Here is a 56,723-nt window from a genome sequence, read left to right on the forward strand (position 1 = left end):
CTGCCTGCTCCGGCGAGCGCGCCGACCAAGCGCGTGATGACGGCCTCTTTGTCGGCGCCTGCGTCGACGTCGAGCAGCACGAGATCGGGGGTGATGATCGGTTGAGTCATTGCAGCACTTCCGGGTTGGTGGTGACGAGCGGACTGACGCGCACGGCGTCGAGATCGAGTTGTGCGGGGGCAGGTAACGCCGACCCGGGCAGCGCCGCGGCCGCGCTGCCATATGCGACGGCCATCCGCAGCCGCCGCGGAGGTTCGGCTCCACCGACGGCAGCACGCAGGTAGCCGGCCAGGGAGGCGTCTCCCGCGCCCACGGTGCTGCGCGGCACGATCGGCGGTGGGGTGGCCAACCAGGCGCCGGTGTCGTTCACCAGGACCGCACCCGCAGCGCCCAGCGTCGCCAGCACCGCGCCGACGCCGCGTGCCACGAGTTGTCCCGCTGCGGCCACCACTGGTGACAGATCGCCTTGGGCGGCTGCGGTTTCCAGATCGACGGACGATGCTCCGAGCAAACTCGCCAGTTCCTCGCCGTTGGGCTTGATCAGGTCGGGCGCAGCCACACCGAATGCCGCGGCCAGTGCTGTCAACGGAGCGTCGGAAGTGTCGACGGCAACCCGGCAGGACAGCGGCGCCAACAGCGCGACCACATGCGCATACCAGTAGGGCGGCACACCGGGCGGCAAGGATCCCGACAGCACCACCCACGACGCCCCCTGCGCCTTGTCCAGCACACACCGGGTGAGCGCGTCGAGCGCAGCGGCATCGATGTGCGCACCAGGCTCGTTGATTTTGGTTGTGGTGCCGTCAGATTCAGTGATCGCGAGGTTGGTTCGGACGGGCTCGGTGATGGGAACTCCGGTGAACGGCACACCTGCGGCGCGTAGTGCGGACAGCAGTGGGTCGTCGTCGGCGGCGGGCAGCACGGCCTCGGCGTCCACACCGGCCAGCGTCAGCGCGCGCGCAACGTTGATGCCCTTGCCGCCCGGTTCGACGGTGACGGAATCGATGCGTTGCACGGCGCCCCGGACCAACGGACTCGAGACTGTCACGGTGCGGTCCAGGCTGGGATTGGGGGTGACGGTGACGATCATGCGATCACCACCTCGACGCCCTGCTCGCTGAGTTGCCGGCGTTCGATGGCGTCGATCTCGGAGTCGGTGATCAGGGTGTCAACGCTGTCGATCGGCGCGAAGCTGACAAAGTCCTCCTGTCCGACCTTCGACGAATCAGCCACCACCACAACATAATTTGCAGCGGTCACCATCGCCCGCTTGACGGCCGCCTCCTCGGTGTCGGGGGTCGACAAGCCGTGGCGGACGCTGATGGCGTTGGTGCCGATGAACGCGATGTCCACCCGCAGGCTGTGCAGCACGCGCAACGTCTGCTCGCCGACGGCCGCCTGCGTGAGCCCGCGGACCCGGCCACCCAGCAATTGCAGGGTTACCGTCGGCATCGCTGCCAGGCGACCGGCGATCGGCACGGAGTTGGTCACCACGGTCAGATCCCGGTCGGTCGGCAGTTGGGCGGCGACCCGCGCGGTGGTGGTCCCTGCATCGAGCAGCACGCTGGCGCCGCTCAGGGGGAAAAAGTCGACAGCCGCGGCGGCGATGGCGTCCTTCTGTTCGGCTCGGGTGGTGTCCCGCTCGCCGACGCCGGCTTCCACCAGATGGAGCGTGCGCACAGGCACGGCGCCGCCGTGCACCCGGCGAAGTACCCCGGCTTTGTCGAGGACCGCGAGATCGCGGCGGACGGTCTCGGTGGTCACGTCGTAGGTCTGCGCCAGTTCCGCAACGGAAGCGCGGCCCCGGCTCATCACCAACGTGGCGATGGCCTGCTGGCGCTCTTCGGCGTACATGACCCTCCGTTTGTGTGGGGCGAAGCTCCTGTGAATGTTGATATGTGTTGTTTTACGCTTGGCTGTGTTGACTTGTCAATGGTTTCTAGTAATCTGTCTCACATGAGCACCACATCTCCGGTTACATCACCCACTGCTCTGCGCGGGGTTCCGGTGGTCCCGGGCGTGCAGTACGCACCGGTGATCCGGCCGGGCCGCCTTCCCGAAGTCGCGCCGCCGGCCGGAGAGATCGACGAGGCCGACCGGGTGGCCGAAGCCGGGCGCTTCAAAGCCGCGGTAACCGAGGTCGCCACCCGCTTGCGGGACCGCGCCGCACATGCCACCGGCGCCGCATCGGAGGTCTTGGCCGCCACAGCCACCCTCGCCCAGGACCGCGCCTGGCTGGGCGCCGCCGAGAAGCGCATTGCCGCGGGCACCCCGGCCGTGCGGGCAGTGGCCGAAGCCGTCGATCAATTCGTCGAGCTGTTCACGCAACTCGGCGGTCTGATGGCCGAACGCGTCACCGATCTGCGCGATATCCGCGACCGCGTCATCGCCGAACTGTCCGGGCTGCCCGAGCCCGGCGTCCCGCTGCCGGACGTGCCGTCGATCCTGTGCGCCGAGGATCTCGCTCCCGCAGACACCGCAGGCCTGGACCCGCAACTTGTGGTCGGCCTGGCTACCACGCTGGGCGGGCCGACCAGCCACACCGCGATCATTGCGCGCCAACTCGGCATCCCGTGCGTGGTCGCGGTCTCCGGGCTCGACGGCATTGGCGCGGGAACCATGGTGTTGCTCGACGGAACCAGCGGGACCGTCACTGCCGACCCCGATCCGTCCGAGGCAGCCGCCGCGCTGGCCGCAGCGCAGCGCGCGGCCGCGGCGGCCCGGCAGTGGGCCGGGCCGGGCGCCACATCCGACGGGCACGCCGTCGCGATCCTGGCCAACGTCCAAGATGGCGCCGCTGCCCGCGCAGCGCGCGAAACCCCTGCTGAAGGCGTCGGCCTGTTCCGCACCGAACTGTGCTTCCTCAACCGGGACAAGGAACCGACTGTCGACGAACAGGCGCAGATCTACGGTGAGGTGCTCGACGCCTACGCCGGGCACAAGGTCGTGATCCGCACGCTCGATGCCGGCTCGGACAAGCCGCTGAAATTCGTAGGTCACCCTGACGAAGCGAATCCGGCGTTGGGTGTACGTGGCATCCGCATCGCCGAGGGCAATCCCGGCCTGCTGGACCGCCAACTCGAAGCGATCGCTGGGGCGGCGAAAAAGACAGGCAACCAGCCATGGGTGATGGCGCCGATGATCGCCACCGCCGCTGAAGCGAAGAACTTCGCGGACCGGGCGCGCGCCTATGGGCTCACCCCGGGAGTGATGATCGAAGTGCCTGCCGCGGCGCTGCTGGCCGGCAAGATCCTCGACCACGTCGACTTCTTGTCGATCGGCACCAACGACCTCGCGCAGTACACGATGGCCGCCGACCGGATGTCGGCCGACCTGGCCACCCTCACCGATCCGTGGCAGCCGGCGGTGCTGGCGTTGGTCGCGATGGCAGTGCGCGCCGGCGCCGCAGCGGGCAAGCCGGTCGGGGTGTGTGGTGAGGCCGCCGCCGATCCGCTGCTGGCCTGTGTGTTGGTGGGGCTGGGCGTGACGTCGTTGTCGGCGGCCGCCGCGGCGCTCCCCGGTGTGGGGGCCAAGCTCGCGCGGGTGAGTTTGCAGCAGTGTCGCGACGCCGCCGACGCCGTGCTGACCACGGCAACTGCCGCCGACGCCCGCGCCGCTGCCCTGGCCGTGCTGCCCTGAGGAATAATCGGACCGCAGTCCGGTTATAGAGGTATCAGCTCAGATACCCCTAGGAGGTACCGATGCCCGCAATCACCGCCGACACCTTGACCTTGCCCCGCATCGCGGCACCGAAAGCCGGCGACACCGAGCGCCCGGTGCGGTCCATCACCACGGGCCCGCGCGGCTACGAGGGTGAGGGCTTCCCCGTCGTTCGCGCATTCGCCGGAGTGAGCGCCGCGGACCTCGATCCGTTCGTGCACATGGACCAGATGGGTGAGGTCGAATACCAGCCCGGTGAGCCACGGGGCACCGATTGGCACCCGCACCGCGGCTTCGAAACCGTCACCTACATGATCGACGGCCGTTTCGCCCACCAGGACTCCCACGGGGGCGGCGGCTTGATCACCGACGGCGCCACGCAGTGGATGACCGCCGGGTCCGGCATCCTGCACATCGAGACCCCGCCCGTCGATCTCGTCGAGAGCGGCGGAACGTTCCACGGCATCCAGCTGTGGGTGAACCTGCCGAAAAAGGATAAGTTCGCGACCCCGCGCTACCAGGCGATCGAAGGTAACGACGCCAAGCTGTTGTCGTCGCAGGACGGCGGCGCCTTGGTCCGCATCATCGCCGGAGACGTCGACGGGCAACAGGGTCCCGGAAAAACGCACACGCCAATCACCATGGCGCACGCCACGATTGAACCGGGTGCGCAGCTCAACCTGCCATGGAACCGCGACTTCAACGCACTGGTGTACGTGCTGAGCGGCCGAGGAAGCGTCGGGCCGGTGGCCCACCCGATCCAGCAGGGTCAGCTCGCGGTGTTCGGCCCGGGTGACCGGATCTCCGTCGCCGCCGAGGGTTCCCAGGATTCGAACCGGCCCGCGCTGGAGGTTCTGATCCTGGGCGGCAAGCCGATTCGTGAGCCGGTCTTCCACTACGGCCCGTTCGTGATGAACTCCAAGTCCGAGTTGATCCAGGCGCTGGAGGACTACAACGCCGGCAAGTTCGGCCAGATCCCGCCGAATGCGTTGATGCCGCACCGCCCGTTGGGCTGACACGGCTGACACGGCTGACACACCTAACGCACGGCCTCGGCGGGTTGGGGATACAGCAGCTCCAGCTCGCCGAGGTTGGCGGCAACGGTCAGCAGCGGAAGTGCCGCCGACACCGCTAGGTTGTCACCGGCGGTCTCAGCGCGCAGTGCCAGTACAAAGCTGTCGCCGATCGGGACCAGGGTCGACGTGGTGTCCTGTCCGGTCAGTCGCGCGCAGATCGCTTTCGCGTGCTCCTCGATGGATTCACGCGTGGTCTGGTACACCCCGAGCGGCGGTGGGACGACGTCGGCGATCAGCTCGGCGACGACGCGCACCCGGGTCGCCCGGTTTCCCGCCCGCACCACCGGAGCGCGCTGGTCAGTCGGGCCACCGTTCTCCGAAAGATACTGTCGCACTGCGTCGTCCAGCGTGCGCCAGGCTTGAAGGGCCGAATGGCTGAGCGCGATCACCCGATCGTTGGCCGCCTCCGACGCGCCGCGGGTCACCCGTAGCACCGCGGCGTCGAGAAGTTCGGCGCCGGCTGCGCGGGCCTGTTCGATCGCCTTGGACACCGTCGCCTTGGCGCCCCGCGGCCACAGCAGCAGCGACACCACGATGCCCACCAGCGCACCCACCACCACGTCCTCGATGCGGATCAAACCGACCCGCCACCCGGTTGGCACGATCAGGTTGAAGTTGATCAGCACCATCATCGTGAACGCGGCCTGCCCGGCGATGAATGACCCGACCTCGGGCACATAGGCCGACCCGAAGGCCACGATCGGCAACAGGATCCACAGCACCACCGGATCCACCCCGACCAGCAGGATGAGTACTGCGCCCAGCACGAAACCGAGCGCGGTCCCGGCGACGGCCCGCAACACGCGCGTTCCGGTGGTCAGCGCACTGCTGCGCAACACCGACATCGCGCCCAACACCACCCAGAACCCGTGCTCCACCGGAAACACGTGAGTCACTCCCACCGCCAATGCGAGCCCAAACCCGGTGCGAAGGCTGTTGCGCAACACCACCGCTCGCGTCGCGAGGAATCCCTTGGCGATCACGGCGACCGCGACGGTCTCGGGCATCACCCACTCGGCCGCCCCCGTCTCGGGTAGTCGGCGCCCCAGTACCCGGGCCCATACCGGCCGGGCGTCGGCAAGCGCTGCGTTTCCGATGATCCGGCCGGTCACCGCGATGGTGGCCGAGATGGTGCGTCGGATCAGCAACGTGCGGCCGACCTCGACGGCGGCTGCGTCGTCGGACGTGCCAAGCAACTCGACGATGTCGTCCCGGTAAGTGCCCTGCGCCACCGTGCGTTGGTCGGCCAGCGCGGCGCGCAGGTCCGCGCCCCGCGCCGCGCGTTCGGCGGCGTCGCGGATCCGCAACACCGCCGCACTGTCGCGCAGCACCCGCACCGCGGGATCGCGCATCGGGCCGAGCAGATCGCCGGTCTCGTCGGTGACGCGGTCGCAGATCCACCCCAGGTCATCGACGACACGCACAAGTGCGCGGCTGCCCGCGGTGAGCGCCACGGGCCGGTAGTCGGCCCCGAGGAAGCTTTCGTACAGCGCGTTCATCGCCCGGGTCACGTCGCGTGCCGACGCTTTGCCTTCCAGCCGGTCGGCCAACTGCCGGCAGACCCGTGCCGCGTACCGGCGCAGGTCGTCATGGTGACGCGGCGGGAAGAGGAACAGCGCAGCCGGGACACAGACCACCAACGCGATCAGCCAGCCGAGCAGGCGGTCCGGGATGGGGCCTACCGGTGTGCAGAGCGGCAACACGAACAACAGCAGGGTGGCGCGCTGCCCGGCGGCGACGATCTCGCTGAGCACTCCGGAGAACGACACGATCACGCCGATGACGAACATCGCCAGCACGCTCACCCACGGATACGGCGCTATCAGGGTGCCCAGCACGATGAGCACCGCCCCGTTGATCGCCAGGCCGCAGTAGGCGAGCGCGCGCGCAGGCCGGTTCCCGGGAAAATCGGCGGTGATGAGCAGGGAGACTGCGCCGAAGATGCTGAAGAGCGGGGTCTGCGAACCGGCTCCGACTGCAAAGCCGATCGCTGCCGCGATCGGTAACACGATGCCCGCCCGAGTGGCACGCCGCAGGGCGTCGTACTCGGGGTCGCGGTCCCGCTGCCGGTCTGCTGCCCGGTGCCACAATTCGGCCGGGGTCAGCATGAACTCAGTTAATCCTATTCGGGGGTGGCCGCGAACCGTCCCGACTCCAGCGCGTCCCGCAGCTGAAACGAGATCCATCTCAGCGCCTCGGTGTCGCGGGGCAGGGTGCTCTGTTCGTAGCCGACGATGAGGTACACCCCCCAGGCTGCGAAGTTCCTGGCGTTGCGCTCGTCGCCGATGATCTCGCGGGCCGACTCGTAAATGATGTCGAACCGCAGTCGGTCGACGATGGCCTGAACCTCGTAGACGTCCGCGTCCAGGGAGCTCCACACCCGGATGGCGGCCTCCGCGCCGTGCGGCAGAGCCAGCGCCTCCTCGATGAGGGTTTCGATGCGCCGGTGCGGATCGGGATCGGAGCGCACCGCTTCGACCACCCGCAGGGTGCGGACCTCGCGCCAGTGGGCGATCAGCTCCCTGGTGTATGACGACCAATTCGGAAAGTAGTGGTAGAAGGACCCGGTCGTGACGCCCAGCCGGTTGCACACCTCGGCCAACTTCAGACCGCCGTAGCCCAGATCGGACAACACGTCCAGACCGGTGTCGAAGTACGACTCCCGTGAAACGACGCCTGCCATCCAGGTCACCCTAGTCTGTCGGTCAAACACCAAACGCGGCCGATATTTGCTGGCGTTGCCGTTGGTGAAACTTTGGGTGAATGCAGCGTGCGGTGCCGGTGGTGACTTGTGGCACAATTCGACGCGTGGCTCATATTGCGAGCCGGGGACCGGGTCGTCCGCCGGCAGCTAAGGCAGCAGAGACACGCGAGCGCATCTTGCATGCGGCGCGTGAGGTGTTCAGCGAACTTGGCTATGACGCCGCAACGTTCCAGGCGATCGCTATCCGGGCCGATCTCACCAGGCCGGCGATCAATCACTATTTCGGCAGCAAGCGCGTGTTGTATCGCGAGGTGGTCAACCAGACGAATTCGACGGTAATTGCCGCGGGCATCGCCAGAGCCCGGGAAGCAACCACTCTTCTGGGGCGGCTGTCCGCATTCTTTGCTGCGGCGATGGATGCCGAATCGGCGGATCGGTCGGCGGCTGCGTTCCTGGTGACGTCGGTGCTGGAATCGCAGCGTCACCCCGAACTGGTATCCGAGCAGCACGACTCGCTGCGGGATTCGCGCGAGTTCGTCGAGTGGGCGGTCAACGATGCGATCGAGCGTGGGGAGCTCAGCACCGACACCGACATTCCGGCGATCGTGGAGATGCTCGTCGCGGTGATGTGGGGGATGGGGTTCTACGCCGGCTACGTCGGCCGTCCCGGCGAACTCGGGCTCATCGTGGACAAGTTCGAATTGCTGATGGCCAACAAGCTCTGGCAGCTGCGCGATTGACGCGTGACGTGGCGCACACCACCGGATAGCCTGGCTAAGTTGTTAGGTAGCATCGCTACATGAGCTCATTGCGCACGCACGACGACACCTGGGACATCGCCACAAGTGTGGGCTCGACCGCCGTCATGGTCGCCGCGGCCCGCGCCGGTGAAACCGAGCGCGAGGATGCGCTGATCAACGATCCGTACGCGAAGATCTTGGTCGCCGGAGCCGGGACCGGTGTGTGGGAAACATTGTTGGACAACGAATTTGCGAGCAAAATCACCGACGTCGACCCCGAGGCCGCGGCGATCTTCGAGCACATGGGCAACTACCAGGCGGTGCGCACGCACTTCTTCGACGCGTATTTCGCCAATGCCGTCGAGGCCGGCGTGCGCCAGGTGGTCATCCTCGCCTCGGGTCTGGATTCGCGGGCCTATCGGTTGAGTTGGCCGGCCGGCACCACGGTGTACGAGATCGATCAGCCCAAGGTGTTGGAGTACAAGGCCGCCACTTTGGCCGAACATGGTGTACAGCCGTCGGCGCAGCGTCGTGAGGTCCCGGTGGACCTGCGGTTTGACTGGCCGAAAGCGTTGCGCGAGGCAGGTTTTGACGAAAACCAGCCGACCGCGTGGCTGGCCGAGGGTCTGCTGATGTATCTGCCCGCCGACGCCCAGGACCGACTGTTCGAGTTGGTGACCGAACTGTCGGCCCCGGGCAGCCGGATCGCCGCGGAGACCGCCGGGGTTACGGCAAGCGATCGTCGGGAGGAGATGCGGGAGCGCTTCGCGAAGTTCGCCGACCAGTTCAACATGGGCTCGGCGCTCGATATCCAGGAGCTGATCTACGAAGATCCGGACCGCGCCGAGGTTGCCGACTGGTTGAGCGCGCACGGTTGGCGGGCCGATGGGGTGCATTCACTGGATGAGATGCGCAGGCTGGGCCGTCTGGTCGAACTGACGCAGGAGCACGACGACAACGCGTTCTCGACGTTCGTCACAGCCGAAAAGCTCTGACTTATACGGCGAATGGCCAGTTATGACGCGCTTTTTCCATGATCTGCGTGTCATAACTGGCCATTCGGCGTCTCAGCGGTTCATTCCCGACCGCAGACCCCGATGACCGGCCGATGGCCGCCCGCCGTATACAAAGATGGAAAGCCGAGTCGAGCCCGCCTATGAGAGGAACCGCAATGCCAGGAGTGCAGGACCGCGTCGTCGTCGTCACCGGAGCCGGCGGAGGTCTGGGCCGTGAATACGCCCTGACGCTCGCCCGCGAGGGAGCCAGCGTCGTCGTCAACGACCTCGGCGGATCCCGTGACGGGACCGGCGCCGGACACAACATGGCCGACCAGGTGGTCAACGAGATCAAAGAAGCCGGCGGCCGTGCGGTGGCCAACTACGACAGCGTTGCCGAGCCCGAGGGCGCCGAGAACATCATCAAGACCGCACTCGACGAGTTCGGCAAGGTCGACGGCGTGGTGAGCAACGCGGGCATCCTGCGCGACGGCACCTTCCACAAGATGACGTACGAGAACTGGGACGCCGTGCTCAAGGTGCACCTCTACGGCGGCTACAACGTCATCCGCGCGGCCTGGCCGCACTTCCGGGAGCAGAGCTTCGGCCGCGTGGTCGTCGCCACCTCGACCAGCGGCCTGTTCGGCAACTTCGGCCAAGCCAACTACGGCGCCGCCAAGCTCGGCCTCGTCGGCCTCATCAACACGCTGGCCCAGGAAGGCGCCAAGTACAACATCAAGACCAACGCGGTCGCGCCGATCGCCGCCACCCGGATGACGCAGGACATCCTGCCGCCCGAGGTGTTCGAGAAGCTCACCCCCGAGTATGTCGCCCCGGTGGTCGCCTACCTGATGACCGAGGAACTGCCCGACACCGATTCGATCTTCATCGTCGGCGGCGGCAAAGTGCAGCGCACCGCGCTGTTCCAGAACGAGGGCATCACGTTCTCCGAGGGCGTGCCGACGGTCGATGACGTCGCCGCCAAGTGGGGCGAGATTACCGACCTGTCCGCGGCGCAGCAGGCCAGCTTCAAGCTCGGATGAAAGCTCTTGTAGCGCAAGCTCTTACCGGCACGGCCGGGTTGGTCTACACCGACGTAGAAGATGCGGCCGACCCGTCCGGAAACGCCGTGATCGTCGACGTCGGCGCCGCCGGCGTCTGCTTCCCTGACCTGCTGCTGTTGCGCGGTGAGTACCAGTTGCGGCTGGAACCGCCGTTCACCCCGGGCATGGAGGTCGCCGGTACCGTGCGGTCTGCACCCGAGGGTTCCGGCTTCACGCCGGGTCAGCGGGTGTCGGCGTTCACGATGCTTGGCGGCTATGCCGAGCAGGTCGCGGTCAACCCGGCCAGCGTGATCTCGACGCCGGACGGCGTCGACGATGGCCAAGCGGCGTCGCTGCTCGGCAACTACTACACGATGCAGTTCGCGTTGGCCCGCCGCGGCGGGCTGCTGCCCGGGGAGACCGTGCTGGTGCTCGGTTCGGCAGGCGGCATCGGCACTGCGTCGATCCAGCTCGCGAAGGCGTTGGGCGCCAAGGTGATCGCCCTCGTGCACCGGCCCGGCGCCGAGGAGTTCGTGGCGGGACTCGGCGCCGATGTGGTGCTGCCGCTGACCGACGGCTGGCGCCAGGCGGTGCTCGACGCCACCGACCGACGCGGCGTCGACATGGTGGTCGACCCGATCGGCGGTGAGCCTTTCGATGACGCCATCCGGGTGTTGGCCACCGAGGGCCGGCTGCTGGTGATCGGGTTCGCGGCGGGTGGCATCCCCACCGTCAAGGTGAACCGGTTGCTGCTGCGCAACGTCAGCGTGGTCGGCGTCGGCTGGGGTGAATTCGTCAACCGCACACCCGGCGCGCAGGCGGCCGTCGGTGCCGAACTGGGCAAGCTGGTCGCCGCCGGGCTGCGACCACCCCCACCGGTGCGCTACCCGCTGTCGGACGGCGTGGCCGCGCTCGATGCGCTGGCCGACGGCCGAGTGCGGGGCAAGTTGGTGCTCGAGCCGTAGCCTCGAAGCGTGGACATCGCACTGCGTAAGGCGCTGGACCTGCTCACCGATCCACCGGCCGATCCGGATGTCAGCCGCGGCTACCTCGACCTGCTGGGCACAGGCAGCGCGGCCCCGAAAAACTCCGGGTTCATCCAGAAGGCGTGGGCGTCACCGGTCGGGTCGATGCTCTACGACCGCGCCCAACTCCTGAACCGCCGGCTGCTCGCGGTATCGCGACCACCCATCGACTGGCTGAACATCCCGCCCGGGGGCATCGCGCTCGACGTCGGTAGCGGGCCCGGCAACATCACCGCGGCGCTCGCCCGGGCGGCGGGCCTGGACGGAACAGCGCTGGGCGTCGACATCTCCGAGCCGATGCTGGCCCGCGCGGTCACAGCTGAGGCGGGCCGCCAGGTCGGCTTCGTGCGCGCGGATGCCCAACAGTTGCCGTTCCGGGACGAGAGTTTCGACGCGGTGGTCTCACTTGCGGTACTGCAGCTGATCCCAGACCCTGCTGCGGCGCTCTCGGAGATGGTGCGGGTGTTGCGGCCCGGCCGCCGGATGGCCGTCATGGTGCCCACCGCAGGACACGGCGCGGGGCTCAAGCTCCTGTCGAGAGGCGGCGCCCGGTTGTTCCACGAGGACGAACTCGGCGACACCTTCGACGAGTTGGGTCTGGTCGGGGTGCGAACCAAAAGCCTGGGCTTCATCCAGTGGGTTCGCGGGTCCAAGCCGTGAGCGCACTCGGAATCGTCCTGGTCGCGGTGGCGATCGCCGTCGGGCTGATCGGCATCGTGGTGCCCATCCTGCCCGGTGGCCTACTGGTGTTCGCGGCGATCGCGGTGTGGGCGGTCGTCGAGAACAACACCGCCTCGTGGGTGACGCTCGGTGTCGCGACGGTGCTCTTCGTCGCGACCCTGGTGATCAAATATCTGTGGCCGGTGCGACGCATGCGGGCGGCCGAGGTCCGCACGCGGAGCCTGGTGGTCGGCGGCGTGCTCGGCGTCATCGGATTCTTCGTCATCCCGGTCATAGGCTTGCTGATCGGCTTCGTGGCAGGCGTGTACCTGGCCGAGTTGGGATCGCGCCGGGATACCAAGCGGGCGTGGGCGTCGACGGTGCACGCAGTCAAAGGCGTGGCGCTGTCGGTCGGCGTCGAGCTGACCGGAGCGTTGTTGGCCACGATCGCGTGGGTGGCGGGGGTCTACGTCACGTCATGACGGAGCCGTGGACGCTCGACGACGCCACCGGTGAGTTGTTCATCCACACCGGCGTGACCGGCACCGCTGCGCGCATGGGCCATCGCCTGACCATCGAGATGCGATCGTGGCGTGCCACGGTGCGCTGGACCGGAAACGATCCGTCCGAGGTCGAGTTGACGGTTGACGTCGATTCCTTCGACGTCGTGCGGGGCGAGGGCGGCATGACACCACTGTCCGGTCCGGAGAAGTCGTTGGTGCGGGCCAACGCGTTGAAGTCGCTGCGGGCGGGACGCTTCCCACAGGTGCGCTTCCGATCAGACGACATCGAACGCCATGGCGACTCCTGTCGGCTCGCCGGCACACTCGAGCTCAACGGCCGCGCCGCAGAACACGTCGTGGACGTCCACGTCGAGGATCTCGGCGGCTCGTGGCGGATATCCGGCGAGTCCGTCGTCCGCCACACCGACTACGGCATCAAGCAGTACCCGATGCTGATGGGCGCGATGAAGGTGGCAGACGACGTGCGCGTGACCTTCACGGCCGCACACCCCCGCGGGTAGCACGCGAAAACCTTGTCCTGCAAAGGATTCTCGCGACAAGTCCCGACTTCGTTTACGCGCGTGTAGAACGCGCCGTTATCGGGTACTGACCACAGGATGAACGTGAGGAGTCCGATCATGAACATCGTTTCAGGCGTCGTGCAGGCCGTCACCCGTACCGCGGACGCCACCACAGCTGTGGCCGGAGCAGTCGGAGGTGCGGCGATCAACGGCGTCGTCGGCGGCATCAAAGGAACCGGCGCCGGGATCCGCGACGGCTTGAACCAGGGCAGCCGGTCGCCGGTGGCCGCGGCCGCCACGATGGCCGCGGTCGGCACCGCGGGCCTCATCGAATGGCCGGTGTTGTTGACGGTTGGCGGCGCAGCGCTGGTCGTGCACCAACTCAGCCATCGGACGCCTGACGGCCACTCCGACGAGCCGCCCCGAACGCAGGCAGCGCCAAGATCGACTGCCAAACGGTCGACTGCCAAACGGTCGACTGCCAAACGGTCGCCCGCCAAGCGTTCGCCTGCCAAGCGTTCGACACCAACCAAGGCCGCCACCTCCTCGGCCCGGCGCACCGCTAAGTGATCGGCGGAATCGGGCGGGTGGTTCAGCGCGCGGCCGTCCTGGCCGCGGCGCCCGTCGTCCTGACAGTCGGCACGGGGGTACGGGTCGCGACCCGCCCCGTTGGTCTTGCCGTGCGATTGGCGTCGCCCGACACGATCCAGGCGGCGCGCACTGCGGCCGCGGAGTTGGTCGGCGGGGTGCCCGCACGACGCTCCTGGGAGGGCGCCGGCCGATGCTGGATCGAGGTGCGCGGACTGCACAGTGAGAACGGCGAACGGATCGGTGCTGCGGTCCAGCGAGCGGTCCGAGCCGAGCCGGGGGTCCGTTCGGCGAAACTCAACTACCCACTGGCGCGCATCGTGATCGAGGTCGCCGATGAAGACGTCGATCCACCCGATCGCAAGCACTTGTGTGACATCGTGGCGGCCGCCGAGACTCAGGCCGCCGACCAGCCCGGGCGGCCGATCGACCTGCCGGGCGACGGAATCATGTTGGCCGGAAAGACACTCGCCGCCGCCGCGAACGGCGTCGGGGTCTTCGTTGCCGCAGCCGGCCGCGTGTTGATGTGGCCCAGGTTGCCCGGCGGCCTGACCGCAGCAGTCGTGGTCGCCGACTACCAACCGAAGGTGCGGACGCTGCTCGAAGCCCGGCTCGGCACGCAAGCCGCCGACGCCGCGCTGGCCATCGGCGCCGCCACCATCTATGGGCTCACTCAGGCGCCCGCGGCGGCCGCCGTCGAGTTCGTCCGCCACCTCGCTGAGGTAGGTGAGGCCGTGGCCGCATCGAACTCCTGGACCGCTCACGAACCCGCACTGGCGGTGGATGCCGAATGCCTGGACACCGCAAGGCCGGCAGAACGGCCGCATCCTTTGCCGCCCGGCGTGGTCGAACGGCACGCCGAGCGCTGCGCGCGTGCTCAGGGTCTGGCCGCCGGATCGGTGGGCTTGTTGACTCGTAGTCCCAGCGCCGCTGCCACTGCCGCCGTGGTGGCTGCGCCCAAAGCGGCGCGCAACGCTCGAGAGGCGTTCGCCAGCGCGCTGGGCCGCGGGCTGGCCGACCGGTACGACGTCGTGCCGTTGCGGCCCAGCGCTTTACGCGTGCTCGACCGTGTCGACGCAGTCGTCGTCGACCCGAGGGTACTGGTCACCGACGAACTGCGGGTCGGCGAGTTTCGCGACGTAGCGGAGCGTGACCGGGCCGCGGTATGGCAATGGGCACAGCGCCAACTCGATGAAGGCGCCCTGCAGGCCGGGTGGCACGCACCGGATCTGGGTGGGCGGGTGCTCGTGCGCAACGCGCACGATCCACAGGCACACAGCGTGCTCGGCGAGATCCGTCGTGCAGGTGCGCAAGCGGTATCGCTCGATGTCGACGGACTCGGTGATCTACGTTCGTCATTCGACGATCTGTATCCGGCCGACGGGGATGTCGATGCGGCCCTGGCCGGGGCCGTCGACGCCCTGCAGCGCGACCACCGCACAGTGGCCGTGCTGTCGGTGGATGCCGCGCGTGCGCTCGGTGCCGCCGATCTCGCCGTCGGATTACTCACCGCGCACGGGAGTACGCCGTGGCACGCCGATCTGCTGGCTCGTGACCTCGCAGCGGTGTGGCGCATCATGCATGCCGTGCCGGCGGCCCGGCGGGCCAGTGAACGCGGTGTGGAACTTGCCACCGGCGGGTCGCTGCTCGGCGCGCTGTTGATGGTCCCTGGTGTCCGCGGCCTCGGACCCGGTCCGGTTACGGCGGGCGCCGCGGTGGGGCTTGCCACCGGATTCTGGCTTGCCCGTGGCGTTCTGCTTGATTCGGAGCCGACGCCGGCACCCGTCGAGGACTGGCACGCAATGACGCCCGACCAGGTTCGGGACCACTTTGCTGCGCGGGAACCGACTGCGCTGCAGCAGGAATCACCTCCGACAGCAGTAATGAGGGTGGGTGACTCGGCACGTCGACAGGCCGGAGAATTGATCGGTGCATTGCGCGGTGAGCTTTCCGATCCGCTGACACCGGTGCTCGCGGTCGGCTCGGCCGCCAGCGCCTTGCTCGGCTCCCCGGTCGACGCGATACTCGTCGGTTCGGTCCTCACCGGCAACGCCATACTCGCTGCCACCCAACAGGTTCGGGCCGAACGGTTGCTTCGACGGTTGCTCGCGGTTCAGGATCCGCCCGCGCGCCGGGTTGTCGACGGCGGATACGAAAGCGTCCCGGCTGGCCGGTTGCGGCCGGGTGACATCATCGAAGTGCGCCCCGGCGAGGTCGTGCCTGCCGATGCACGAATCATCGAGGCGCTCGACGTCGAGGCCGACGAAGCCGCACTCACGGGTGAACCACTGCCGGTGCCCAAACAAGTCGACGCCACGCCGGGCGCCGTCCTCGCCGAGCGCCACTGCATGCTGCACGCCACCACGACATTGGTCACCGGTGCCGCCGTCGCCGTGGTCACCGAGGTGGGCACACAGACCCAGGCGCGTCGTGCCGCCGAGGTCGGGCGTGGCGACGGTCCCACGGTGGGCCTGCAGACTCAGTTACGCGAGCTGACCACGCGGGCGATGCCGTACAGCATGGCCGGTGGTGCGCTGGTGAGCGGCCTCGGCATTCTGCGCAACCTGCCGCTGCGCGATGCGGTGGCCAGTGGTGTGGCGGTCGCGGTGGCCGCGGTACCGGAGGGGCTGCCGTTGGTGGCGACACTGGCGCAACAGGCTTCGGCGCGCCGATTGACCCGCGCCGGGGCGCTGGTGCGCAGTCCACGGTCGGTCGAGGCACTCGGCCGAGTCGACGTGGTGTGCTTCGACAAGACCGGCACGCTCAGCGAGAACCGGCTGCGGGTTTCCCACGTTCACACGGTGGCCGGATCGTCGCGGCAGCAGGTACTCGCCTGCGCGGCCCGCGCGACCCCGCCCAAGAACGGCGATCACCACGAACACGCCACCGACGCGGCGATGGCCGAGGCAGGCGCCGACGAAACCCGTGATCTCACCGGTGATGTCGCCTACCTGCCGTTCCGTTCGGGCCGGAAGTTCTCGGCCTCGGTGATCGGTGACGAGCTGTCGATCAAAGGTGCACCGGAGATGGTTCTGGCGGCCTGCGGCTCGCTGGACCCTGCCGTGGAGCACACGGTGGACGAGATGGCGCGCAGTGGGCTGCGGGTGATCGCCGTCGCACGTCGGGGCCTGACCCCGGCGCAATCCGCAAGGGCGCGAGCCGAATCCGACGAGTTCGCCGCGCTGTGTCGTGAGCAGCTGCAGCTCACCGGTCTGGTGGGGTTGTCGGACACGCCGCGCCCGGAGTCCGCGGCTCTGCTGAAGTCGTTGCGGCGCCAGCAGATCGGCGTGCGGCTCATCACGGGGGACCACCCCGTCACGGCCAAGGCGATCGCCGCCGAACTGGGTATGCCGGTCACCTCCGAACAGGTCATGAGCGGTGAGGAATGGGTCGCCATGCCTCGGCGCAGCCAGGAGCGGGCAGTGCGGGAACGACTGGTGTTCGCGCGGATGTCGCCGGAACACAAGGTCCAGATCGTGCAGACGCTCGAACGCACCGGGCAGGTGTGTGCGATGGTCGGCGACGGCGCCAACGATGCCGCCGCCATCCGGGCGGCCACGGTCGGCATCGGGGTCGCCTCGCGTGGCAGTGACCCGGCCCGTAGCTCAGCAGATGTTCTGTTGCTCGACGGCCGGATCGGCTCGCTCGTCGACGCACTCGACGAGGGGCGTCAGCTGTGGCGCCGCGTACAGGCGGCAGTGTCGGTACTGCTCGGTGGCAATGCGGGCGAGGTGGTGTTCTCCATCGTCGGCAGTGCGCTGACCGGCCGGTCCCCGCTGAACACCAGGCAGTTGCTGCTGGTGAACATGATGACGGACGCGCTTCCGGCCGCGGCGCTGGCGGTGAGTCCGACCACGGCATCGACGGAGGTCGGCGGTCACGGTCCCGATCGTTCGTTGTTGTGGCGAAATGTGGCGATCCGCGGAGCGACGACTGCCGGCGCGGCCACCGGCGCGTGGTTGTTGGCCGGCTTTACCCTGGCGCCGCGCCGCGCATCGACTGTCGCGCTGGTGGCACTGGTCTCGACGCAACTGGCGCAGACGCTGCTCGATTCACACAGTCCCCTGGTCGTCACCACCGCAGCGGGATCGTTGGTGTCGCTCGGGGCGCTGATCAGCACGCCGGGAATCAGTCAGCTGCTCGGCTGCACACCACTGGGACCGATCGGATGGATGAACGCACTGGGTGCGGCCGGCGTGGCGACCGGGGTCGCTGCCGTCGCACCGAGGCTGGTGGCGCGCTTCCAGCCGGTGCTTCAGTCGTCGATGTCGACGACGCCGCAGCGCCACAACACCGCATACAGCTCCCGTAACGGGATGGCAAGGACGCGGGTCACGACGTCGGTCAACGGATCAGCTGTCACGCTTCCCACGGTGGGGAGTCGAGGTGTCGAGACGTCGAAAACGACATGACGGAAAGGCGACGAATGGCCGAAGACTCACGGCAGACAACCAGCCACCGCGACGCGGTGCAGCGGGTGCGCGATGCGCAGGGTTTCGCGGTGACGCTGCCGGTCGTCGGTCGGGTTCGGTTGCCGCGCCCGGAACAACTGGCGTACTACGGCGCACTGGGCATCCTCGCGGCCACCGAGATCATCGAGTGGCCAGTCGCCCTGGTGCTGGGGGCCGGACATGTGCTGATCCACAACGAGCACAGCCGTATTGCCCAAGAAGTCGGCGAAGCGCTCGAAGAAGCGTGACGTGTGGAGCGACATTGCGCAGCGGCTTGCGGTCAATATTGAGCAGTGATCCGCGGCCTTGTTGCGACCGGGGTTTCAGGCAGCGATGTCGAGTGCGGTGAACTCGCACCCCGGCCCGCAGGCGTGGCCATCGACGGCAATCCCATGGCGCTGCAGCACCTGAGCAATCTTCGCAGCTGTCCGGCACGGTCGGTCAAACACCTGGAGATAGGAGAGTCGTATCGTCGAGCGACCGTCGACCGCGGCGTCGAGATCCCGCTCGAAATCCGTGTTCCGTTTGGCCGCCGAGTCATGGAACAGGCGGCCGTCGAGTTCGATGACGAGCCGTTGGCCGTACTCGGTGTCGCGATAGCAGGCGCCCACCGATGAGGTCGACCGTTTCTGCCGGATGGCCCGGGGCAGCCCGTGCGCCCGCTCGACGCGAGTGAGATACCCGTGCTCGAGGACCGAGCAGGTGCCTTCGGCAATGTCGACCAGTACCGCCCGCAGCCAGCGGCGACGGCGAATGCGTCGGCGTGCGTCGAGGGCCCGCAGCAGGCGCTGGGCGGTGGTGCGCCGCGACTGGCAGGCGTCGGCCAGCACCGCGATCGCGTCGAACTCGGACATCGCCCGACACGCGACGTCAAGGGCGGCCTCCTCGTAACGCACCCGCGGCGGACCAACGTTCCAGAGCACCCGCTCTTCAAGATGCGCCAGATGGTGAATGCGAACTCCGGCCGGCTCTGCCAGGTTCGACCGGTGTCGTGAAACGGCGACATGGATCAGAGAGCCTTCGTCCTGCAGGGCCGACTCAAGGTGCAGCGCCGCTGGAGCCGCATAAAGCACTGCGGCCCAGGCTCGTTGAAGCCAGGACAACGGTCCGGTGTGATCGACGTACACGCCGTCGTGGACCCTTGCCCACTCGTTGCGCCGAAGCAATCTCCGGATGTGGTGGTGCTGCAGTCCCGCATCGATGGCCTGTCGACGCGAGATCACCCCCGCCTGATCTCGAAGCACGTGGTCGATGTCCACGCCTTCGATGCTCGTCGACTGCCCGCCGCGTTTACAAGACCCGGCCGACGGCCTGTGGATAACTCGTTACGCCGCGGGTTGCGGTCAATATTGAGCAGTGATCCGCGGCCTAAACGCTTTTCGGCCAAGGGGTCAGCCCCGGAGGCTGCTCCGCAGGGCCGCAAGGTCTTCCGGAGAGACCCCGGCCGCCTCGACGAAGCCCGTCACCGAACCGTAGGCCTCCTCCAGCTTGCGCCAGGCGGCCGTCAGGTACTCCTCGCGCACGCCGAGCACCTCGTCGGTCAGTCGCGCTTCGGCGAACGTGATGATCTCGGGTGCATCTTCGGAGCGGGCTCGCACCGAATCCATGATCCGCCCGCGCAGGGCGGGGATCGCGTCGTTGCTGCGCAGGAAGTCGGCGATGACGTGGTCGCGGTCGACGCCGACGCTCTGGAGCACGGTCGCGACGGTGAACCCGGTCCGGTCCTTACCGGCGAAGCAGTGCGCGATCACCGGCTTGCCTGCGGCCAGCAACGAGATCACCTCGTGCACAGCGGCATGCGCGCCGGGCAGTGTCGGGAACTCCTCGTACACCTCGGTCATGTACCGCCGGGCCGATTGGCTGACGTCCTCGTCCCCGGGTGACTCGGACATCACCCGCTGGAACGTGCTTTCGTGCGGCGCGTCCTGGTTGGAGTCATCGTCGGGATGGAACGGCAGCAGGTGCACCGCGACGCCGTCGGGAACCTGCCCCGGACCGCGCCGCTGCACCTCCTGATGTGACCGCAGGTCGGCGACGTCGGTGATTCCGAGCCTGCGGAACACCGCGCGGCCGTCGTCGGAGAGTCGGCTCAGCTCACTGGAGCGGTAGAGCAGTCCGGGTCGGATCCCGGTTTCCTCCGCGACGTCCCGGAAGTTCCATGCGCCCGCCAGATTCACTGTGGCTCCGTTGATTTCGCTCACCGTCCGATTACCGCCGCAGTCAGGGAGGACTTCTCCCGGCCGAGCTCGGCACGCGCGATGGTGCGCATGTGAACCTCGTCAGGCCCATCGAACAGCCGCATCGCGCGGTGCCAGGCATACAGCCGGGCCAGCGGAACGTCGTCGCTGACACCCGCGGCGCCGTGCACCTGGATGGCTCGGTCGATGACGTTGCACGCGATCTGCGGGGCCACCGATTTGATCTGGGACACCAGGACATGGGCGGCCTTGTTGCCCTGCTGATCGATCGTCCACGCTGCCTTCTCACACAGCAGCCGAGCCTGATCGATTTCGTTGCGGGACTTGGCAATCGACTCGCGCACCACGCCTTGCTCGGCCAGCGGCTTACCGAACGCGATTCGCTTCTGCACCCGGTCGACCATCAACGCGAGGGCACGTTCGGCGGCCCCGATGGCCCGCATGCAGTGGTGGATACGGCCCGGGCCGAGCCGGGCCTGCGCGATCGCGAACCCGCTGCCCTCTTCGTGGAGCAGGTTCTCGGCCGGCACCCGCACGTTGTCGAACACGATCTCGCAGTGCCCGTGCTGGTCCTGCCAGCCGAACACCGGCAGCGAGCGCTGGATGTCCACGCCGGGGGTATCGACGGGCACCAGAATCATCGACTGCTGCTGATGTGAAGCCGCATCGGGATTGGTGCGGCCCATCACGATGAGGAGCTTGCACCGCGGGTCGGCGGCCCCGGTGATCCACCACTTACGGCCGTTGATCACGTAGTCGGCCCCGTCGCGCAGCATCGTCGTCTCGATGTTGCGGGCGTCCGAGGAAGCAACGGCGGGCTCGGTCATCGCGAACGCACTGCGGATCTCCCCGGCAAGCAGCGGCTCCAACCACTGCTTGCGCTGAGCCTCGGTGGCGAACAGATGCAGCGTCTCCATGTTGCCGGTGTCGGGTGCCGCGCAGTTGAGCGCCTCGGGGGCGATCTCCATGCTCCACCCGGAAAGCTCGGCCAGCGGTGCGTACTCCAGGTTGCTCAGCCCCGACTCCGACGGCAGGAACAGATTCCATAACCCCTGCTCGCGCGCCTTGACCTTGAGCTCTTCGACCACCGGCGGCACCGTGTGGTCTCCTGCGCCTTTGTCGTCGCGATAGGCGTGGTAGGAAGCCTCGGCCGGGATCACGTGCTCGGTCATGAAGTCGGTGAGCCGTTTGTGGTAGTCAGCGGCCTTGGCCGACATCGCGAAGTCCATGCCCGTCACGATATGACACGCGTCAAAGGCCTTCAGCGGCGCAGCGTCAAAGCGAGGAGACCAGCCAGCGCGGCGAGACCCATGACGGTGCCTGCCACCGCGGTCCAGCCCGCCGCGTCGAACGCGAGGCCACCGAACCAGCCGACGGCACTGGACCCGCCGTAGTAGAAGAGGTTATAGAGGGAGGACGCCTGAGCCTTGCTGTCGTCGGCCTCGGTGCCGACCCAGCCGGACGCGATGGCATGCGCACCGAAGAAGCCGGCGGTGGCGATCACCAGGCCCACCAGCACGGCGATCACATTGTTGCTCAGCGTGATGGCGACGCCGACGATCATCGTGACGATCGAGGCGAGCAGCACGGTCCGGCGTCCGAGTCGGGAGGCCTCAGCGCCGGCCCGCGCCGAGGCCCAGGTGCCGGCCAGATATGCAAGGAACACCAGGCTGACCACGGTTTGTGGCAGGTGGAACGGCGCGGCAATCAGCCGGAACCCCAGGAAGTTGTAGATCGCGACAAAGCCGCCCATGAGCAGGAACGCCTGGGCGAACAGCACGAGTTGGCGTGGTGAGCGCAGGTTCACGAGCAGCCGCCGGGCCAGGTCGCGCTGGGTGCGTGCGGGCGTGAAGCCCTGGGCAGGCGGGGCGAGTTTGATGAAGGCAAGTGCTGACAGTCCGCACAGCACCGCCACCGTCAGGACGCCGACACGCCAGCCCGCGAACTCTGCGACCGGGCCGGTGACCAATCGCCCTGCGAGCCCACCGATGGTGGTGCCTGCGACGTAGGTGCCTGCCGCCCGGGCGGCGTGCCCGGCGTTGATCTCCTCGGTGAGGTAGGCGACGGCCACAGCGGGAACCCCGGCGAGCAGCAGCCCTTCCAGAAACCGTCCGCCCAACAGCAGCTCGTAGGTGGGCGAGAACGGCACCAACAGCCCGAGAACCGTTGCCGCGGTGACCGATATCGTCATCACCTGCACTCGACCGATCCGGTCGGCCAGCGCCGCCCACGGGAGCACACCGACGGCAAGGCCGATCGTGGCGGTTGAGACGGCCAGCGCGGTGTCCGCGGCGCCCGTGCCGAGATCTCGCGCGATCAGTGGCAGCACGGCCTGCGGTGAGTACAGCTGTGCGAAGGTCGCCACTCCCGCGCAGAACAGTGCCGCCAATAGTCGGCGGTAGTCGGTCGAGCCACGCGGATGCCCGGTCCAGGCAATCGCTGAGGCAGTCACTACCACGACGTTAAGCAGCTACCTCAGATGTGTCCAATGCATCGAGTTACTCAACATCATGCGTAGAACGTATGACGAACTGCGCGAACTTCTCGGCAGCCGGTGGCAAGGCCCGCTCGGCGGGCCAGGCCAGCCCGAGCTGCCGCTTGGCCGAACCCTGGGCCAGTGGGACATAGACGGCTCCCGGCTCGGCGCGTTCGGGCCTCGGCACCGGGACGACGGCCACCCCGAAGCCCGCCGCGACCAGGCCTTCCATGGTGGGGATCTCCATGGCTTCGAACACCACGTGCGGTTCGATACCGGCCTCGGCGCACAGCTCGTCGGTGAGCTGGCGCAGCCCGAAGCCCGGGGCCAGCGCGACGAACGGATCATCCCCGGCGTCGGCCAGCCGGATGCGGGCCCGGGAGGCGAGACGATGGCCGCGGGGAACCGCCAGGCACAGCCGCTCCATGTACAGCCCACGCCAGTGGTAGCCGTCGGGGCGCGGCGAGGTGATCGCCAGATCGGCCTGTCCGTTGGCCAGCCGCTCGATGATCTCGTGCGCGGCGCCCTGGACCAGGCTGAACTGGACGCGCGGCGCCTCGGCACGGAACCGGCGCAGCAGATCCGGCACGAACGAACTGGCCTGTGAATGTAGGAAAGCCAGCCGCACGGTGCCGGTAGCGGGATCGCGTAATGCGGCGATCCGCTCTGTGGCCGAACGCATTTCGGCAATGGCGCGGCGGGCGTGCTCGAGCAGGATCTCACCGTAGCCGTTGAGCCGCAGCCGCCGGTTGACCCGGTCGAACAGTGGCACGCCCAGCTCTTCCTCAAGGCGGGCAAGAGCGCGGGACAAAGTGGGTTGACTGATGCCGAGTTCTGCCGCGGCGTCGGTGACATGCTGGGTCTCGGCGAGAACGACGAACCAAGTCAGCTCGTCCAGGTGCATGGTGGTGACTTTCCCCGCCGAGCAGACACAAACTCGCATTTTCCCCCGGCGTGTCGTGCGAGTTTGCGTCTGCTCACTTCACGCAGGGGACTCCGGAGGCGGTCATCTGGCTCAGATCGGTGGGCGCCGGGGTGTAGGTGCCGGACGCCGTCGCGGCCACGGTGGTGACCGGCGTGGTCGTCGTCGACTCCGTGGTGGTGGTTTCCGTTGTGGTCTCTACGGATTCATTCAAATACTCGTCGCCGGGGAAGTCGGTGCCGACCGTGAGTTGCACCGTATCGGCGAGCACCTCTTCCGAGAGTGTCGCCGTCACGCCCAGCTCGTCGGCGAGGGCCTGGGCCGCGGCATCTGCTCCCGGCCCGTACTCGATCGTGGTGGTCGCGGCCAGCGCTTCGGCGTCGCCGACTTCGCCCTCGGTGAATCCCTGTGCGCCGAAGGTGGTTCGGAGTTGCGATGCGAGACCCGTGTAGTTGGATCCATTGATGACATCGAGGGTCGCGCCCTGCCCGTCGAGGGGCTTGGCGACGGCGGTGGAGGTCGTTGTGGTGGCGGCGTCGTCGTCGGTCACCAGGTCGTCCACGATCTTGCGGATCGTGGGCACGTCGATGATGTTGATGTCCTCGCCGTACTCGTTCGTGGTGAACTCGACGATCGGAAGGGTGTAGAGCGTCGGTGGATTCTCCGTCAGCGCGGTGGCGCGCCGGGCGAAACTTGCGATATCGAAGCCGGCGTCCAGCGCGACATTGTGTTTGACCACGTTCAGCAGGTTGCGCAGGGTGTCTGTGTTGTTCAGCGCGCCACTCTCGCCGAGTCGCGTCACCAGTGCGGCGATGAAGGCCTGCTGGCGGCGCGTGCGGTCCAGATCGGTGAAACCTGCATCGTTGATGTCACGCCGCTGACGCACGAACGCCATCGCCTGGGCGGCGTCGATCTGCTGTTCCCCCTTCTGGAAGTCGGCTCCGGAATAGGGATCTGACGTGGCTTCGTTGAGGCACACGGTGATCGGTGCGACCGCCTTGGCGATCTCGAAGAACGCCCCGAGTGTGATCTCGACGAAGTGGTCGATCGGAATCTCGAGAAGCTCTCGTACAGTGGCGATTTGGGCCTTACGGCCAGCCTCCCGGGCCTGCTGCTCGGTTGCCGCGAGATCGGTCGCAGCGGCATCTTCGGACTCGGCTTCCGACGAATCTTTCGCGGCCTCATAGGCGTAGCCGTATGCCTCCTTGACTTTCCCTTCGCAGATGTCGCCCGGACATCCGGCGAGGTCGACGTAGTCGTCGCGGGGGATGGAGAACGCGGTGGCGGGGCTGCCGTCGCCGGGTAGGTGAACCACGATGAGCACGTCGGCGGTGTAGTCGCCCGTGGTCTCGTCGCCGGCGTGCATGGCGTCGTAGATATCCTGTGGCAGCGGGTTGCCGTGTTGGTCCAGCCGGCTGTCGATCCCCATGATCAGGATGTTCTCGGTGTCGCCGGTCGAGGTGGACTCGCCTTCGAGGGCGTCGGAGGTCGTGATGCCCTCCAGCGCGCCGCGGTAGGTCACCCAGCCCATGCCGGTGGCGGCGAGCACCATGGCCGCGGTCAGACCGACCGCCACCCTGCGCGCGGACCGTGCGACCCGGTGCCGTGGACGACGCCGGGGCTTACGGAACACATGGGCGGGTGACTTCATGATCACCTGCCATTATGCGGCCGGCAGCGCAATATTGACTGGTCGGATATTTCGCCGTACCGCTACCGTCCTCCCATGAAACTACGCATCGCCGTGCTGGTGTTGTCCGTGCTGGTAGTCGCGGTGCTGGTGAACGCATTCTTCGTGACCAGGGCCGAGCGGGCCGCCGAGCCGTTCGCCGACGGGCACGTGCTCGCGCTCGATGGCCCTGACCTCAACGTGCGCGAGTACGGCCGGCGGCCGGGGGAGCGGGCGGTGGTGCTGTTGCATGGCTACTCTGCGTCGATCGAATGGTGGGAGAAGCTCGCCCCGATGCTCGCTGCGGACCATCGCGTCATCGCCATCGATTTGGTGGGTCACGGCGGTTCCGAGGCGCCCCGCGATGCCGTGTCGTATGGCGCGCCCGCGCGGGCCTCAGCGGTGCGTAGCGCGTTGGTGGAATTGGGTGTCCGTCATGCGGTACTGATCGGGCACTCGATGGGTGGTTCGGTCGCTGCCGAGGTGGCCAGCCAGTACCCGGATCTGGTGGAACGCGTTGTGGTGTCGGACACGCCCGCCGCCGACGATCTGGTGACCATGCCGCTATTGGGAAAGATGGTGTGCTGGCCGGTGATCGGGCCTGCGCTGGACCAGTTCCGTGGTATCGACGCGATCACCGATAGCTCGTTGCAGACTGGCTTCGCCGCCGACTACCCGGTGCCGGACTTTGCGCAACGTTCATTGCAGCGTCTCACCTATGCCGGGGTCTGCGACTCCACGAATGGCTCGCGTTCTGTCGTGGAAACACTTGCCGCACTGGATAAGCCGGTGCTCGTGGTGTGGGGCAGCGAGGATGTGCTCACACCGACGGCCGCAAACGTCGAGCGCTACACCGCAGCCGGACTGCCGCCCCGCGTGATCTCCGGGGCGGGCCATAGTCCGATGGTGGAGACGCCTGAGGAATTCCTCAGCGCGGTCAGCGGCTTCGTCAGGAACCCAGCCCGCGCGAGATGACCAGCCGCTGAATCTGGTTGGTGCCCTCGAAGATCTGGGTGATCTTGGCTTCGCGCATGTACCGCTCGACCCGGAAGTCCCGGGTGTACCCGACGCCGCCGAACACCTGCACCGCATCGGTGGTGACCTTCATCGCGGCGTCCGTCGCCACCAGCTTGGCGACGCTGGCCTGCGTCGAATACGCCAATCCGGCGTCGCGCCGGCGCGCGGCATCCAGGTATGTGGCGCGGGCACTGATGACCGCGGCGGCCATGTCGGCCAGCAGAAATCCCAGGCCCTGATGATCGATGATCTTGCGGCCGAACGTCGTTCGCTCATTGGCGTACCGGACGGCCTCATCGAGCGCCGCCTGTGCGATGCCGACGGCCACCGCGGCGATACCGAGACGGCCGGAATCCAAGGCGGAGAATGCGATTGACAGTCCCTGCCCCTCTTCGCCGATCAGCCGGTCAGCGTCGAGACGTGCGTTGTCATAGAACGCCGACGTGGTCGGCACGGCGTGCAGACCCATCTTCTCCTCGGGCTTGCCGAAGCTCAGCCCGTCGAGGTCACCCGGCACCAAGAAGCAGGAGATGCTCCCCCGACTTCCCCGGTCGCTTCGCTCCTGCCCTCCGGAACCCGAGCCTTCACCGGTCCGGGCGAACAGGGTGTAGAAATCGGCCTTCCCGCCATGGGTGATCCACGCTTTGGACCCGTTGACCACATACCCGTCGTCGGTCTTCTTGGCGGCACACCGCAGCGCCGCCGCATCTGATCCGGCCTGCGGTTCGGACAGGCTGTACGCCCCGATCTGGTCACCGGAGAGCATGCCGGGTAGCCAGCGGGCCTTCTGTTCGTCGGTGCCGAACGCGAGTAGCGGATGCGACGACAGGCTGTGCACGCTGACCGCTACCGCGACGGCCGCCCAGCGTGCGGCGAGCTCCTCGAGGACCTGCAGGTAGACCTCGTAGGGCTGACCGCCGCCACCCCATTCCTCGGGCTGGGGCAGGCTGAGCAGCCCGGCGGCGCCGAGCTGTGCCATGACCCCTTCGGGGTAGGTCTCGGCCTTCTCATGTTGGTCGACGATCGGATCGAGGACCTTGTCGGCGATATCGCGGGTCAACGCGATGAGCTCGCGCGCGTCATCGGAAGGCAGGAGACGGTCAACCGGCATAGTTGGACATCCTAGTTTCCGCTCACCTTCTCAGGGCATCGGCGTGCGCACCAGTCCGGCGATATCGGGATCGAGTTGCTGCAGGGCGACGATGACCGAGACGCGGTGGTCGCGGCCGATCTGTGAGCGCACGGTGCTCGTACGGCCGCGTCGTTCGGGTGGCCTGATCTCATCGATGCGGGCTTGAAGGGCAGTGATGAGTTCCTCGAACTCGATGATGAGACCCGAGAGGATGAGGATCTCCGGGTCGAAGATCGCTTCGACGAGGATGGACATGCGCGCGATCCGGTCGATGACGTCGCGGATGATCTTCTGCGACTCCGGATTTCGACTCGTTGCCGCCCTGACCACGTCGAGGTCGATATCCCTCAGCGGAACGCCCTCGGTGTGCGGGGCGACGGCCTGCATGGCATGCAGCGACATGCTGGCGTTGACGCACCCGACCCGCCCGCACGTGCATTTCGCGAGGCTGCCGGAGACAGGCATGTGCCCGATTGCTCCGGCTACTCCGGTCGCGCCCGCGTAAGGCCGCCCGCCGATGATCAGTCCGACATCGACATGGCCTCCGCAGTTGAGTACCAGTGCGGAGCGCACCGCCCTGGCCTCGCCGGCGATGGTTTCGGCAAGAGTCATGGCCTGCGTCGAATCCTGCACGGCGGTCGGTATGCCGAGCGCGCGGGAGATCGGCTTGCCCAGTTCCACCTCCGACCAGCCGAGCGCTTTCGAATCGACGACGAAACCCGTTGTGGTGTCGATGAATCCAGTTAGACAGATGCCCGCTGCAGCAACTGGTCCTCCGGTGGGATCGTCGATCAGTTGCTTTGAAATTCGGATGATCGACCGGATCACGGACGCAGAGGTTCTTTCACCGGTAGGCGTCGAATCCTCACGGGAGATGCTGCCCGTCGCGTCGGCAACGACGACATGTGCGCGATGCTCATCGATCCAAATTCCGAGTACCCGCCGTGCCTGCGGGTTGCAGCCCAGAAGTTTGCGCGGGCGACCGCGGTAACCCGGACCTTCGACGCGCGAATCCAGTTCGATCAGCGTTCCGTCATCGATCAGCTCCCCGACGATGGTTGTGATCGACGGACGGCTCAACCCGAGCCGGTCAGCCAGGTCGGCGCGGGCCAGCGGACCTTCGGTTCGCAGGAGGTGAACGACGCGCTGGCGATGCAACAGGTGCAGTACCTGGGTTTCCTGCCGCGCCGATTCTGACCGTTTCAGCGGAACCTCCTTGACGGCGTCAACAATATGCTGTTATTAAGTTCGTCACAGAAATTAAATAGGACCCTAGGGCATCGGAGCCAAGCCATGACCGCTCGTAATCCGCTCTTCAATCCCTCGTTCACCTCCCCCTCGTCGAGCGGGCCGGTACGTCCGCCATTTCCCCGAACAGTCCAAACTACCGCGCGGATTGGTGCATACAGCGCTGTCGTGGTGACGGGGTGGCTGGTCGCGGCAGTGGCCACCGGCCACGGCGTCGCCGCGGCGGACACCACGGGCACGTCCTCTTCGGAATCGTCCACGTCCACTTCGGCGTCGTCCGGTGATTCGTCCGCTGCGTCGTCCGCTGCGGCATCCGACAGTGCAACCGGCGGCTCGGCTTCGACGCCGGCCAAGAGCAGTCCTCCTTCGGTCGGCATCGGCAATGGCCGCGACAGGAATGGCGTGGAGCGCAAGTCGAAGTCCAAGTCCAAGTGGGAGCGGAAGGCCTCGTCGACCAGCCAGCCGACTGAACAACCAACATCCGCCGCCGACACCGATAGCGTTGGGGTTCAGGAGGAATCAACTGTTCCGACCACACCCACCGAGACCACCGAAGCGCCGGTGGAGGCCGTGTCGTCGATGCCAGAGAAGGTCCGGGAAGCGGTGCGACAGCTGTCCGACGTCTTTGACAAGCCGGCCCTGTCGCTGCCGGAGCCCGCGTCGCCGCGCGCCTCAGATACCGCGCCGTCGGAGGTCCCGGACGGGGTGGTGAGCATCAGTGACACGCTCAATCGGTCTGTGGCGCGGGTGGAGCAGGTCACTGCGAAGGCCACGGAGCGGGTGGCCGAGAAGATCTCCGAGCAGTTCGCCAGGCCGGATATGGCGGCGACTGCGGACGAAGTGGAGGCGGTATTAGCTTCTGCGGCAAGCGATATGCAGGCCACGGCTGAGGCGACTGCGACGGCCGTTGCCACGCCTGTGGCCCGGGTCGTCGTGCCCGCTCCCGCCGACGGTGCGGTGGGAGTTTTGGGCGGCATTGTCACCAACATCCTCAATCCGTTCCTGGCGCCGGACCGGTCGACGCCGGAGCCGGTGAACCCGGCGAGCTGGGCCGTGTTGGCTTGGGTTCGGCGAAATCTGTTCAACCAGGCGCCGGTGATCAGTAACCCCACCACGACGGTGCAGACCGGCCAAACGGTGACCGGCAACATCGGCGTCACCGACGCCGAGGGTGACGAACTGACGTACACGGTGACTGAGCAGCCGAAGTACGGGACGGTGACGATCGATCAGGAGACCGGCGAGTTCACCTATACCCCGGACGACATCAATTACGATGCGGCACAGATGGATTCGTTCACCGTGTCCGTCACCGACGGTGACAAGGTCAACCTGCTGGCACTCTTCAAACCCCGCACCGCACAGAATGATATCGACGTCACGGTGCTCAACCCCACCCTCGAGCGAGTGATCCTGGACCTGCCGGACGGCATCACGAACCCGAACACCCCGCGCTTCGCCGGAGACGGGCAATCCCTCTACTTCGCGGCCACCCCAGCCGAGGGCGGTCGCGAGGAGATCTACCAGGTCAGCGTCGACGGCACGAACGTCGAGTGCATTACCTGCGGCGTGTCCACGGACATCACCGGGGGGCTGGGGAGAGTCGATCCGTTCGACGGCGGGACGGGGCGGCTGATGATCCAAGTGAGGACCAGCCCGAACTCCTACGTCGTCTACGAAGAGACCGCAGAAGGCAAACAACTGGTTCCGGTCATCTCGCCACCGGCCGGTACGCGGGTCCTCGACCCGCAGCGCGAGATGCGAATCTCACCGGACGGGAAGTACGTGTTGTTCAGCCAGATCCAGATGAACCCGGACGGCCTCATCACGGCTATCCCGGTGGTGGGCCGACTGGAGCGAACGGATGCGGGCTATGAAATCGCCGATGCCCGGGTGGTCGCCCCCGTCGGTGAGGGCAAGCAATGGACCCCGGACGGCAAGGGTGTGATCATCCTCGGTGGGCGATACGAGGCCGGCAATGTCGATGACATCGTGGTCGACCTGGAGACCGGTGAGGTGACCCGGCTGACCGGCAACCTCGATTACGACGAGGATATCGACATGTCGCCCAACGAACAGTGGATCGCGGTCGGCAGCACCCGCGGGTACGACGCGCTGACGCCGATGTCGAGGATTGTGCGTCCGGCGTTCCTGCCTGCGGACATCCAGGGTGCGGTGTACGAGGCTTACCGAGGCACCGGCGATTCGACCAACATCACGAATCAGGAGTGGGTCATCGCAATCGAGGATGATCTCAAGGGCGAGACCGGGATTCCGGTGTTCGTCGACGGCGACGGCTACACCGCCCGCAGCATGGCGAGTTGGAACAACACCGGCGATGCGGTGGCCTTCTGGGAAGCCAGCCAGGACGATGAGACAGACACCCGGTTGGTCATCGCCAATCTGGACTACACCACCAGCGTCGGGCCGGTGGAGGGTGACCTGAGAACGCCAGATCCGACGTGGGCACCGGAGCTCAGCAGCTACGTTCCCAGCGCGGCGCCCCTGCCGCCCACCGGAACGTATGCCGGGGCGGGTGGCGGCACCGCAGTGGTCAGCGAGGTCACCGACGCGACGGGTCGGATCACCCGCACGGTCACCTACACCGACTACGTCAACGAGGAAGGGATGATCCTCAACGGCACCGAATCGACCGACACCACCGCCAGCCAGTCATCCATCCGCTACGTCGCGGACATCACCGTCACGGGTGAGCACACCGGTTACCTCAGGGCGGACGCCACCGTCAACAAGCTCCAGCGCACGATGACCGGGCACATCACCTCTGAGGTCGACGGTGATGTGCTGAGCATCCTCGATCAGGAAAGGATCGACGAGGACCGGGCGAACATGTAATCGCGACCTGCGCAACGCTTGAACACACCGACCGCTTCGGCCCGCTCACCTCACCGTGAGCGCGTCGGAGCGGTCGGCGTTCATGTCGCGCGGTCAGGTCACCTGCCCGGTTCACGGCACTGCGCCGAGCGTGCAGCTTTTCGCGGGAAAACCGCGAGATTTTCACGTTTACCTGCACGCTCGTCACAGTGTCCGCGGAGGGGTAACTGTCCAGCGCCCGCGGGCCGTGTTACGCGTGTACGGCGGACAGCTCCGCGTTGATGGCGTCGACCCGGTCCTTCGCGTCGCCGAACAGCATCTGGGTGTTGTCCCGGAAAAACAGCGGGTTCTGCACGCCGGCGTAGCCCGAGGCCATGGACCGTTTGAACACGATGACGTTCGCGGCATTCCACACCGTCAGCACCGGCATGCCGGCGATCGGGCTGCCCGGATCTTCCGCGGCCGCCGGATTGACGGTGTCGTTGGCGCCGATGACCAGGACGACGTCGGTATCGGCGAAGTCGTCGTTGATCTCGTCCATTTCGAGCACGATGTCGTAGGGCACCTTTGCCTCGGCCAGCAGCACATTCATGTGGCCGGGCAGGCGGCCCGCGACGGGGTGGATGCCGAACCGGACGTTGACGCCGCGCTCACGCAGCTTGCGGGTCAGATCGGCAACGCCGTACTGCGCCTGGGCCACTGCCATGCCGTAGCCGGGGGTGATGATCACCGAGTCGGCGTGGCTGAGGAGTTCGGCGGCACTCTCGGCGGTGATCTCGCGGTGCTCGCCGTAGTCCTTGTCCTCGGCCGGCCCCGCCTCGATGCCGAAACCGCCGGCGATCACCGAGATGAAGGACCGGTTCATCGCCTTGCACATGATGTAGGACAGGTAGGCACCGGAGGAGCCCACCAGGGCGCCGGTGATGATCAGCAGGTCGTTGCCGAGCAGGAAGCCCGACGCCGCCGCGGCCCAGCCGGAGTAGCTGTTGAGCATCGACACCACGACGGGCATGTCGCCACCGCCGATGGAGGCGACCAGGTGCCAGCCGAGCAGCAGGGCCAGCACGGTGACCACCACGAGCAGCCACAGCTGCGGGTCGATGACGAACCACACGGTGAGTGCGACGAAGACCATCAGCGCACCGACGTTGAGGATGTTCTTGCCCGGCAGCATCAGCGGCGCGGACTTCATTCGCGCCGACAGCTTGAGGTTGGCGACGATCGAGCCGGTGAACGTCACCGCACCGATGAAGACGCCGATGAACACCTCGGCCGAGTGGATGCCGAGCATTCCTTCGGCACTGAGGTGTGCGGCCTCGGCGCCGCCGGGATCACCCTCGGCGTGCAGATAACCGTTCCAGCCGACGAGGACGGCGGCCAGGCCGACGAACGAGTGCAGCAGCGCGATGAGCTCGGGCATACCGGTCATCTCGACCACCCGCGCCCGCCACAGACCGATCGCCGCACCGATGACCATGGCGCCGATGAGCAGCGCCAGGCCCAACGGCTCGATGGCGCGTTCGATGGCGAGCACGATCGTGGCGATCAGCGCCACGGCCATGCCGGCGATACCGAATGTGTTTCCGGCCTTGGATGTTTCGTGCTTGGAGAGCCCTGCCAGCGCCAGGATGAACAGCAGCGCCGCGACGACGTATGCAGCCGTGGCAACGTTTTCTAAGTTGAACATGGAAATCCGTTCCGAAGGTTCGGGGTCAGCTGCGGGAGAACATTGCGAGCATGCGGCGCGTCACCGCGAAGCCGCCGAAGACGTTGATACTGGCCAGCAGGATCGCGGCGGTAGCCAGCACGGTGATCGGGACATTGCCGTGCCCGATTTGCAGCAGGGCGCCGACCACGATGATTCCCGAGATCGCGTTGGTGACCGACATCAACGGGGTGTGCAGCGCGTGGTGCACATTTCCGATCACGTAGTAGCCGATCACGATTGCCAGCGCGAACACGGTCAGGTGGACCTGCAGCGCCGCCGGGGAGATGGCGATGAGGGCGAACAGCACCGCGGCGACGGCGAATGCCGTGCCGAGGCGACGGCCGGTAGAGACCGGTTTCTTCGCCTGCGGTTGCGCGGCAGGGGAAGCGGCCGCCGGCTGCGCGGCCGGCGCGGCGGAAACCTGCACCGGCGGTGGGGGCCAGGTGGTCTCGCCGTCGTGCACGACGGTCATCGAGCGCTGCACCACATCGTCGAAATCCAGGACGACCTTGCCGTCCTTCTCCGGGGTCAGCAGCTTCAGCAGGTTCACGAGGTTGGTGCCGTACAACTGCGACGCCGTGGCGGGTAGCCGGCCGGCCAGGTCGGTGTATCCGATGATCGTGACGCCGTTGTCGGTGACGATCGCCTGATCCTTGACCGTGCCCTCGACGTTGCCGCCGTTGGCGGCCGCCATGTCGACGATCACGCTGCCCGACTTCATCGACGCAACCATGTCCGCGGTGATGATCCGTGGCGCCGGCCGTCCGGGGATCAGTGCGGTGGTGACGATGATGTCGACGTCCTTGCACTGCTCGGCGTACAGCGCCGCCTCACGGACCTTGTAGTCGTCGCCCATCTCCTTGGCGTAGCCCGTAGCCGACACTTCCGCTTCCGGCGACTCGATCGACAGATACTCGCCGCCGAGAGACTTGACCTGATCGGCAACCTCGGGCCGCGGATCGGTGGCACGCACGATGGCGCCCAGGCTGCCTGCTGCGCCGATGGCCGCCAGTCCTGCGACGCCGGCACCCACCACCAGCACCTTGGCCGGCGGCACCTTGCCCGCCGCGGTGACCTGACCGGTGAAGAACCGTCCGAACGCGTGCGCGGCTTCGACGATCGCGCGGTAACCGGCGATGTTCGCCATCGACGACAACACGTCCAGCGACTGGGCGCGCGAGATGCGCGGCACGGCGTCCATGGCCAGCACCGTGATCGGGCGGGTGGCCAACTTTTCGACGAGGTCCGGCTTCAGCGCGGGCGAGATCAAGCCGACGAGGGTCGCGCCGTCTCGCACGCCGGCGATCTCGGCGTCGTCCGGCGCGTTCACCTTCAACACGACGTCGGCGGCCCAGGTCTGATCGTGCGAACCGATATCTGCGCCCGCGTCGATGTATGCACCGTCGGAGAAACTCGAGGCCGCGCCGGCGCCGGACTCGACGACGACTGTGTAGCCGAGCTTGATAATCTGACCGACGGTCTGCGGTGTTGCGGCGACGCGCGTCTCACCCGGTAGAGACTCGCGGGGGATCCCGATGATCATCGATGTACGGTCCGATCTAGTTGGTTGGGCATTGAAGAGTCTCGCATTCGCACGTGAATACCGCGCGTGGCCCCTCTTCTGGTAAGCGATGTGCTTACCGTGCGGACGCCTATGCCACCGCGACCATCGGTAGCAGATAGGTGCGGACGTACTCCCGGGTGTCGTCGAGGGTCGCGAGCTTGATGCCGGTGTGCGGTGTGACGATGAACGACAACGTGAGTCGGGTGTGCAGCTCGGCGACGGTGCGGATGTGACGCTCCTGCTCGGGGGTCGTCTGCGTGGTGCCGTAGAGGTCGGTGCGCAGCTGCGCCGCTGAGTAGTCGGTGGCGAAATCGATGATCGCGCCGGCGTCGATGGTCAGGCTGGGCAGGATCGTCTCGGGTTCGGTGCGCAGGAGCTTCTTGAGCAGCGCGTGTTCGCGCAGGAACGTCACCGTGAACACGGTGCCGTAGACCAGGCGATCCTCGAGGCTTTGAGCGTGCGCGCGGGCCTGCGCGCTGCCGTCGAGATAGCGCCGCGCTTCGGACAGTACGAGCGCGTCGATCAGGGCGTCTTTTGTGGGGAAGCGTCGGTAGAGCGTCGCGCGTCCGACGCCGCTACGCCGGGCGACGTCCTCCATGGTGGTGCGCCGGATGCCGACGAGCTCGGCCTGTTCGAGCGTGGCGGCGAGGATCCGGGCGCTGAGCGCGTCGGGCTCGCGCACGCGGGCAAGCACGTCTGGGTCGGGATCGGCGAGCCGCCGCACGAAGTCCGCCGTTCGTGTCGAGGTCACGAAATTCCTCCTTGCCTGTGCGGGCCGATCGCCGTAGCCTAGCGATCGATACTGGGGAGACAATGAACGTATCACTGTCTCACGCGTCTCACGGGGGTTTTGATGAGCATCAAGTTGTGGACACGGTGGGTGGCTTTGCACGCCGTGCCGAAGTCGTTCATGAAAGTCCAGGGATTGCGGGGCAATCCGATGGCCCGGCTGATCGTCAATCACGGCCGGGGCAACGACCCCTATCCGTTGATGGAAGAGGTCAGGTCGCGCGGCAGGCTCATCCGGACACCGTTCGTGTGGGTCACCGCAGACCACGCGGTGTGCCGGGAAATTCTGCGGGACAAGCGGTTCGGTGTCACCCCGCCCACCGGTATGGAGATGCCGCGCGCGTTGCGGGCCCTGCTGGACCGTACCGATCCGGGCGTGGCCAACCCGGTGGAGCCGCCGGCGATGGTCATCGTCGATCCTCCCGACCACACTCGTTACCGCCAGTTGGTGGCGCAGAGCTTCACACCACGCGCCATTGACACCCTCGACGCCCGGGTGGCCGAGGTGACCGCCGAACTCATCGACCGCCTCGCCGCGACGCCCCGTCCCGACCTGATCGCCGACTACGCGGCCGCGCTGCCCGTCGCGATGATCGCCGAGATCCTCGGCCTGCCCGACAAGACACACATGCAGCTCCTGGAATGGGGCCACCACGGAGCACCGTTGTTGGACATCGGGATTCGTTGGAAAACCTACCGCCAGGCCATCGACGGGCTGCGCGCTATGGACGGCTACCTCGCCGAGCACTTCCGCCAGGTGCGCGCCGGCGGCCCTGATGACAACCCGTTCAGCCGCATGGCGGCAGACCACACGCTCACCGATCGCGAACTCACCGCCAACGCAGCGCTTCTCATCGGGGCCGGTTTCGAAACCACGGTCAACCTGATCGGCAACGGAATCGTTGCGCTGCTGCAGCACCCTGACCAACTCGCACGGCTACGCGACCAGCCGGGGCTGTGGCCCGCCGCGGTCGAGGAGATCCTGCGAATCGACAGCCCGGTCCAGATGACGGCGCGCACGGCGCACTGTGACATCGAAATAGCGGGCCAACGCCTGCGAGCCGGGGACATGGTCGCGCTGTTGCTCGGTGGCGCCAACCGCGACCCGGGCGTCTTCCCCGATCCGGCGCGCTTCGACATCACGCGTCCCAACGCCCGTGACCACCTCGCGTTCGCGTCCGGCATCCACGCCTGCCTGGGCGCCTCCCTGGCCCGGATCGAGGGCGCCACCGCGCTGCGGGCGCTGTTCGAGGCGTATCCCGACCTGCAGCTCGCCGAGGCGCCGCACCGACGCGGGTTGGTCAACTTGCACGGATACCTGCGGCTGCCGGCCCATCTCGGCAGTACCCGTACCGAGGCCGCCGAACTGTCTCGCTGAGCTAGGTACCCTGGGTGACCATGACGGACTCCCCGCTCGACGGACTGCTGGCTAGGGCGGGTGGGGTACGCGGCCTCGTCTATACCGCGTTACCGGTCACGGTCTACGCCGCGACGTCAGCCGCCTTCGGCCGCGTCCCGGCGATCATTGCCGCATTGGTGGTGGCGGCAATCGTGCTCGGCTGGCAGCTGCTGCGGCGCGAATCCACCCGCCCGGCGCTGTGGGGTTTCGTAGGGGTGGCGGTGTGTGCCGGCCTGGCGCTGGTCACCGGCCAAGCCAAGGACTTCTATCTCCCGGGCATCTGGATGTACTTGCTCATGGCGATGCTGTTCACAGCCTCGATCCTGATCAGGCGTCCGCTTGTCGGCGTTGTCTGGGCCTGGGTCACCGGCCGCGACAGCACGTGGCGACGAGTCCCGCGGGTGCGGCTGGCCTTCGACATCGTGACCGCCGTGATGGCCACGGTGTCCTGGACCCGGTTCCTCGTGCAGAACTACCTTTACGACACCGATCAGGCTGCGTTGCTCGCGGTGGCGCGGATTGCCATGGGCTGGCCGCTGTTTCTGGTGACCACCGCGGCGATACTGCTCACCGTCCGCTACGCGATACGCGCGCTGCCGCAGCCCGCAGCGTAAGGATGGATCCAACGCACGTTCACCCTGCGGTGAGGGCGTGGGTTACTCGGACTTCTGCGCCCTGGACGCAGAGAGTGAATGACTGCTGATTACACCGGGGGATAGGCCGGCGGCGGGTAGACCCCACGCAGACCCCACGGAACCCAGTTGAAGAAGTACTCGGCTTCGTCACTGATGTCGTAGTCGGGATTCGGATCCATTCCCGCAGTCTAGACCGACTCGGCAAGACTGGAACAGCGATTGCCTAGACTATCCAACCAGCCAGTTGATTGATAACCCCGGCGGGGCCGAGCGGATAGTGAGTTGTTATGTCATCCGATGCAGATGTCACTCGCGGGCGCGGTGCCGCGTCCGCGAACGGTAACTCCCGGCGCGACGAACTGCTGACCGTCGCCGCCAAGTTGTTCGCCGCTCGCGGTTACCACGGCACCAGGATGGACGATGTCGCAGAGGCCGTCGGCCTGAACAAGGCCACGGTCTACCACTACTACTCCAGCAAGTCGCTCATTCTCTACGACATCTACAAGAGCACTGCCGACTTCACGGTCGAGGCGCTGCATGACGACCCGACCGCGTCGGCCCGGGAGACCATCTACCACTTCACCAGGCGGTTGCTGGTGGGCATCGCCAACGATCTCGAGCGGGCGGCGGTCTATTTCCAGGAGGGGCCGTACATCGCGGAGTGGTTCACCGAGGAGCAGGTCGCCTACATCCGGCGCGCCGAGACCCAGGTGTACGAGCACGTTCGTGACGTCATCGACCGCGGCATCGCCAGCGGAGAGTTCTACGACTGCGACTCGCATGTGCTGGCGCTCGGCTACATCGGGATGACGCTGGGCGCATACCGGTGGCTGCGGCCGCATGGCCGGCGCACCGCGGAGGAGATCGCCGTGGAATTCAGTACGGCCCTGTTGCGCGGGCTGATCAAGGATGAGGCGGTGCGCATTGATTCGCCGCTCGGCATCGGCATCGACATTGCGCATGACTGATCTGTTCCGGCTGGACGGCAAGGTAGCGGTGGTCACCGGCGGTGGCCGCGGGATCGGCCTGATGATGGCCCGCGGACTGCTGCAGGCAGGCGCAAGCGTCTACCTGTCGGGCCGCAAGGAAGCCGAGCTCGATGCCGCGGTGGCCGAGCTGTCGCCGCTCGGCCGGGTGGCCGCCGTGCCCGCGGACTTGGGCACCGCCGAAGGGGTCGCGGCGCTCACCGCGGCCGTCACCGGGCGTGAGGACGCGCTCCACGCGCTGTTCAACAACGCGGGCGCAGCCTGGGGCGCACCGTATGAGGAGTTTCCCGAGTCGGGCTTCGACAAGGTCTACAACGTCAATGTCAAAGGTGTCTTCCTGCTCACCCGGGCTCTGACGCCGTTGCTGAATGCCGGTGCTACCGAACAGGATCCGGCCCGGGTGATCAACACCGGCAGCGTCGACGGGATCGTCGCGCCCGAGCGCGGCCGCGACAACTTCTCCTACAGCGCCAGCAAGGCCGCGGTGCACATGCTGACGCGGCATCTGGCCGGGGAACTCGCACCGCGCATCCTGGTGAACGCCATCGCGCCGGGCCTGTTCGAGTCTCGGATGACCAAAGAGCTGCTCGCCGCCGGCCCGCAGGCCGTTGGATCGGCACTGCCACTGGGCCGTATCGGAGCGCCCGACGACATCGCGGGCATCGCGGTGTTTCTCGCGAGCCGCGCCAGCAGCTACATCACGGGTGCGGTGATTCCGGTCGACGGGGGAGTCAGCACGATCCGGTGACCGCGCTCAAAAAGCGACCTGCTCGGCGGAGCGCTCGACCAGTTCCAGCACCTGCTGCAGCATCGGGGTGAGTCCGCGGCGGGCCCAGATCGCATGCAGTTCGACGGGCCGTGCCGGGTCGCTGTCCGGATGGCCACCGAAGACGTCGACGAGCGGCTTGTAGACCACGCCGTCAACATGCAGGGCCGTCGCACTCGCAGGCACCAGCGCAACGCCCTCGCCGGCCGCCACCAGCAGCACCGCGGTGAGGATCTGCTGCACACGCTGCTTGATCCTCGGATGCCCGTTGAACAGGAACCGCACGGTGAGCTCGTGGAAGTAGCGGGCCCGGACGGGGTGATAGCTGATCACCGGCAGGCCGTCGAAGTCCTTCGGCCCGAGTGGTCCGGTCGCTTCGGCGAGTGGATGGTTGACCGGCACCACCGCGTACAGCGGTTCCCGCGCGACGACGAGCGAGGACAGGGCCGCCGTGTCGAAGGGCGGTCGGGCCAACCCGAGGTCGAGTTCACCGCGACGGATGCCGTCGACCTGGGTGCCCGTCACCCCTTCGTGCAGCACCACCTCGATGTCGGGGAGCTCGCTGCCCAGCAGCCCGAGTAGCGGTCCCAGGATGCCGATCGCCGACACGGCTGTGAAGCCCAGATGCACGGTGCCCGCCGAGCCGTGCTCGACACGTTGTGCCTGGGCAGTGGCCGCGTCGAGGGTGTTGAGCATCCGGTAGCAGTCCTCCAGGAACGCCGTGCCGGCCGGGGTGAGCAACACCCGACGGTTGTCCCGGTCGAGCAGCACGGCCCCGACAGAGCGCTCAAGCTTCTGGATCTGACGGCTCAGCGGCGGTTGGCTCATCGCGAGACGCTCAGCGGCCCTGCCGAAGTGCAGTTCTTCGGCGACCGCGATGAAGCAGCGGACCTGGTCCAACGTGATGGCCATGCATCAAAGGTATCAAGCGATGCAATAACAACCTTGGACAGGTATCGTGCGCGGTCCTACGGTGTAGTGACGGCCACCACAGTGGTCCGCCCGCTCGACCTCAGCTCACACCACACAGGAGTACTCGTCATGGCGATCCAAACCGCCCGCCCACGACGCTGGCGCACCCGCGCGGCCCTCGCCGCGACTGCAGCCGCCGGCCTTGCCCTGACCGCCTGTGGCGGGGTCGAGACCAGCACCGGTTCCGGTTCGGGGGACACCTGGCCGTCGGGCACGGTCGAGATGTACGTCGGCGCATCTGCCGGCGGATCCAGCGACCTGATCAGCCGCGCCGTCTCCAAGGGACTCAGCGACAACCTCGGTGCGTCCTTCCCGGTCATCAACCGGGAGGGCGCCAACGGTGCGCTCGCCGCCGCCGAAATCGCGAACGCACCCGCGGACGGATCCAAGATCGCCATCCAGAATGCGTCGTTGTTCACCATCACCCCGCTGGCGGTCAGCCCCGACGAGGTCACCAACATCGACGACTTCGATGTCGTGTACGGCGTATCCCGCGACGACTACGTGCTCGTCACCAACCCGGCCAGCGGCTACCGTACCCTCGAGGACCTCAAGAACTCGCCGCGTCTGGTGAAGTACGGCACCACCGGGGTGGGCACCGGCGCGCAATTGTCCGCGGCGCTGTTGTTCAAGACCAGTGGCGTTGAATCCCAAGCAGTTCCGTTCGACGGCGGCGCACCCGCCCTGGCCGCCGTGTTGGGCAACCAGGTCGACGTGGCCTCGATCCAGGTCGGCGAGGCGATCGAGAACATCCAGTCGGGCAAGCTGGCGCCGCTGGCCGTCTTCGGCCCCGACCGGATCAGTTACCTGCCCGAGGTTCCGACCGCCAAGGAGCAGGGCCTGGACGTCGAGGTGACGCAGTACCGGTTCATGACGGTGCCGAAGGGCACGCCGCAGGAAGTCAAGAACAAGCTCATCGAGGGCCTCAAAGCGACGTTCGGCACCGAGGAGTACAAGAAGTTCAACGAGCAGAACAGCCTGACGCCGATGGAACTGTCCGGCGATGAGGTCAAGGCCCAGCTCGACAAGGACAAGCAGCGCTACGCCGATCTGGTCCAGCAGTACGGCCTCAACCTTCGCAACCAGGGCTGATGACCGCAGTGCAAGAACCGCACCCGCACCACACTCGTGACGTCCTCGCCGAGATCGAGGCCGAGGTCGCTCACGAACTGGAGGAGGAGCGCCCACCCGCGGGCGGCCCCGCCTACCAGGTGATCGGTGCGTTGATCGGGCTCGCCATCGGGATCGCCGGTGCCGTGCTCGCCTACGGCTACGGGCTGGGCTCCCTGCGGGAGCCCGGTCCGGGCCTGTGGCCCTTCGTCGTCAGTGTGGTGATCGCCCTGCTTTCGGTGCTTCTGCTGGTGGTGGGTCGCGGCCTGACCGACAGTGAGAAGTTCACCCGCAGCAGCATTCTCGCGATCGTCGGGGCCATCACGTTCGCCGCCTTCGGATTGTTGATGCCGCTGATCGGTTTCGAAATCCCCGCGGTGCTGCTCTGCGTGATCTGGCTGCGGTTCCTGGGCGGCGAGACCTGGCGCAGCACCATCGTGATCAGCGTGGTGACCACCGCGGTGTTCTACCTCCTGTTCCTCTACGGCCTGCGGATCCCGTTGCCGCACCTGATCAACTTCTGAGACCAGCCGAAAAACTATGGATGTCAACGCATTTCTGGACGGCTTCGCGCTCGTCACAGAACCGAAGAACCTGCTCTACTGCCTGATCGGCGTGTTGATCGGCATGATCATCGGGGTGCTGCCGGGCCTTGGTCCCGCCGCCACCATCGCGATCCTGCTGCCGATCACCTACACCATCGATCCCGTGTCGGCGATCATCATGCTCGCCGGCATCTACTACGGCGCCCAGTACGGCGGCACCATCACGTCGGTGCTGTTGCGGCTACCGGGCGAAGCATCTTCCGTGGTAACGGTTTTCGATGGCTTCGCCCTGGCCAAACAGGGCAAAGCCGGAACAGCTCTGGGCATCGCCGCCATCGGTTCGTTTGTCGGCGCGACTATTTCGATCATCGGTCTGACCCTGCTCGCCCCGATTGTCGCCAGTATCGCCCTGGACTTCGGGCCGCCGGAGTACGCCGCCCTCGCCCTATTGGGCGTGCTGCTCGTCGCCACCATCGGCAGTGGAAACAAGCTCAAGGCGCTGATCGCCGGCGCCGTAGGGCTACTGCTGGCGACCGTGGGGCGCGACAACTTCAGCGGCGCATCCCGATTCACCTTCGACAGCCTCCAACTCGCCGACGGCATCGACTTCGTCGTCGTGGCGATGGGCCTGTTCGGTGTCGGGGAGATCCTCTACAACCTCGAGCAACGGCACGGCAAGCCGCATGTCCCGGCCAAGGTCGGCAATGTGTGGCCGTCGCGCAAGGACCTGAGGCAGTCCACCGGCGCCATCGGCCGTGGTTCGATCATCGGGTTCGTGCTCGGGGTGCTGCCCGGCGGCGGTGCCACGCTGTCGTCGATCGTGGCCTACGCCACCGAGAAACGGCGCGCCAAGAACCCGGAACGGTTCGGCCGCGGTGCCGTTGAGGGCGTGGCCGCGCCGGAGACTGCGAACAACGCGGCGGCAACGTCGTCGTTCATCCCGCTGCTCACCATCGGACTGCCCGCCAACGCGTCCATGGCGATGCTGTTCGGGGCGCTGCTGATCCTCGGCATCTCACCCGGACCGCAACTGGTCGACGAACATCCAGACGTGTTCTGGGGCGTCATCAACTCGATGTACATCGGCAACATCCTGCTGCTGATCCTGTCGGTTCCGTTGGTGGGCTTGTTCGTTCGTATCCTTCGCGTGCGTCCCGCGATCCTTGCGCCGATCACCGCGCTCATCACGATTCTGGGCGTGTACACGATCAACAACTCGACGTTCGACATCTTCTTGATGCTGGTGTTCGGCGTGATCGGCTACCTGATGAAGAAGGCCGGCTTCGATCCCGGCCCCATGGTGCTGGCGTTCGTGCTCGGCACCATCATCGAGTCGAGTACCCGACGCTCCCTGCTGATCTTCGACGGCGACCCGACCGGCTTCATCACCCGGCCGATCTCCGGCGCCATCCTGGCGATCTTCGTTCTGCTGGTGCTGCTGCCGGTGTTCCAGTACCTGCGTAAGCGCCGGGCAGACTCAGCGACCGGAGTCGAGACGCCGCCGAGTGTTACCAAGGTGTAGGCGCATGGCGGCCCGGGCCAGATCCGGATCACCGGAGATCACCGCGGCCGCCACCTCGTCGTGCTCACGGCGCACCCGCTCGGCATGGCCGGCATCGGTGATCGAATGGGTGTCGCCCAACCGGGTGCGGGCCAGCATGATCATCATCGGGCCCAGCGAGTCGAGCAGGTCGACGTAGAAGCGGTTGCCGCTGACCGCTGCCACCGCGCGATGGAAGCGGAAGTCCGCCTCGACCGCGTCTTCCGGTGCGGCGGCGACGAACTCGGCGAGGGCGGTGCGGACGGCGTCGCCGCCTGCGCCGTCGACGCGGGCAGCTGCCAGCGCAGCCGCTTCGCATTCGATACCGAGACGGAAGTCGATCATGTCGAGCACATCGTGGTGGGTCCTGATGGCCGCGGACTCGACGGTGAACGACGTCGGCTCCGGCACCGCGAGCACGAAAGACCCACGGCCCTGGAACGTTTCGACGAGGCCCTCGGCCCGCAACCGGGTCACCGCCTCACGGACCACGGTGCGCGAGACCCCGAACTCGTCGATCAGCTCGGACTCCGAGGGCAACTTGTGCCCAGGCGGGAGGTCGCCGGCGAAGATCTTGTCTTTCAGACCGGCGACCACCTTCTGGGCTAGCGAGGTTGTCACGAGCCGAATTCTGCCCGTTCCTTCGTCAGCGCACGCATCTGCTCGCTCAGCGTGAAGCCGAGCCCCGCCCGCTCCGGCAGCCACATGCGTCCGTCGCGGATCTCGATGCGCTCGTTGAACAGCGGGTTGAGCCACTCGAAGTGCTCCACCCACGGCTCGGTCGGATAGGCGGCGGCCAGATGCAGGTGGATCTCCATCGCGTAGTGCGGGGCCAGCGCGAGCCCCGCGTGCGAGGCCAGCGTGGCGAACCGCAGGAATGGGGTGATGCCGCCGATGCGCGGTGCGTCGGGTTGCACGATCCCGCGGTAGCCGGCATCGATGAGCGCCATGTGCTCGGGTACCGAGGTGAGCATCTCGCCGGTGGCGATGGGGGTGTCGAAGGTATGGGACAGGTCGGCGTGCCCGACGGCGTCCCATGCGTCGAGGGGCTCCTCGATCCAGATCAGGTCGAACTGCTCAAGCTCCCGGCACATCCGCCGGGCCCGGGCGCGATCCCACTGCTGGTTGGCATCGACCATCAACGGGCTGTCCCCGAGGTGTTCGCGCAGCGCGGCCACCCGCTGAAGGTCGGTCTTCCAGTCCGGTTGCCCGACTTTGATTTTGATGCCGCCGATACCGGAATCCAGCGAGGCGGTTGCCTTCTCCTTGATCTCGTCGACCGACGCCTGCAGGAAGCCTCCGGAGGTGTTGTAAACCCGGCACGAATCACGGTGGGCGCCGAGGAGTTTGGCCAGCGGCAGGTCGGCGCGGCGGGCCTTGAGATCCCAGAGCGCGACGTCGAGGGCGGCGATTGCCTGGGTGGCGACGCCGGAGCGCCCGACGGAGGCGCCGGCCCACAGCAGCGACTGGTAGATGCGGTCGATGTCGGACGGGTCCTGGCCGATCGCTGTTTCCGCAATCTCTGCGAGGTGCGTGTACTGGGCCGGACCACCCGCGCGCTTGGAGTAGCTGAACCCCATGCCTTCGTGGCCCTGTTCGGTGGTGACCTCGACGAACAGCAGAACGGTCTCCGTGAGCGGTTTCTGCCGGCCCGTCAGGACCTTGGCGTCGCTGACGGGATTGGGTAGCGGCAGGACGACGTGGGAGAGGGTGAGGTGACGGATGCGATCAGACATATGACGAGTCTACAACTTGTCATACGAGTTGGACAGCGGTCAGGAACTCTCAGCTGAATTCGATGATCTGCCGCACCGCCTTACCGTCGGCGAGCTCGTCCATGCCGGCGTTGATCTCATCGAGCGTGATCGTGGAGGACACCAGTTGCTCCACCGGCAAACGGCCCGCGCGCCATAGTTCGACGAAGCGCGGGATATCCCGGGCGGGCACCGCCGAGCCCAGATAGCTGCCGATCAACGACCGGCCTTCTGCGACAAAACCCAACGGCGACACTGAGATCCGAGCATCCGGTCTCGGCAGGCCGACGGTGATGGTGCGACCGCCGGGGCCCGTGAGCGCGATCGCGGTCTCCAGCGCGGCGGGATGCCCGGCCGCCTCGATCACCACCTCGGCCTTGAGGTCGGCGGCCTGCTCGGGCGTGTACGCCTCGTGTACCCCGAGCTCACGGGCCCGCGCCAATTTGTCCGATAACTGATCCACGCCGACCACCCGCACGCCGTCATACGCGAGCGCCGTCAATGCCGCCGCCATCCCGACCCCGCCCAGCCCGACGACCGCCACCGTCTGGCCCGGCTGCGGCTTGCCGACATTGAGCACCGCGCCGCCACCGGTGAGCACCGCACAGCCCAATAAGGACGCGACGGCGGGGTTCACATCAGAGGGCACCGGCACAACCGAGCGGCGATCCACCACAGCATGAGTGGCGAACCCGGACACTCCCAAATGGTGGAAGACCGGTTCACCGGCTCGGCTCAGTCGGATGTCGCCGTGCATCAGCGTGCCCGCCCCATTGGCTGCCGAACCCGGACCGCAGGGCGTCAACCCGTCGGTGCCACATGCCGGGCACACACCGCAACGAGGCAGGAACGTCATCACCACCCGTTGGCCGACTGTCAGATCATCGACGCCGATCTCCACCACGCCCGCAGCTTCGTGGCCCAACAACATCGGGACCGGGCGCACGCGGTTGCCGTCGACCACCGACAGGTCGGAGTGGCAGAGGCCGGCAGCCTCGATGCGGACCAGCAGTTCCCCCGGCCCGGGCGCGGCCAGCTCGAGTTCGGTCACGCTCAGCGGCCGGGAATCGGCGTAGGGGCGGGGCGCACCAATGGTTTCCAAGACAGCACCGCGGATCTTCACATCACCAGCCTGACAGACTTCAGCCATGGCGAGCCCTGACCAACACTCGATCAGCGCAGGCGACTTCCCAGTGCACTGGCCGGTGCTGACGCGATGGACCGACAACGACATGTTCGGCCACCTGAACAACGCCGTGTACTACGAGTTGTTCGACACCGCGATCAACGCGTGGATCAACACCAACTGCGACGTCGACCCCATCACCGCGCCATGGCTGGGAGTGGTGGCCGAGTCCGGCTGCCGATTCTTCGCCGAGCTGAAGTTTCCCGACCCGCTGGTAGTCGGATTGTCGGTCGCACGGCTGGGCAACAGCAGCGTCACCTATCAACTGGGATTGTTCGAACCCGACCGGCCCGTCGCGGCAGTCGGACACTGGGTGCACGTCTACGTCGACCGGACCACGCGCCGCCCGGTCCCGATTCCCGACGCGATCCGGTCGCTGCTGCAGTCGATATGCTCTGCCGATGCCGCTCGTGAGTAAAACAGTCGAGGTAGACGCCGCCGCCGAGAAGGTCATGGCGATCGTCGCCGATTTCGAGTCCTATCCGCAGTGGAACCCTGAGATCAAGGGCTGCTGGATCCTGGCCCGCTATGACGACGGACGGCCCAGCCAGCTGCGGCTGGATGTCGAGATCCAGGGACAGTCCGGCGTCTTCATCAACGCCGTGTACTACCCCGGCGAGAACCAGATCTTCACCGTGCTGCAGCAAGGCGATCACTTCAAGAAGCAGGAGCAGAAGTTCTCGGTGGTCCCGCTCGGCGCCACGTCCCTGCTGACCGTCGATCTCGAAGTGGAGACCCAGCTGCCGATCCCCGGCCCGATGGTGAAGAAGGTCATCGGTGACACCTTGGACCACCTTGCCAACGCCCTGGTCGCCAGGGTCGCACAGCTGTCTGCTTAGCCGGCGAGGCCGTCGAACGCTCCCCAGAACGCGCCGGCCTCCTTGGCGCTGAGTTCGGCGGCCGCCTCGCGCAATGCCGTGACCCGCTTGTTGATCCGGTATTCGGTCGAACGTGGCATCGACGCCGACCGGTACTTGCCATACCGAATCCGGTAGACGCGCCCGTGGACGATCTCCCAGCGCAGTGCATCGGAGATGGCTTTCGATGGCCTGCCCTTGGTGGTGAAGCCCTGATCGCGCAGGACGTCGACCAGATCGGCCACCGATTGCGGTCCGTGTCGGAGCAATTGGATGGTCAGCACATAGCGAAGCTCGATACCTCTGAGCAGGTATTTCTCTGGCATGTCGTCACGATGCCACTGCCCGCCGACATGTCGGCGGCGGTGCGGAACCAGGTGACGTCCCGCCCGCCTAATAGCGACAATGTCGCGGAAAACGCCTCCCGCGCAACATGATTCACATCAGTCCCGCGCCGGAAGGAACAGCTGGCACTCTGGCCTCGTCTGCCCCTTCCGAAACGCGATCTGGCCCGCCCGCCTTGCAGCGACAAAGTCGCGCGCAGCGCGGGCACGTAACCACTGAGGCTCAAGCGGCTGCTGAGGTTGGCGGGTGCCACGTGATTTCACCAGAGGGGCCGAAGTTCCCAGTGGGGCCAGTGAGGCGCTCTCCGCGACATTGTCGCTAACAGGCGGGCGGAACGACTTGTCAGCAGCTCCAGAGCCCGATTGGCAGCGTCGGCGCGGCAGCGCGCCCGGAGCCCGTCAATTCCACATCCCGATCTCGTCGAGCCGGGCGATCAGCCGCCGTGCACCGTCGGTGAACTGCGCGCCGTTGAGTTCCACCGCGGTCTTCGCATCCCGACGCCGCAACGCGGCGATCAGCAACCGGTGGCTCTCCACCGCCTCGCTGCCCCACCGCGGATCGGTGGAGTAGATCAGCGCCGGCAGGTATCGCGCGACATGCAACAGAAACCAGGCCAGTTTGATGCGGCCGCTGGCGTGGTTGAAAGTGCGGTGAAAGGCGAACTCCGCGGCCGAGATCTGCTCGGGATCCTGATATTCGACGGCCGCGGCGAGTTCGGCGTTCAGGTGCTCGAGATCGTCGATCTCGGCTTCGGTGATGCGTTCGGTCGCGGTGGCTGCGAGCTCCCGCGCGATGGTGGCCTGTAGCCAGAAGATGTCCTCGACGTCGCCGCGGGTCAATGGGACGACGACGTGGCCGCGGTGTGGCTCGAGCTGAACCATGCCTTCGCCGCGCAACGTGCGCAGAGCCTCCCGGACGGGCGTGATGCTCACGCCGAGCGCGGCGGCGGTTTCGTCGAGCCGGATGAAGGTGCCTGCCCGCAGCGCCCCCGTCATGATCTCGGCACGCAGATGCGCCGCCACCTCGTCGGAGAGCTGCTCCCGGCGGGCGCCGCGACGCCGTTGCACGGCGGTCTTGACAGGCGCATTCACGTGTTCTGCGATCGCCTTTCGGTCGGTTTGACGGGGGCTTGTCCCCGTGGCGCCGAGGCCATAATGTGACCGGGGCAACCCCATGTTTGATCAAATATCAACATCGTGCAACCTAACCCATGGAGTACAGAGCCGTTGACTGCCGAGCCGTCCCTGACCGAGCAGCCCTATCTGGCCCGCCGCCAGAACTGGACCAACCAACTGGCGCGTCACGCGTTGATGCAGCCCGACAAAACCGCTCTGCGGTTCCTCGGCCGCACCACCACATGGGCCGAACTCGACCACCGGGTGAGCCGACTGGCCGGTGCCCTGAGCCGCCGTGGCGTCGGCTTCGGCGACCGGGTGCTGATCCTGATGCTCAACCGCAACGAGTTCGTCGAATCGTTCCTGGCCGCCAACAAGCTCGGCGCCATCGCGGTTCCGGTGAACTTCAGAATGACGCCCCCTGAGATCGCCTTCCTGGTGAGCGACTGCGACGCCCGCGTGGTGATCACCGAATCCGTGCTTGCCGGCGTGGCGACCGCGGTGCGCGACCTGGACACGACGTTGAGCACGGTGATCGTGGCAGGCGCTGGCACCGAATCCGCCGCAGAAGATGCTGTGCTCGGCTATGACGATCTGATCGCCGAGCCCGGCGAATCTCCGGCGCCGGTCGACATTCCGAACGACTCCCCGGCACTCATCATGTACACGTCCGGAACCACCGGCCGCCCAAAAGGCGCGGTGCTCACGCACACCAACCTGGCCGGCCAGGCGATGACCTTCCTGTTCACCAACGGCGCCGACATCAACAACGACGTCGGGTTCATCGGCGTGCCGCTGTTTCACATCGCCGGCATCGGCAACATGATCATCGGCCTGCTGCTGGGCTCGCCCACAGTCATCTACCCACTCGGCGCGTTCGATCCGGGCGCGCTGCTCGACGTACTCGAGGCCGAGAAGGTGACCGGCATCTTCCTGGTGCCCGCGCAGTGGCAGGCGGTCTGCGCCGAGCAGAAAGCCAAACCCCGCAAACTCAAACTGCGGGTGCTGTCGTGGGGTGCGGCCCCGGCGTCGGACACCCTGCTGCGCAACATGTCCGAGACCTTCCCGGGCACCCAGATCCTGGCGGCCTTCGGCCAGACCGAGATGTCGCCGGTGACGTGCATGTTGTTGGGCGAGGATGCGATTCGCAAACTCGGCTCGGTCGGCAAGGTCATCCCGACGGTGTCCGCCAGGGTGGTCGACGAGGACATGAACGATGTCCCGGTCGGCCAGGTCGGCGAGATCGTTTACCGTGCCCCGACGTTGATGGCCGGCTACTGGAACAACCCGAAGGCCACCGCCGAGGCGTTCGCCGGTGGCTGGTTCCACTCCGGCGACCTGGTCCGCCAGGACGAGGAGGGCTACATCTGGGTGGTCGACCGCAAGAAGGACATGATCATCTCCGGCGGCGAGAACATCTACTGCGCAGAGGTGGAGAACGTGCTTGCCGCCCACCCGGCGATCGTCGAGGTCGCGGTGATCGGCAGGAAACACGAGAAGTGGGGCGAGGTCCCCGTGGCAGTCGTTGCCCTGAGCACTGAGTCGGGCAAACAGGCCGACAAATCCCTCAGTCTTGAGGACCTCGACGCCTTTCTCACCGAGCGGTTGGCCCGCTACAAACACCCCAAAGCGCTCGAGATCGTCGATGCCCTGCCCCGCAATCCATCGGGCAAGGTTCTCAAGACGGAACTCAGGGAACGCTTCAGCTTCCAAGCTCGCGTTGACGTTAGCGAAAGTAGCTCAGTGCCAACAGTTTCTGCAGGTCAGGGCGAAAGTTAGCTGAGCCGTGGCGGCTTTGCTAACGGTTCGAGACACAATCCAGCGGATGCGGTGCACGGCCCTGTTTCGATCGGGTACAGTCCGGTGGTCTCACTTACTACTGATGAGTAGGGAGATGCAGATCACACACAGTGGCTCGCGGCAAGGAGGGGGCGTGCGACACGTCCAGGGGGAGCGCCGGTGACGGCGTCCACCGACGGTCTAGTCGGTTATGTGCGCGGACAGTTGGAGAAGCCTCTGGCTACGGTCGGCGGATTCTTCAAAATGTCGGTGTTGGCCGGAAAGGCCCTGCTCACAAGGCCTTTCCAGTGGAAAGAGTTCGTTCTGCAGAGCTGGTTCCTGATCCGGGTGGCGTTCTTGCCCACGCTGGCGGTGTCCATCCCGCTGACCGTGCTCATCATCTTCACGCTGAACATTCTGTTGGCCGAGTTCGGTGCTGCCGATGTGTCCGGTGCCGGTGCGGCATTGGGTGCGGTCACCCAGCTGGGCCCGTTGGTGACGGTGCTCGTGGTGGCGGGTGCAGGTTCGACCGCCATCTGTGCCGACCTCGGCGCCCGGACCATCCGTGAAGAGATCGACGCGCTCGAGGTGCTCGGCATCGACCCGATCGAGCGGCTCGTCGTCCCCCGGGTGGTCGCCTCCACATTCGTGGCCTTCATGCTCAACGGCGCGGTTATCACCATCGGCCTGGTCGGTGGCTTCTTCTTCGGCGTCTATATCCAGAACGTCTCTGCGGGCGCGTATGTCTCGACGCTGACACTGCTCACTGGCTTCCCGGAAGTGATGATCTCGGTCATCAAAGCAACGCTGTTCGGCCTCATCGCCGGGCTGGTGGGGTGCTACCGCGGGCTGACAGTGGCCGGCGGCGCGAAAGGCGTAGGCACCGCGGTGAACGAGACCCTGGTGCTGTGTGTGGTTGCGCTGTTCGCAGTCAACGTCGTGCTCACCACGATCGGTGTGCGGTTCGGGACAGGGAACTGATATGAGTACCGCACAGGTCTTGCGCTCGCGCTTCCCCCGGGCGTTCTCGCGTACCTCCGATGTCGCCGCAACCCCGGCCCGCGCACTCGACAGCATGGGCCATGTCGCCTGGTTCGTCGTACAGGCCATCGCCCATGTGCCACATGCGTTCCGGCACTACCGCCGCGAAGCGCTGCGATTGGTCGCCGAGATCGGTATGGGTACCGGCGCCATGGCCGTCATCGGTGGCACCGTGGCGATCATCGGTTTCGTCACGCTGTCGGCGGGTTCGCTGATCGCAATCCAGGGCTTCGCCTCCCTGGGCAACATCGGCGTCGAGGCCTTCACCGGCTTCTTCGCCGCACTGGCAAACATTCGCGTCGTCGCACCCGTGGTCACCGGCCAGGCGTTGGCCGCCACGGTCGGCGCAGGCGCCACCGCCGAACTCGGCGCCATGCGCATCAGCGAGGAGATCGACGCGCTGGAAGTCATGGGCATCAAGTCGATTTCGTACCTGGTGTCCACCCGGATCATGGCCGGCGCGATCGTCATCATCCCGCTCTACGCGATGGCGATCCTGCTGTCGTTCGTGTCTGCGCAGTTGGTCACCACGATCTTTTACTCGCAGTCCGTCGGTACGTATGAGCACTACTTCCATACGTTCCTGCGCGTCGACGACGTGATGTGGTCCTTCCTCGAAGTGATCATCATGTCGATCGTCGTCATGTTGAACCATTGCTACTTCGGCTTTTACGCAAGTGGCGGTGCTGTCGGTGTGGGTGAGGCCGTGGGAAGGTCGATGCGTACCTCGTTGATCGCGATCGTGCTGGTGGTCCTGTTGGCATCGTTGGCGCTGTACGGCACCGACCCGAACTTCAACCTCACGGTGTAGTGCCATGACCGCGCCGCTCAACAAGCCGAAGACGCCGCCGTACAAGCTCGCAGGATTGGTGCTGCTGCTTGTCTCCCTCCTGATTCTCGCGCTGACGTGGATGCAGTTCCGCGGCACCTTCGAGGACAGGGTGCAGCTGACAGTGATGTCGGGCCGGGCCGGCCTGGCGATGGATCCCGGTTCGAAGGTCACCTTCAATGGTGTGCCGATCGGCCGCCTGGCCTCCATCGACGTGGAGACCGTCGGCGATGATCCGGAAGCCAAGTTGACGCTGGACGTAGATCCCAAGTACCTCAACCTGATTCCGGCCAACGCGATCGCTGAGCTGCGGGCGACCACGGTGTTCGGCAACAAGTACATCTCGTTCTTGTCGCCGGAGAATCCGTCGTCCGAGCGGCTTTCGCCGTCGACGCCGATTCAGGCCCAGGGCGTGACGACGGAGTTCAACACGCTGTTCGAGACGATCACCGCGATCTCCGAACAGGTCGATCCGATCAAACTCAACGAGACCCTGACCGCGGCCGCCCAAGCGCTCGACGGCCTCGGCGGCAAGTTCGGCCAGTCGCTGGTCAACGGCAACGACATTCTCGGCGAGATCAATCCGCGGATGCCCGAGATCCGCCGTGACATCACCGGTCTGGCCAATCTGGGCGACGTGTACGCCGATGCGGGTCCCGATCTGTTCGACGGGTTGTCCAACGCGGTGACCACTGCGCGCACCCTCAACGAGCAGCGCGGCAATCTGGATCAGGCGCTGGTGGCTGCGGTCGGGTTCGGCAACACCGGCGGGGACATCTTCGAGCGCGGCGGACCCTATCTGGTGCGCGGCGCGCAGGACCTGCTGCCCACTTCGGCGCTGCTCGACAAGTACAGCCCGGCGCTCTTCTGCACCATCCGCAATTACCACGATGCGGCGCCGAAGCTGGCCGGGGCGCTTGGCGGTAACGGCTACTCGCTACAGACCAACTCGCTTGTGGTCGGTGTGGGCAATCCGTATGTGTACCCGGACAACCTGCCGCGTATCAATGCCAAGGGCGGGCCGGAAGGCCGACCGGGCTGTTGGCAGCCGATCACTCGCGACTTGTGGCCGATGCCGTACCTGGTGATGGACACCGGCGCCTCGATCGCGCCGTACAACCACTTCGAACTGGGCCAACCGATGTTCACTGAGTATGTCTGGGGTCGCCAAGTGGGGGAGAACACGATCAACCCATGAGAGACGCTTGCGGAACGAATAACCAGATGGCATGCGGGACCCGAGCTTGCGAGGGAGCCGCATGAGCATCAAGGGCACGCTTATCAAGCTCGGCATCTTCTCGTTGGTGCTGCTGACCTTCACCGCGCTCATCTTCGTGGTGTTCGGTCAGATCCGGTTCAACCGGACCGCGGAGTATTCGGCGGTCTTCAACAATGTCAGCGGCCTGCGCAGCGGGCAGTTCGTGCGCGCTGCGGGTGTCGAGGTCGGCAAGGTCTCGAGCGTGGACCTGATCAACGGCGGCCAGCAAGCCGAGGTCAAGTTCAGCGTCGAGAAGTCGTTGCCGTTGTTCGACGAGACCACCGCCTCGATCCGGTACCAGGACCTGATCGGTAACCGCTACCTTGACCTCAGGCGCGGCGAGAGCAACACGATGATTCCGCCGGGCAGCACCATCCCGCTCGAGCGCACCCAGCCGGCGCTGGATCTCGACGCCCTCGTCGGTGGATTCCGGCCGCTGTTCCGGTCATTGGAGCCGGAGAAGGTCAACACCATCGCCGAGTCGATCGTCACGATCTTCCAGGGTCAGGGCGGCACCATCAACGACATCCTTGATCAGACGGCAGCGCTGACCGAGTCGATCGCCGAACGCGATCAGGCCATCGGCGAGGTGATCAAGAACCTCAACACGGTGCTCGACACCACGATCAAGCACCAGAAGCAGTTCGACGAAACCCTGGTGAACTTCGAGACCCTGATCACCGGTCTCAAGGACCGTGCCGATCCGATCGGCGAGTCGGTGGCCAATATCAGCGACGCGGCGGGTTCGCTGGCGGATCTGCTTTCGGACAACCGGCCGCTGCTCAAGGACACCCTCGGCTACCTCGAAGTGATCCAGCAGCCGCTGATCGATCAGGAACAGCAGGTCCACGACATCCTGATCCAGATGCCTCAGGCGCTGAAGCTCATTGGCCGTGCCGGCGGCATCTACGGCGACTTCTTCAACTTCTATGCCTGCGATCTCACGTTGAAGCTCAACGGATTGCAGCCGGGCGGCCCCGTCCGAACCGTCAGAGTCACATCGCAGCCGTCGGGTAGGTGCACGCCGAAATGAGGACACTGCAGGGTTCCGACCGGTTCCGTAAGGGCCTGATGGGCGTCGTGGTCGTCGCGCTCATCATCGGTGTCGGCTCGACGCTGACCAGCGTGCCGATGCTGTTCGCCGTGCCCACGTACTACGGGCAGTTCGCCGACACCGGCGGCCTGAACGTGGGCGACAAGGTGCGCATCGCCGGCATGGACGTCGGCACCGTGAGAAGCATGGACATCAACGGTGACAAGGTGGAGATCGGCTACACGCTCGGCGGCCGCACGATCGGCACCGACAGCCGCGCCGCGATCCGCACCGACACGATCCTGGGCCGCAAGAACATCGAGATCCAGCCGCGCGGCGAAGAGACGCTGATGCCACGTGGCATTCTTCCGCTGGGTCAGACGACGACGCCGTATCAGATCTACGACGCCTTCTTCGAGATCACCGAGAATGTGTCCGGCTGGGACACCCAGTCGGTGAAGCAGTCGCTCAATGTGTTGTCCGAGACCGTCGATCAGACCTACCCGCATCTGAGCGCCGCGTTGGACGGGGTGGCCAAGTTCTCCGACACCATCGGCAAGCGCGATGACGATGTCAAGAAGCTGCTGGCCAACGCGAACAAGATCGCCACGGTGCTCGGCGATCGCAGCACGCAGGTGAACCAGCTGCTGGTGAATGCGCAGACGCTGTTGGCGGCGGTCAACGAACGCGGTCAGGCGGTGAGCGCGCTGCTCGAGCGCGTGTCGTCGGTGTCGAATCAGGTCGAGGGTCTGATCAACGACAATCCCAACCTCAACCACGTGCTGGAGCAGTTGCGCACGGTCAGCGGCATTTTGGTGGAACGCAAGCAGGACCTCGCCGACATTCTCACTGTGGCAGGCAAATTCATCACCTCACTGGCGGAGGCGCTTGCGTCGGGCCCGTACTTCAAAGTCATGCTGGTGAACCTGATTCCACCGACGATTCTGCAGCCGTTCGTTGACGCGGCGTTCAAGAAGCGCGGCATCGATCCCGAAGAGTTCTGGCGTAACGCCGGCCTGCCCGCGTTCCGTTTCCCGGATCCGAACGGCGAGCGCCACGAGAACGGTGCACCGCCGGCCGCGCCGACGCCGCTGGAGGGCACCCCGGAGCATCCCGGTCCTGCCGTTCCACCCGGTTCGCCGTGCTCGTACACGCCTCCGGCAGACGGCATTCCGTCCCCGGGCAACCCGCTGCCGTGTGCGCATCTGAGCCAGGGCCCATACGGCGACAACCCGTACGGTCCCAACTACGGGCCGCCCGATGTCGCGACGTCGGCACCGAATCCCGGCGGAATCGCGCATTCGCCCGGTGTGCCGAGCGCTGCCATCCCGGGCCAGATGCCACCGGAACAGCCGGGCGCGCCGGTCGAGTTGGCCCCCGGTCCGCCGGGAGCCCGCACCGTTCCGGTTGCCCCGCTGCCCGGAGCGCCTGATTTCACGCCGGGCATCGCACCGCCGCCGCCGGCGATCGTCGGACCGCCGCCGCCGCCCGGACCTGGGCAGCAATTGCCGCCGGTCGGAACGCCCCCGCTGCCGGGCAATCCGCCGTTCCTTCCGCCAGGGTCGCAAGGGGGATAGGCCACAGCTATGTCAACGATCTTCAACATTCGGAACATCAAGTTGCCGCACATGTCGCGGGTGGCCGTGATCCTCGGCGCATTGGCTGTGGTGGCGGCTCTGGTAGCCGGGTATGTGGGCTACAACCTGTACAGGAAGCTGACCAACACCACGGTCACCGCGTACTTCCCCGAGGTGCTTGCGCTGTATCCAGGCGACAAGGTCCTCATCATGGGTGTGCGGGTCGGCGCGATCGATTCGATCGAGACCGCGGGCGACAAGATGAAAGTGGTCTTCCACTTCAACAACAAGTACAAGGTGCCCGCCGACGCGTCCGCCTCCGTGCTGAACCCCAGCCTGGTCGCCTCGCGCGTCGTCCAGCTGTCGCCGCCATACACCGGTGGACCGCGGATGGAGGACGGTGCGGTCATCCCGATGGAGCGCACCCAGATCCCGATCGAGTACGACCAACTGCGCAACGAGGTCACTCGCC

Annotated in this window: 53 protein-coding genes and 1 pseudogene (2 of these 54 cut by a window edge); 30 read left to right on the forward strand and 24 right to left on the reverse strand. The window is 66.5% G+C overall.

What is annotated here, in order from left to right:
• The 3 genes in view from ABQF30_RS14480 to ABQF30_RS14490 are tightly spaced (each overlapping or abutting the next) and all read right to left on the reverse strand, a layout consistent with a single transcriptional unit that may run on beyond the window.
• Positions 1 to 110, reverse strand: the beginning of a protein-coding gene (locus tag ABQF30_RS14480; RefSeq protein WP_448464767.1) for a PTS fructose transporter subunit IIABC. 1,918 nt of this gene lie to the left of the window's left edge; only the first 110 of its 2,028 coding nucleotides appear in the window; its start codon is at positions 108 to 110; its stop codon lies beyond the left edge, outside the window.
• Entirely contained in the window at positions 107 to 1,090 is a 984-nt protein-coding gene (locus tag ABQF30_RS14485) for a 1-phosphofructokinase family hexose kinase (protein WP_448464769.1), read from the reverse strand. Before ABQF30_RS14485 ends, ABQF30_RS14480 begins: the two co-directional genes overlap by 4 nt.
• On the reverse strand, positions 1,087 to 1,854 hold the full coding sequence (locus ABQF30_RS14490; protein ID WP_448464771.1) for a DeoR/GlpR family DNA-binding transcription regulator: 768 nt from the start codon (positions 1,852 to 1,854) through the stop codon (positions 1,087 to 1,089). Before ABQF30_RS14490 ends, ABQF30_RS14485 begins: the two co-directional genes overlap by 4 nt.
• A gap of 102 nt (positions 1,855 to 1,956) precedes the next feature.
• On the opposite strand from ABQF30_RS14490, the gene ptsP reads away from it, so the two are divergent.
• Both ptsP and ABQF30_RS14500 read left to right on the forward strand, forming a co-directional pair.
• Positions 1,957 to 3,639 (forward strand): phosphoenolpyruvate--protein phosphotransferase, encoded by a 1,683-nt coding sequence (gene ptsP, locus ABQF30_RS14495; RefSeq protein WP_448464773.1) that lies wholly within the window; start codon positions 1,957 to 1,959, stop codon positions 3,637 to 3,639.
• 62 nt (positions 3,640 to 3,701) lie between these two features.
• Positions 3,702 to 4,676 carry a pirin family protein gene (locus tag ABQF30_RS14500; protein ID WP_448464775.1) on the forward strand — a complete coding sequence of 325 codons (975 nt, stop codon included), beginning with the start codon at positions 3,702 to 3,704 and terminating at the stop codon, positions 4,674 to 4,676.
• 23 nt (positions 4,677 to 4,699) lie between these two features.
• On the opposite strand, the gene ABQF30_RS14505 is transcribed toward ABQF30_RS14500, so the two are convergent.
• Both ABQF30_RS14505 and ABQF30_RS14510 read right to left on the reverse strand, forming a co-directional pair.
• Positions 4,700 to 6,844 (reverse strand): FUSC family protein, encoded by a 2,145-nt coding sequence (locus ABQF30_RS14505; protein WP_448464777.1) that lies wholly within the window; start codon positions 6,842 to 6,844, stop codon positions 4,700 to 4,702.
• A gap of 14 nt (positions 6,845 to 6,858) precedes the next feature.
• Complete coding sequence (locus tag ABQF30_RS14510; RefSeq protein ID WP_448464779.1) at positions 6,859 to 7,419, reverse strand: TetR/AcrR family transcriptional regulator; 561 nt, start codon at positions 7,417 to 7,419, stop codon at positions 6,859 to 6,861.
• 125 nt (positions 7,420 to 7,544) lie between these two features.
• On the opposite strand from ABQF30_RS14510, the gene ABQF30_RS14515 reads away from it, so the two are divergent.
• The 9 genes and pseudogenes from ABQF30_RS14515 to ABQF30_RS14555 all read left to right on the forward strand — a co-directional run.
• Positions 7,545 to 8,180 carry a TetR/AcrR family transcriptional regulator gene (locus ABQF30_RS14515; RefSeq protein WP_448464781.1) on the forward strand — a complete coding sequence of 212 codons (636 nt, stop codon included), beginning with the start codon at positions 7,545 to 7,547 and terminating at the stop codon, positions 8,178 to 8,180.
• A gap of 59 nt (positions 8,181 to 8,239) precedes the next feature.
• Entirely contained in the window at positions 8,240 to 9,175 is a 936-nt protein-coding gene (locus ABQF30_RS14520; RefSeq protein WP_448464783.1) for a class I SAM-dependent methyltransferase, read from the forward strand.
• 176 nt (positions 9,176 to 9,351) lie between these two features.
• Positions 9,352 to 10,218 (forward strand): SDR family oxidoreductase, encoded by an 867-nt coding sequence (locus ABQF30_RS14525; RefSeq protein WP_448464785.1) that lies wholly within the window; start codon positions 9,352 to 9,354, stop codon positions 10,216 to 10,218.
• The gene (locus ABQF30_RS14530) at positions 10,215 to 11,183 is read left to right on the forward strand and encodes an NADPH:quinone oxidoreductase family protein (RefSeq protein ID WP_448464787.1); all 969 of its coding nucleotides are present in this window, start codon (positions 10,215 to 10,217) and stop codon (positions 11,181 to 11,183) included. Before ABQF30_RS14525 ends, ABQF30_RS14530 begins: the two co-directional genes overlap by 4 nt.
• A 9-nt stretch (positions 11,184 to 11,192) precedes the next feature.
• Positions 11,193 to 11,903 (forward strand): methyltransferase domain-containing protein, encoded by a 711-nt coding sequence (locus tag ABQF30_RS14535; RefSeq protein WP_448464789.1) that lies wholly within the window; start codon positions 11,193 to 11,195, stop codon positions 11,901 to 11,903.
• Complete coding sequence (locus ABQF30_RS14540) at positions 11,900 to 12,385, forward strand: DUF456 domain-containing protein (protein ID WP_448464791.1); 486 nt, start codon at positions 11,900 to 11,902, stop codon at positions 12,383 to 12,385. The genes ABQF30_RS14535 and ABQF30_RS14540 overlap by 4 nt, the downstream gene beginning before the upstream one ends.
• Complete coding sequence (locus tag ABQF30_RS14545) at positions 12,382 to 12,927, forward strand: YceI family protein (RefSeq protein ID WP_448464793.1); 546 nt, start codon at positions 12,382 to 12,384, stop codon at positions 12,925 to 12,927. Before ABQF30_RS14540 ends, ABQF30_RS14545 begins: the two co-directional genes overlap by 4 nt.
• Before the next feature lie 117 nt (positions 12,928 to 13,044).
• On the forward strand, positions 13,045 to 13,497 hold the full coding sequence (locus tag ABQF30_RS14550) for a hypothetical protein (RefSeq protein ID WP_448464795.1): 453 nt from the start codon (positions 13,045 to 13,047) through the stop codon (positions 13,495 to 13,497).
• Positions 13,498 to 15,398: 1,901 nt separating this feature from the next.
• Positions 15,399 to 17,720 (forward strand): annotated as a pseudogene (locus tag ABQF30_RS14555) (cation-translocating P-type ATPase); the annotation flags it as partial.
• Positions 17,721 to 17,770: 50 nt separating this feature from the next.
• On the opposite strand, the gene ABQF30_RS14560 reads toward ABQF30_RS14555, so the two are convergent.
• Positions 17,771 to 17,887 (reverse strand): Rv1535 domain-containing protein, encoded by a 117-nt coding sequence (locus tag ABQF30_RS14560; protein WP_448464988.1) that lies wholly within the window; start codon positions 17,885 to 17,887, stop codon positions 17,771 to 17,773.
• Between the two features lie 54 nt (positions 17,888 to 17,941).
• Between ABQF30_RS14560 and ABQF30_RS14565 the strand changes: the two genes are divergently transcribed.
• Complete coding sequence (locus ABQF30_RS14565; protein ID WP_448464797.1) at positions 17,942 to 18,214, forward strand: hypothetical protein; 273 nt, start codon at positions 17,942 to 17,944, stop codon at positions 18,212 to 18,214.
• A 75-nt stretch (positions 18,215 to 18,289) separates the two neighbouring features.
• On the opposite strand, the gene ABQF30_RS14570 is transcribed toward ABQF30_RS14565, so the two are convergent.
• From ABQF30_RS14570 to ABQF30_RS14595, 6 genes are all read right to left on the reverse strand, one after another.
• Positions 18,290 to 19,225, reverse strand: a complete 936-nt coding sequence (locus tag ABQF30_RS14570) for a type IV toxin-antitoxin system AbiEi family antitoxin domain-containing protein (RefSeq protein WP_448464799.1) — start codon at positions 19,223 to 19,225, stop codon at positions 18,290 to 18,292.
• Positions 19,226 to 19,357: 132 nt separating this feature from the next.
• Positions 19,358 to 20,158 carry a tyrosine-protein phosphatase gene (locus ABQF30_RS14575; protein WP_448464990.1) on the reverse strand — a complete coding sequence of 267 codons (801 nt, stop codon included), beginning with the start codon at positions 20,156 to 20,158 and terminating at the stop codon, positions 19,358 to 19,360.
• A gap of 5 nt (positions 20,159 to 20,163) precedes the next feature.
• Positions 20,164 to 21,393 (reverse strand): acyl-CoA dehydrogenase family protein, encoded by a 1,230-nt coding sequence (locus ABQF30_RS14580; protein ID WP_448464801.1) that lies wholly within the window; start codon positions 21,391 to 21,393, stop codon positions 20,164 to 20,166.
• A gap of 32 nt (positions 21,394 to 21,425) precedes the next feature.
• Positions 21,426 to 22,616, reverse strand: coding sequence for an MFS transporter (locus ABQF30_RS14585; RefSeq protein WP_448464803.1), 1,191 nt, complete (start codon positions 22,614 to 22,616; stop codon positions 21,426 to 21,428).
• Positions 22,617 to 22,662: 46 nt separating this feature from the next.
• Positions 22,663 to 23,544, reverse strand: coding sequence for a LysR family transcriptional regulator (locus ABQF30_RS14590; RefSeq protein WP_448464805.1), 882 nt, complete (start codon positions 23,542 to 23,544; stop codon positions 22,663 to 22,665).
• A gap of 73 nt (positions 23,545 to 23,617) precedes the next feature.
• A complete protein-coding gene (locus ABQF30_RS14595) occupies positions 23,618 to 25,213 on the reverse strand; it encodes an LCP family protein (RefSeq protein WP_448464807.1) in 1,596 nt (531 codons plus the stop codon).
• Positions 25,214 to 25,288: 75 nt separating this feature from the next.
• Here ABQF30_RS14595 and ABQF30_RS14600 point away from each other — a divergent pair, with 75 nt between their 5' ends.
• Entirely contained in the window at positions 25,289 to 26,206 is a 918-nt protein-coding gene (locus tag ABQF30_RS14600; protein ID WP_448464809.1) for an alpha/beta fold hydrolase, read from the forward strand.
• Here the strand turns inward: ABQF30_RS14600 and ABQF30_RS14605 are convergent.
• Positions 26,181 to 27,359 carry an acyl-CoA dehydrogenase family protein gene (locus ABQF30_RS14605; protein WP_448464811.1) on the reverse strand — a complete coding sequence of 393 codons (1,179 nt, stop codon included), beginning with the start codon at positions 27,357 to 27,359 and terminating at the stop codon, positions 26,181 to 26,183. The genes ABQF30_RS14600 and ABQF30_RS14605 overlap by 26 nt on opposite strands.
• A gap of 30 nt (positions 27,360 to 27,389) precedes the next feature.
• Positions 27,390 to 28,538, reverse strand: a complete 1,149-nt coding sequence (locus tag ABQF30_RS14610) for an ROK family protein (RefSeq protein WP_448464813.1) — start codon at positions 28,536 to 28,538, stop codon at positions 27,390 to 27,392.
• A gap of 258 nt (positions 28,539 to 28,796) precedes the next feature.
• Here ABQF30_RS14610 and ABQF30_RS14615 point away from each other — a divergent pair, with 258 nt between their 5' ends.
• Complete coding sequence (locus ABQF30_RS14615) at positions 28,797 to 31,484, forward strand: cadherin-like domain-containing protein (RefSeq protein WP_448464815.1); 2,688 nt, start codon at positions 28,797 to 28,799, stop codon at positions 31,482 to 31,484.
• Positions 31,485 to 31,713: 229 nt separating this feature from the next.
• Here ABQF30_RS14615 and pntB read toward each other — a convergent pair whose 3' ends face one another.
• From pntB to ABQF30_RS14630, 3 genes are all read right to left on the reverse strand, one after another.
• Positions 31,714 to 33,150 (reverse strand): Re/Si-specific NAD(P)(+) transhydrogenase subunit beta, encoded by a 1,437-nt coding sequence (gene pntB, locus ABQF30_RS14620; RefSeq protein ID WP_448464817.1) that lies wholly within the window; start codon positions 33,148 to 33,150, stop codon positions 31,714 to 31,716.
• Between the two features lie 25 nt (positions 33,151 to 33,175).
• The gene (locus ABQF30_RS14625) at positions 33,176 to 34,714 is read right to left on the reverse strand and encodes a Re/Si-specific NAD(P)(+) transhydrogenase subunit alpha (RefSeq protein ID WP_448464819.1); all 1,539 of its coding nucleotides are present in this window, start codon (positions 34,712 to 34,714) and stop codon (positions 33,176 to 33,178) included.
• 109 nt (positions 34,715 to 34,823) lie between these two features.
• Positions 34,824 to 35,486, reverse strand: coding sequence for a TetR/AcrR family transcriptional regulator (locus tag ABQF30_RS14630; protein WP_448464821.1), 663 nt, complete (start codon positions 35,484 to 35,486; stop codon positions 34,824 to 34,826).
• A gap of 102 nt (positions 35,487 to 35,588) precedes the next feature.
• On the opposite strand from ABQF30_RS14630, the gene ABQF30_RS14635 reads away from it, so the two are divergent.
• Both ABQF30_RS14635 and ABQF30_RS14640 read left to right on the forward strand, forming a co-directional pair.
• Positions 35,589 to 36,902, forward strand: a complete 1,314-nt coding sequence (locus ABQF30_RS14635; RefSeq protein WP_448464823.1) for a cytochrome P450 — start codon at positions 35,589 to 35,591, stop codon at positions 36,900 to 36,902.
• A gap of 20 nt (positions 36,903 to 36,922) precedes the next feature.
• The gene (locus ABQF30_RS14640; RefSeq protein WP_448464825.1) at positions 36,923 to 37,537 is read left to right on the forward strand and encodes a DUF3159 domain-containing protein; all 615 of its coding nucleotides are present in this window, start codon (positions 36,923 to 36,925) and stop codon (positions 37,535 to 37,537) included.
• Positions 37,538 to 37,626: 89 nt separating this feature from the next.
• On the opposite strand, the gene ABQF30_RS14645 is transcribed toward ABQF30_RS14640, so the two are convergent.
• Positions 37,627 to 37,737, reverse strand: a complete 111-nt coding sequence (locus ABQF30_RS14645) for a hypothetical protein (protein WP_448464826.1) — start codon at positions 37,735 to 37,737, stop codon at positions 37,627 to 37,629.
• Positions 37,738 to 37,845: 108 nt separating this feature from the next.
• Here ABQF30_RS14645 and ABQF30_RS14650 point away from each other — a divergent pair, with 108 nt between their 5' ends.
• Positions 37,846 to 38,526: a TetR/AcrR family transcriptional regulator gene (locus ABQF30_RS14650; RefSeq protein ID WP_448464828.1), complete on the forward strand. Its 681-nt coding sequence runs from the start codon at positions 37,846 to 37,848 to the stop codon at positions 38,524 to 38,526.
• Positions 38,519 to 39,292, forward strand: a complete 774-nt coding sequence (locus tag ABQF30_RS14655; RefSeq protein ID WP_448464830.1) for an SDR family oxidoreductase — start codon at positions 38,519 to 38,521, stop codon at positions 39,290 to 39,292. The genes ABQF30_RS14650 and ABQF30_RS14655 overlap by 8 nt, the downstream gene beginning before the upstream one ends.
• Positions 39,293 to 39,298: 6 nt before the next feature.
• Here the strand turns inward: ABQF30_RS14655 and ABQF30_RS14660 are convergent, their stop codons facing one another.
• Positions 39,299 to 40,222, reverse strand: coding sequence for a LysR family transcriptional regulator (locus tag ABQF30_RS14660; RefSeq protein ID WP_448464832.1), 924 nt, complete (start codon positions 40,220 to 40,222; stop codon positions 39,299 to 39,301).
• Positions 40,223 to 40,351: 129 nt separating this feature from the next.
• On the opposite strand from ABQF30_RS14660, the gene ABQF30_RS14665 reads away from it, so the two are divergent.
• The 3 genes from ABQF30_RS14665 to ABQF30_RS14675 are packed head-to-tail and all read left to right on the forward strand — an operon-like array spanning position 40,352 to position 43,459.
• Complete coding sequence (locus ABQF30_RS14665; RefSeq protein WP_448464834.1) at positions 40,352 to 41,374, forward strand: tripartite tricarboxylate transporter substrate binding protein; 1,023 nt, start codon at positions 40,352 to 40,354, stop codon at positions 41,372 to 41,374.
• On the forward strand, positions 41,374 to 41,916 hold the full coding sequence (locus tag ABQF30_RS14670) for a tripartite tricarboxylate transporter TctB family protein (protein ID WP_448464836.1): 543 nt from the start codon (positions 41,374 to 41,376) through the stop codon (positions 41,914 to 41,916). The genes ABQF30_RS14665 and ABQF30_RS14670 overlap by 1 nt, the downstream gene beginning before the upstream one ends.
• A gap of 16 nt (positions 41,917 to 41,932) precedes the next feature.
• Entirely contained in the window at positions 41,933 to 43,459 is a 1,527-nt protein-coding gene (locus ABQF30_RS14675) for a tripartite tricarboxylate transporter permease (RefSeq protein ID WP_448464838.1), read from the forward strand.
• Here ABQF30_RS14675 and ABQF30_RS14680 read toward each other — a convergent pair.
• Genes ABQF30_RS14680 through ABQF30_RS14690 form a run of 3 tightly spaced genes read right to left on the reverse strand, consistent with a single transcriptional unit; the run spans position 43,415 to position 46,354 of the window.
• Positions 43,415 to 44,098: a FadR/GntR family transcriptional regulator gene (locus tag ABQF30_RS14680; protein WP_448464840.1), complete on the reverse strand. Its 684-nt coding sequence runs from the start codon at positions 44,096 to 44,098 to the stop codon at positions 43,415 to 43,417. The genes ABQF30_RS14675 and ABQF30_RS14680 overlap by 45 nt on opposite strands.
• Positions 44,095 to 45,213: an L-talarate/galactarate dehydratase gene (locus tag ABQF30_RS14685; RefSeq protein ID WP_448464842.1), complete on the reverse strand. Its 1,119-nt coding sequence runs from the start codon at positions 45,211 to 45,213 to the stop codon at positions 44,095 to 44,097. Before ABQF30_RS14685 ends, ABQF30_RS14680 begins: the two co-directional genes overlap by 4 nt.
• A gap of 49 nt (positions 45,214 to 45,262) precedes the next feature.
• Positions 45,263 to 46,354, reverse strand: a complete 1,092-nt coding sequence (locus ABQF30_RS14690) for an alcohol dehydrogenase catalytic domain-containing protein (protein WP_448464844.1) — start codon at positions 46,352 to 46,354, stop codon at positions 45,263 to 45,265.
• 25 nt (positions 46,355 to 46,379) lie between these two features.
• Here ABQF30_RS14690 and ABQF30_RS14695 point away from each other — a divergent pair, with 25 nt between their 5' ends.
• A complete protein-coding gene (locus ABQF30_RS14695; RefSeq protein WP_448464846.1) occupies positions 46,380 to 46,835 on the forward strand; it encodes an acyl-CoA thioesterase in 456 nt (151 codons plus the stop codon).
• Positions 46,819 to 47,256 (forward strand): SRPBCC family protein, encoded by a 438-nt coding sequence (locus ABQF30_RS14700; RefSeq protein ID WP_448464848.1) that lies wholly within the window; start codon positions 46,819 to 46,821, stop codon positions 47,254 to 47,256. The genes ABQF30_RS14695 and ABQF30_RS14700 overlap by 17 nt, the downstream gene beginning before the upstream one ends.
• Here ABQF30_RS14700 and ABQF30_RS14705 read toward each other — a convergent pair.
• Positions 47,253 to 47,600, reverse strand: a complete 348-nt coding sequence (locus ABQF30_RS14705; RefSeq protein WP_448464850.1) for a hypothetical protein — start codon at positions 47,598 to 47,600, stop codon at positions 47,253 to 47,255. The two genes, ABQF30_RS14700 and ABQF30_RS14705, sit on opposite strands and share 4 nt — an antisense overlap.
• Positions 47,601 to 48,017: 417 nt before the next feature.
• Positions 48,018 to 48,710, reverse strand: coding sequence for a GntR family transcriptional regulator (locus tag ABQF30_RS14710; protein WP_448464852.1), 693 nt, complete (start codon positions 48,708 to 48,710; stop codon positions 48,018 to 48,020).
• Between the two features lie 135 nt (positions 48,711 to 48,845).
• Between ABQF30_RS14710 and fadD5 the strand changes: the two genes are divergently transcribed.
• The 7 genes from fadD5 to ABQF30_RS14745 all read left to right on the forward strand — a co-directional run.
• Positions 48,846 to 50,513, forward strand: coding sequence for a fatty-acid--CoA ligase FadD5 (gene fadD5, locus ABQF30_RS14715; RefSeq protein WP_448464854.1), 1,668 nt, complete (start codon positions 48,846 to 48,848; stop codon positions 50,511 to 50,513).
• Between the two features lie 180 nt (positions 50,514 to 50,693).
• Positions 50,694 to 51,494 (forward strand): MlaE family ABC transporter permease, encoded by an 801-nt coding sequence (locus tag ABQF30_RS14720; protein WP_448464856.1) that lies wholly within the window; start codon positions 50,694 to 50,696, stop codon positions 51,492 to 51,494.
• A 1-nt stretch (position 51,495) separates the two neighbouring features.
• Complete coding sequence (locus ABQF30_RS14725) at positions 51,496 to 52,365, forward strand: MlaE family ABC transporter permease (protein ID WP_448464858.1); 870 nt, start codon at positions 51,496 to 51,498, stop codon at positions 52,363 to 52,365.
• Between the two features lie 4 nt (positions 52,366 to 52,369).
• Positions 52,370 to 53,581 carry an MCE family protein gene (locus tag ABQF30_RS14730; RefSeq protein ID WP_448464860.1) on the forward strand — a complete coding sequence of 404 codons (1,212 nt, stop codon included), beginning with the start codon at positions 52,370 to 52,372 and terminating at the stop codon, positions 53,579 to 53,581.
• 61 nt (positions 53,582 to 53,642) lie between these two features.
• The gene (locus ABQF30_RS14735) at positions 53,643 to 54,674 is read left to right on the forward strand and encodes an MCE family protein (protein ID WP_448464862.1); all 1,032 of its coding nucleotides are present in this window, start codon (positions 53,643 to 53,645) and stop codon (positions 54,672 to 54,674) included.
• Positions 54,671 to 56,251 carry a virulence factor Mce family protein gene (locus ABQF30_RS14740; RefSeq protein ID WP_448464864.1) on the forward strand — a complete coding sequence of 527 codons (1,581 nt, stop codon included), beginning with the start codon at positions 54,671 to 54,673 and terminating at the stop codon, positions 56,249 to 56,251. The genes ABQF30_RS14735 and ABQF30_RS14740 overlap by 4 nt, the downstream gene beginning before the upstream one ends.
• A gap of 9 nt (positions 56,252 to 56,260) precedes the next feature.
• A protein-coding gene (locus ABQF30_RS14745; RefSeq protein ID WP_448464866.1) for a virulence factor Mce family protein crosses the window boundary here: on the forward strand, positions 56,261 to 56,723 show its 5' end (the start). 1,181 nt of this gene lie beyond the right edge of the window; the window shows 463 of its 1,644 coding nt (coding positions 1–463); its start codon is at positions 56,261 to 56,263; its stop codon lies off the right edge, out of view.

The organism is Mycolicibacterium sp. XJ870, assembly GCF_053483975.1.

What these genes read in the sequence shown, in the direction of transcription:
- ABQF30_RS14485 (WP_448464769.1), bottom strand. Translation starts at nt 1,090, where the DNA reads ATGATCGTCACCGTCACCCCCAATCCCAGCCTGGACCGCACCGTGACA.
- ABQF30_RS14490 (WP_448464771.1), bottom strand. Translation starts at nt 1,854, where the DNA reads ATGTACGCCGAAGAGCGCCAGCAGGCCATCGCCACGTTGGTGATGAGC.
- ptsP (WP_448464773.1), top strand. Translation starts at nt 1,957, where the DNA reads ATGAGCACCACATCTCCGGTTACATCACCCACTGCTCTGCGCGGGGTT.
- ABQF30_RS14500 (WP_448464775.1), top strand. Translation starts at nt 3,702, where the DNA reads ATGCCCGCAATCACCGCCGACACCTTGACCTTGCCCCGCATCGCGGCA.
- ABQF30_RS14505 (WP_448464777.1), bottom strand. Translation starts at nt 6,844, where the DNA reads ATGCTGACCCCGGCCGAATTGTGGCACCGGGCAGCAGACCGGCAGCGG.
- ABQF30_RS14510 (WP_448464779.1), bottom strand. Translation starts at nt 7,419, where the DNA reads ATGGCAGGCGTCGTTTCACGGGAGTCGTACTTCGACACCGGTCTGGAC.
- ABQF30_RS14520 (WP_448464783.1), top strand. Translation starts at nt 8,240, where the DNA reads ATGAGCTCATTGCGCACGCACGACGACACCTGGGACATCGCCACAAGT.
- ABQF30_RS14525 (WP_448464785.1), top strand. Translation starts at nt 9,352, where the DNA reads ATGCCAGGAGTGCAGGACCGCGTCGTCGTCGTCACCGGAGCCGGCGGA.
- ABQF30_RS14530 (WP_448464787.1), top strand. Translation starts at nt 10,215, where the DNA reads ATGAAAGCTCTTGTAGCGCAAGCTCTTACCGGCACGGCCGGGTTGGTC.
- ABQF30_RS14545 (WP_448464793.1), top strand. Translation starts at nt 12,382, where the DNA reads ATGACGGAGCCGTGGACGCTCGACGACGCCACCGGTGAGTTGTTCATC.
- ABQF30_RS14550 (WP_448464795.1), top strand. Translation starts at nt 13,045, where the DNA reads ATGAACATCGTTTCAGGCGTCGTGCAGGCCGTCACCCGTACCGCGGAC.
- ABQF30_RS14565 (WP_448464797.1), top strand. Translation starts at nt 17,942, where the DNA reads ATGGCCGAAGACTCACGGCAGACAACCAGCCACCGCGACGCGGTGCAG.
- ABQF30_RS14580 (WP_448464801.1), bottom strand. Translation starts at nt 21,393, where the DNA reads ATGGACTTCGCGATGTCGGCCAAGGCCGCTGACTACCACAAACGGCTC.
- ABQF30_RS14590 (WP_448464805.1), bottom strand. Translation starts at nt 23,544, where the DNA reads ATGCACCTGGACGAGCTGACTTGGTTCGTCGTTCTCGCCGAGACCCAG.
- ABQF30_RS14595 (WP_448464807.1), bottom strand. Translation starts at nt 25,213, where the DNA reads ATGAAGTCACCCGCCCATGTGTTCCGTAAGCCCCGGCGTCGTCCACGG.
- ABQF30_RS14600 (WP_448464809.1), top strand. Translation starts at nt 25,289, where the DNA reads ATGAAACTACGCATCGCCGTGCTGGTGTTGTCCGTGCTGGTAGTCGCG.
- ABQF30_RS14605 (WP_448464811.1), bottom strand. Translation starts at nt 27,359, where the DNA reads ATGCCGGTTGACCGTCTCCTGCCTTCCGATGACGCGCGCGAGCTCATC.
- pntB (WP_448464817.1), bottom strand. Translation starts at nt 33,150, where the DNA reads ATGTTCAACTTAGAAAACGTTGCCACGGCTGCATACGTCGTCGCGGCG.
- ABQF30_RS14625 (WP_448464819.1), bottom strand. Translation starts at nt 34,714, where the DNA reads ATGATCATCGGGATCCCCCGCGAGTCTCTACCGGGTGAGACGCGCGTC.
- ABQF30_RS14635 (WP_448464823.1), top strand. Translation starts at nt 35,589, where the DNA reads ATGAGCATCAAGTTGTGGACACGGTGGGTGGCTTTGCACGCCGTGCCG.
- ABQF30_RS14640 (WP_448464825.1), top strand. Translation starts at nt 36,923, where the DNA reads ATGACGGACTCCCCGCTCGACGGACTGCTGGCTAGGGCGGGTGGGGTA.
- ABQF30_RS14645 (WP_448464826.1), bottom strand. Translation starts at nt 37,737, where the DNA reads ATGGATCCGAATCCCGACTACGACATCAGTGACGAAGCCGAGTACTTC.
- ABQF30_RS14650 (WP_448464828.1), top strand. Translation starts at nt 37,846, where the DNA reads ATGTCATCCGATGCAGATGTCACTCGCGGGCGCGGTGCCGCGTCCGCG.
- ABQF30_RS14655 (WP_448464830.1), top strand. Translation starts at nt 38,519, where the DNA reads ATGACTGATCTGTTCCGGCTGGACGGCAAGGTAGCGGTGGTCACCGGC.
- ABQF30_RS14660 (WP_448464832.1), bottom strand. Translation starts at nt 40,222, where the DNA reads ATGGCCATCACGTTGGACCAGGTCCGCTGCTTCATCGCGGTCGCCGAA.
- ABQF30_RS14665 (WP_448464834.1), top strand. Translation starts at nt 40,352, where the DNA reads ATGGCGATCCAAACCGCCCGCCCACGACGCTGGCGCACCCGCGCGGCC.
- ABQF30_RS14670 (WP_448464836.1), top strand. Translation starts at nt 41,374, where the DNA reads ATGACCGCAGTGCAAGAACCGCACCCGCACCACACTCGTGACGTCCTC.
- ABQF30_RS14675 (WP_448464838.1), top strand. Translation starts at nt 41,933, where the DNA reads ATGGATGTCAACGCATTTCTGGACGGCTTCGCGCTCGTCACAGAACCG.
- ABQF30_RS14685 (WP_448464842.1), bottom strand. Translation starts at nt 45,213, where the DNA reads ATGTCTGATCGCATCCGTCACCTCACCCTCTCCCACGTCGTCCTGCCG.
- ABQF30_RS14695 (WP_448464846.1), top strand. Translation starts at nt 46,380, where the DNA reads ATGGCGAGCCCTGACCAACACTCGATCAGCGCAGGCGACTTCCCAGTG.
- ABQF30_RS14700 (WP_448464848.1), top strand. Translation starts at nt 46,819, where the DNA reads ATGCCGCTCGTGAGTAAAACAGTCGAGGTAGACGCCGCCGCCGAGAAG.
- ABQF30_RS14705 (WP_448464850.1), bottom strand. Translation starts at nt 47,600, where the DNA reads ATGCCAGAGAAATACCTGCTCAGAGGTATCGAGCTTCGCTATGTGCTG.
- ABQF30_RS14725 (WP_448464858.1), top strand. Translation starts at nt 51,496, where the DNA reads ATGAGTACCGCACAGGTCTTGCGCTCGCGCTTCCCCCGGGCGTTCTCG.
- ABQF30_RS14730 (WP_448464860.1), top strand. Translation starts at nt 52,370, where the DNA reads ATGACCGCGCCGCTCAACAAGCCGAAGACGCCGCCGTACAAGCTCGCA.
- ABQF30_RS14735 (WP_448464862.1), top strand. Translation starts at nt 53,643, where the DNA reads ATGAGCATCAAGGGCACGCTTATCAAGCTCGGCATCTTCTCGTTGGTG.
- ABQF30_RS14740 (WP_448464864.1), top strand. Translation starts at nt 54,671, where the DNA reads ATGAGGACACTGCAGGGTTCCGACCGGTTCCGTAAGGGCCTGATGGGC.